This window comes from Streptomyces sp. NPDC048461, from assembly GCF_055587105.1.
The window spans coordinates 39,770-89,409 of record NZ_JBVJGW010000029.1 but is presented as its reverse complement, the minus strand read 5'-3'; the positions used below and the strand labels follow the sequence as shown (position 1 = coordinate 89,409).

At 74.4% G+C, this 49,640-nt stretch carries 48 protein-coding genes and 1 riboswitch; of the genes, 22 read left to right on the top strand and 26 right to left on the bottom strand.

What is annotated here, in order from left to right:
• Nucleotides 1-190: 190 nt before the first annotated feature.
• Nucleotides 191-1,363, bottom strand: a complete 1,173-nt coding sequence (locus ACZ6S8_RS33690; RefSeq protein WP_469461439.1) for an acyl-CoA dehydrogenase family protein — start codon at nucleotides 1,361-1,363, stop codon at nucleotides 191-193.
• Between the two features lie 196 nt (nucleotides 1,364-1,559).
• Between ACZ6S8_RS33690 and ACZ6S8_RS33685 the strand changes: the two genes are divergently transcribed.
• Nucleotides 1,560-3,350, top strand: a complete 1,791-nt coding sequence (locus tag ACZ6S8_RS33685; RefSeq protein WP_469461433.1) for a CoA transferase — start codon at nucleotides 1,560-1,562, stop codon at nucleotides 3,348-3,350.
• A complete protein-coding gene (locus ACZ6S8_RS33680) occupies nucleotides 3,347-5,044 on the top strand; it encodes a class I adenylate-forming enzyme family protein (protein WP_469461431.1) in 1,698 nt (565 codons plus the stop codon). Before ACZ6S8_RS33685 ends, ACZ6S8_RS33680 begins: the two co-directional genes overlap by 4 nt.
• A 73-nt stretch (nucleotides 5,045-5,117) precedes the next feature.
• On the opposite strand, the gene ACZ6S8_RS33675 is transcribed toward ACZ6S8_RS33680, so the two are convergent.
• From ACZ6S8_RS33675 to ACZ6S8_RS33645, 7 genes are all read right to left on the bottom strand, one after another.
• Nucleotides 5,118-5,951 carry a metal ABC transporter solute-binding protein, Zn/Mn family gene (locus ACZ6S8_RS33675; RefSeq protein ID WP_469461429.1) on the bottom strand — a complete coding sequence of 278 codons (834 nt, stop codon included), beginning with the start codon at nucleotides 5,949-5,951 and terminating at the stop codon, nucleotides 5,118-5,120.
• The gene (locus ACZ6S8_RS33670) at nucleotides 5,909-6,775 is read right to left on the bottom strand and encodes a metal ABC transporter permease (RefSeq protein WP_469461427.1); all 867 of its coding nucleotides are present in this window, start codon (nucleotides 6,773-6,775) and stop codon (nucleotides 5,909-5,911) included. Before ACZ6S8_RS33670 ends, ACZ6S8_RS33675 begins: the two co-directional genes overlap by 43 nt.
• Nucleotides 6,772-7,407, bottom strand: coding sequence for an ATP-binding cassette domain-containing protein (locus ACZ6S8_RS33665; protein WP_469461425.1), 636 nt, complete (start codon nucleotides 7,405-7,407; stop codon nucleotides 6,772-6,774). The genes ACZ6S8_RS33670 and ACZ6S8_RS33665 overlap by 4 nt, the downstream gene beginning before the upstream one ends.
• Nucleotides 7,408-7,541: 134 nt before the next feature.
• Entirely contained in the window at nucleotides 7,542-8,066 is a 525-nt protein-coding gene (locus ACZ6S8_RS33660; RefSeq protein WP_469461424.1) for a copper chaperone PCu(A)C, read from the bottom strand.
• Complete coding sequence (locus tag ACZ6S8_RS33655; protein WP_469461437.1) at nucleotides 8,063-10,444, bottom strand: heavy metal translocating P-type ATPase; 2,382 nt, start codon at nucleotides 10,442-10,444, stop codon at nucleotides 8,063-8,065. The genes ACZ6S8_RS33660 and ACZ6S8_RS33655 overlap by 4 nt, the downstream gene beginning before the upstream one ends.
• A gap of 50 nt (nucleotides 10,445-10,494) precedes the next feature.
• Nucleotides 10,495-10,734, bottom strand: a complete 240-nt coding sequence (locus ACZ6S8_RS33650; RefSeq protein WP_469461422.1) for a hypothetical protein — start codon at nucleotides 10,732-10,734, stop codon at nucleotides 10,495-10,497.
• Between the two features lie 189 nt (nucleotides 10,735-10,923).
• The gene (locus ACZ6S8_RS33645; RefSeq protein ID WP_469461420.1) at nucleotides 10,924-11,433 is read right to left on the bottom strand and encodes an SRPBCC family protein; all 510 of its coding nucleotides are present in this window, start codon (nucleotides 11,431-11,433) and stop codon (nucleotides 10,924-10,926) included.
• A gap of 146 nt (nucleotides 11,434-11,579) precedes the next feature.
• On the opposite strand from ACZ6S8_RS33645, the gene ACZ6S8_RS33640 reads away from it, so the two are divergent.
• A complete protein-coding gene (locus tag ACZ6S8_RS33640) occupies nucleotides 11,580-12,569 on the top strand; it encodes a helix-turn-helix domain-containing protein (RefSeq protein WP_469461418.1) in 990 nt (329 codons plus the stop codon).
• A 118-nt stretch (nucleotides 12,570-12,687) separates the two neighbouring features.
• Nucleotides 12,688-13,674 carry an SMP-30/gluconolactonase/LRE family protein gene (locus ACZ6S8_RS33635; RefSeq protein WP_469461417.1) on the top strand — a complete coding sequence of 329 codons (987 nt, stop codon included), beginning with the start codon at nucleotides 12,688-12,690 and terminating at the stop codon, nucleotides 13,672-13,674.
• On the opposite strand, the gene ACZ6S8_RS33630 is transcribed toward ACZ6S8_RS33635, so the two are convergent.
• Both ACZ6S8_RS33630 and ACZ6S8_RS33625 read right to left on the bottom strand, forming a co-directional pair.
• Nucleotides 13,628-15,031, bottom strand: coding sequence for a diaminopimelate decarboxylase family protein (locus ACZ6S8_RS33630; protein WP_469461415.1), 1,404 nt, complete (start codon nucleotides 15,029-15,031; stop codon nucleotides 13,628-13,630). The two genes, ACZ6S8_RS33635 and ACZ6S8_RS33630, sit on opposite strands and share 47 nt — an antisense overlap.
• Nucleotides 15,031-15,423 carry an SAV_915 family protein gene (locus ACZ6S8_RS33625; RefSeq protein WP_469461413.1) on the bottom strand — a complete coding sequence of 131 codons (393 nt, stop codon included), beginning with the start codon at nucleotides 15,421-15,423 and terminating at the stop codon, nucleotides 15,031-15,033. The genes ACZ6S8_RS33630 and ACZ6S8_RS33625 overlap by 1 nt, the downstream gene beginning before the upstream one ends.
• Nucleotides 15,424-16,331: 908 nt before the next feature.
• Between ACZ6S8_RS33625 and ACZ6S8_RS33620 the strand changes: the two genes are divergently transcribed.
• On the top strand, nucleotides 16,332-16,787 hold the full coding sequence (locus ACZ6S8_RS33620; protein ID WP_469461412.1) for an NUDIX domain-containing protein: 456 nt from the start codon (nucleotides 16,332-16,334) through the stop codon (nucleotides 16,785-16,787).
• Nucleotides 16,788-16,973: 186 nt separating this feature from the next.
• Here ACZ6S8_RS33620 and ACZ6S8_RS33615 read toward each other — a convergent pair whose 3' ends face one another.
• Both ACZ6S8_RS33615 and ACZ6S8_RS33610 read right to left on the bottom strand, forming a co-directional pair.
• The gene (locus tag ACZ6S8_RS33615) at nucleotides 16,974-17,453 is read right to left on the bottom strand and encodes a hypothetical protein (RefSeq protein ID WP_469461411.1); all 480 of its coding nucleotides are present in this window, start codon (nucleotides 17,451-17,453) and stop codon (nucleotides 16,974-16,976) included.
• 189 nt (nucleotides 17,454-17,642) lie between these two features.
• Nucleotides 17,643-18,131: a DUF4430 domain-containing protein gene (locus ACZ6S8_RS33610; RefSeq protein WP_469461409.1), complete on the bottom strand. Its 489-nt coding sequence runs from the start codon at nucleotides 18,129-18,131 to the stop codon at nucleotides 17,643-17,645.
• Nucleotides 18,132-18,283: 152 nt separating this feature from the next.
• Nucleotides 18,284-18,404, bottom strand: a riboswitch (cobalamin riboswitch).
• Between the two features lie 395 nt (nucleotides 18,405-18,799).
• Here ACZ6S8_RS33610 and ACZ6S8_RS33605 point away from each other — a divergent pair.
• Entirely contained in the window at nucleotides 18,800-20,149 is a 1,350-nt protein-coding gene (locus tag ACZ6S8_RS33605; RefSeq protein ID WP_469461407.1) for a lysine N(6)-hydroxylase/L-ornithine N(5)-oxygenase family protein, read from the top strand.
• Nucleotides 20,150-20,265: 116 nt separating this feature from the next.
• Here ACZ6S8_RS33605 and ACZ6S8_RS33600 read toward each other — a convergent pair whose 3' ends face one another.
• Entirely contained in the window at nucleotides 20,266-22,113 is a 1,848-nt protein-coding gene (locus ACZ6S8_RS33600) for a siderophore-interacting protein (RefSeq protein WP_469461405.1), read from the bottom strand.
• A 293-nt stretch (nucleotides 22,114-22,406) separates the two neighbouring features.
• Here ACZ6S8_RS33600 and ACZ6S8_RS33595 point away from each other — a divergent pair, with 293 nt between their 5' ends.
• From ACZ6S8_RS33595 to ACZ6S8_RS33555, 9 genes are all read left to right on the top strand, one after another.
• The gene (locus tag ACZ6S8_RS33595; RefSeq protein WP_469461403.1) at nucleotides 22,407-24,146 is read left to right on the top strand and encodes an ABC transporter ATP-binding protein; all 1,740 of its coding nucleotides are present in this window, start codon (nucleotides 22,407-22,409) and stop codon (nucleotides 24,144-24,146) included.
• Nucleotides 24,139-25,854 (top strand): ABC transporter ATP-binding protein, encoded by a 1,716-nt coding sequence (locus tag ACZ6S8_RS33590; protein WP_469461401.1) that lies wholly within the window; start codon nucleotides 24,139-24,141, stop codon nucleotides 25,852-25,854. The genes ACZ6S8_RS33595 and ACZ6S8_RS33590 overlap by 8 nt, the downstream gene beginning before the upstream one ends.
• A gap of 51 nt (nucleotides 25,855-25,905) precedes the next feature.
• Nucleotides 25,906-26,529, top strand: coding sequence for an ATP-binding protein (locus tag ACZ6S8_RS33585; protein ID WP_469461400.1), 624 nt, complete (start codon nucleotides 25,906-25,908; stop codon nucleotides 26,527-26,529).
• A gap of 31 nt (nucleotides 26,530-26,560) precedes the next feature.
• Entirely contained in the window at nucleotides 26,561-26,806 is a 246-nt protein-coding gene (locus ACZ6S8_RS33580; protein WP_469461399.1) for a hypothetical protein, read from the top strand.
• 188 nt (nucleotides 26,807-26,994) lie between these two features.
• On the top strand, nucleotides 26,995-28,218 hold the full coding sequence (locus ACZ6S8_RS33575; protein WP_469461398.1) for an ALF repeat-containing protein: 1,224 nt from the start codon (nucleotides 26,995-26,997) through the stop codon (nucleotides 28,216-28,218).
• A gap of 344 nt (nucleotides 28,219-28,562) precedes the next feature.
• Entirely contained in the window at nucleotides 28,563-29,105 is a 543-nt protein-coding gene (locus ACZ6S8_RS33570) for a hypothetical protein (protein ID WP_469461397.1), read from the top strand.
• 20 nt (nucleotides 29,106-29,125) lie between these two features.
• Entirely contained in the window at nucleotides 29,126-30,343 is a 1,218-nt protein-coding gene (locus ACZ6S8_RS33565; RefSeq protein WP_469461395.1) for a sensor histidine kinase, read from the top strand.
• Nucleotides 30,340-31,008, top strand: a complete 669-nt coding sequence (locus ACZ6S8_RS33560) for a response regulator (RefSeq protein ID WP_469461393.1) — start codon at nucleotides 30,340-30,342, stop codon at nucleotides 31,006-31,008. Before ACZ6S8_RS33565 ends, ACZ6S8_RS33560 begins: the two co-directional genes overlap by 4 nt.
• A 286-nt stretch (nucleotides 31,009-31,294) precedes the next feature.
• Nucleotides 31,295-31,876 (top strand): TMEM165/GDT1 family protein, encoded by a 582-nt coding sequence (locus ACZ6S8_RS33555; RefSeq protein WP_469461392.1) that lies wholly within the window; start codon nucleotides 31,295-31,297, stop codon nucleotides 31,874-31,876.
• Nucleotides 31,877-31,932: 56 nt separating this feature from the next.
• On the opposite strand, the gene ACZ6S8_RS33550 is transcribed toward ACZ6S8_RS33555, so the two are convergent.
• Nucleotides 31,933-32,553 (bottom strand): hypothetical protein, encoded by a 621-nt coding sequence (locus ACZ6S8_RS33550; RefSeq protein WP_469461390.1) that lies wholly within the window; start codon nucleotides 32,551-32,553, stop codon nucleotides 31,933-31,935.
• A gap of 204 nt (nucleotides 32,554-32,757) precedes the next feature.
• Here ACZ6S8_RS33550 and ACZ6S8_RS33545 point away from each other — a divergent pair, with 204 nt between their 5' ends.
• Nucleotides 32,758-33,366, top strand: a complete 609-nt coding sequence (locus tag ACZ6S8_RS33545) for a GOLPH3/VPS74 family protein (RefSeq protein ID WP_469461389.1) — start codon at nucleotides 32,758-32,760, stop codon at nucleotides 33,364-33,366.
• Nucleotides 33,367-33,412: 46 nt separating this feature from the next.
• On the opposite strand, the gene ACZ6S8_RS33540 is transcribed toward ACZ6S8_RS33545, so the two are convergent.
• Nucleotides 33,413-33,721 (bottom strand): SCO0607 family lipoprotein, encoded by a 309-nt coding sequence (locus ACZ6S8_RS33540; RefSeq protein ID WP_469461388.1) that lies wholly within the window; start codon nucleotides 33,719-33,721, stop codon nucleotides 33,413-33,415.
• A 103-nt stretch (nucleotides 33,722-33,824) separates the two neighbouring features.
• Between ACZ6S8_RS33540 and ACZ6S8_RS33535 the strand changes: the two genes are divergently transcribed.
• The 5 genes from ACZ6S8_RS33535 (at nucleotide 33,825) to ACZ6S8_RS33515 (ending at nucleotide 37,398) form a co-directional block, all read left to right on the top strand.
• Entirely contained in the window at nucleotides 33,825-34,316 is a 492-nt protein-coding gene (locus ACZ6S8_RS33535) for a hypothetical protein (protein WP_469461386.1), read from the top strand.
• A 316-nt stretch (nucleotides 34,317-34,632) separates the two neighbouring features.
• Nucleotides 34,633-35,772, top strand: a complete 1,140-nt coding sequence (locus ACZ6S8_RS33530; RefSeq protein ID WP_469461385.1) for an EcsC family protein — start codon at nucleotides 34,633-34,635, stop codon at nucleotides 35,770-35,772.
• Between the two features lie 381 nt (nucleotides 35,773-36,153).
• Nucleotides 36,154-36,483 (top strand): STAS domain-containing protein, encoded by a 330-nt coding sequence (locus ACZ6S8_RS33525; RefSeq protein ID WP_469461384.1) that lies wholly within the window; start codon nucleotides 36,154-36,156, stop codon nucleotides 36,481-36,483.
• 325 nt (nucleotides 36,484-36,808) lie between these two features.
• The gene (locus tag ACZ6S8_RS33520) at nucleotides 36,809-37,063 is read left to right on the top strand and encodes a hypothetical protein (RefSeq protein ID WP_469461382.1); all 255 of its coding nucleotides are present in this window, start codon (nucleotides 36,809-36,811) and stop codon (nucleotides 37,061-37,063) included.
• Nucleotides 37,064-37,206: 143 nt separating this feature from the next.
• Complete coding sequence (locus ACZ6S8_RS33515) at nucleotides 37,207-37,398, top strand: DUF4236 domain-containing protein (RefSeq protein WP_383805880.1); 192 nt, start codon at nucleotides 37,207-37,209, stop codon at nucleotides 37,396-37,398.
• A 108-nt stretch (nucleotides 37,399-37,506) separates the two neighbouring features.
• Here the strand turns inward: ACZ6S8_RS33515 and ACZ6S8_RS33510 are convergent, their stop codons facing one another.
• From ACZ6S8_RS33510 to ACZ6S8_RS33495, 4 genes are read right to left on the bottom strand one after another with little or no spacing between them, the layout of a single operon-like run.
• Nucleotides 37,507-38,556, bottom strand: coding sequence for an ABC transporter substrate-binding protein (locus ACZ6S8_RS33510; RefSeq protein WP_469461381.1), 1,050 nt, complete (start codon nucleotides 38,554-38,556; stop codon nucleotides 37,507-37,509).
• Nucleotides 38,557-38,568: 12 nt separating this feature from the next.
• Nucleotides 38,569-39,456 (bottom strand): ABC transporter ATP-binding protein, encoded by an 888-nt coding sequence (locus tag ACZ6S8_RS33505; RefSeq protein WP_469461380.1) that lies wholly within the window; start codon nucleotides 39,454-39,456, stop codon nucleotides 38,569-38,571.
• On the bottom strand, nucleotides 39,453-40,601 hold the full coding sequence (locus tag ACZ6S8_RS33500; RefSeq protein ID WP_469461378.1) for a FecCD family ABC transporter permease: 1,149 nt from the start codon (nucleotides 40,599-40,601) through the stop codon (nucleotides 39,453-39,455). The genes ACZ6S8_RS33505 and ACZ6S8_RS33500 overlap by 4 nt, the downstream gene beginning before the upstream one ends.
• 5 nt (nucleotides 40,602-40,606) lie before the next feature.
• Nucleotides 40,607-41,656 (bottom strand): FecCD family ABC transporter permease, encoded by a 1,050-nt coding sequence (locus ACZ6S8_RS33495; protein WP_469461377.1) that lies wholly within the window; start codon nucleotides 41,654-41,656, stop codon nucleotides 40,607-40,609.
• 138 nt (nucleotides 41,657-41,794) lie between these two features.
• On the opposite strand from ACZ6S8_RS33495, the gene ACZ6S8_RS33490 reads away from it, so the two are divergent.
• Entirely contained in the window at nucleotides 41,795-42,568 is a 774-nt protein-coding gene (locus tag ACZ6S8_RS33490; RefSeq protein WP_469461375.1) for a helix-turn-helix transcriptional regulator, read from the top strand.
• A 74-nt stretch (nucleotides 42,569-42,642) separates the two neighbouring features.
• On the opposite strand, the gene ACZ6S8_RS33485 is transcribed toward ACZ6S8_RS33490, so the two are convergent.
• The 7 genes from ACZ6S8_RS33485 to ACZ6S8_RS33455 all read right to left on the bottom strand — a co-directional run bounded on the left by ACZ6S8_RS33485 (nucleotide 42,643) and on the right by ACZ6S8_RS33455 (nucleotide 49,411).
• Nucleotides 42,643-43,092 carry a DoxX family protein gene (locus ACZ6S8_RS33485; protein ID WP_469461374.1) on the bottom strand — a complete coding sequence of 150 codons (450 nt, stop codon included), beginning with the start codon at nucleotides 43,090-43,092 and terminating at the stop codon, nucleotides 42,643-42,645.
• 48 nt (nucleotides 43,093-43,140) lie between these two features.
• Nucleotides 43,141-43,812 carry a 4'-phosphopantetheinyl transferase family protein gene (locus ACZ6S8_RS33480; protein WP_469461373.1) on the bottom strand — a complete coding sequence of 224 codons (672 nt, stop codon included), beginning with the start codon at nucleotides 43,810-43,812 and terminating at the stop codon, nucleotides 43,141-43,143.
• A gap of 77 nt (nucleotides 43,813-43,889) precedes the next feature.
• The gene (locus ACZ6S8_RS33475; RefSeq protein ID WP_469461371.1) at nucleotides 43,890-44,522 is read right to left on the bottom strand and encodes an isochorismatase family protein; all 633 of its coding nucleotides are present in this window, start codon (nucleotides 44,520-44,522) and stop codon (nucleotides 43,890-43,892) included.
• Nucleotides 44,523-44,534: 12 nt separating this feature from the next.
• Entirely contained in the window at nucleotides 44,535-46,241 is a 1,707-nt protein-coding gene (locus tag ACZ6S8_RS33470) for a (2,3-dihydroxybenzoyl)adenylate synthase (RefSeq protein WP_469461370.1), read from the bottom strand.
• On the bottom strand, nucleotides 46,238-47,443 hold the full coding sequence (dhbC, locus tag ACZ6S8_RS33465) for an isochorismate synthase DhbC (protein ID WP_469461369.1): 1,206 nt from the start codon (nucleotides 47,441-47,443) through the stop codon (nucleotides 46,238-46,240). Before dhbC ends, ACZ6S8_RS33470 begins: the two co-directional genes overlap by 4 nt.
• Before the next feature lie 157 nt (nucleotides 47,444-47,600).
• Nucleotides 47,601-48,482 (bottom strand): 2,3-dihydro-2,3-dihydroxybenzoate dehydrogenase, encoded by an 882-nt coding sequence (locus tag ACZ6S8_RS33460; RefSeq protein ID WP_469461367.1) that lies wholly within the window; start codon nucleotides 48,480-48,482, stop codon nucleotides 47,601-47,603.
• Between the two features lie 53 nt (nucleotides 48,483-48,535).
• Nucleotides 48,536-49,411 (bottom strand): siderophore-interacting protein, encoded by an 876-nt coding sequence (locus ACZ6S8_RS33455; protein ID WP_469461366.1) that lies wholly within the window; start codon nucleotides 49,409-49,411, stop codon nucleotides 48,536-48,538.
• Nucleotides 49,412-49,640 lie beyond the last annotated feature (229 nt).

The window sequence follows — 49,640 nt, the reverse complement described above, 5'->3', positions numbered from 1 at the left end:
TCGCCGACACACCACGTCGACTCCCTCCTCGGCCTTGCGACGCACGGCACCGGACACCCCGGGCTGATCCGCCCTGATCCGAAAGACACGGCCTAGCGGGGCCCGCTCACGGCCGAGGGGCGACGCACGGTCGCCGCCCCGTTCACGGTCGCCCGCCCGCCCGCCCGCCCGCCCGCCCGCCCGTTCACGGTCACCGCCCTGCGCCCGCTCGCAGCCGCGGGGCCGCCCCGGCGCCGTAGCCGCGCAGGACGCGCCGCGCCACGGAGGTGACGTGCAGTTCGTCCGGGCCGTCGAGGATCCGGGCGGCCCGGCCGCCGCGGAAGAGCGCGGGCAGCGGGGTGTCCGGTCCGAGCCCGGCGGCGCCGTGCACCTGGATCGCGGAGTCGGCGACCTGCTGGAGCATGCGCGCCGCCGCGACCTTCGCGAGCCCCACCTCGGTACGGGCGTCCCGCCCCGACGCGATCAGGGCGACCGCCTCGTGGACGAGGGGACGGGTGGTGCGCAGCGCGAGCAGGGCGTCGAAGACGTGCTGCTGGACCAGCTGGTGGTCGGCGAGCGGACCGCGCGAGCCGCGCCGGGTCGCGGCCCGCCCGCACATGAGGTCGAAGGCGCGCTGGGCCTGGCCCAGCCAGCGCAGGCACCGCAGGGTGCGGCCGAGCTGCAGCCGGCCGCCCGCGATGTCCAGGGCGTCACCGGGCGCGCCGAGGAGGTGGTCGGCGGGCACCTGGACCCGGTCGAGCTCGATCTCGTACTGGCCCGCGGCCCCGAACACGGGGAGTTCCCGGACCACCCGGAAACCGGGGGAGCGGGTGGGGACGACCAGCAGGGAGAGCCCGTGGCGGTCGCCGGGAGCGCCCGCGGTGCGGGCCATGACGGTCACCAGGCCGGCGTCGGCGGCGCCGGAGGTGAACCACTTGCGGCCGGTGACGCGCCAGCCGCCGGCCGGCCGGGGCTCGGCCCGGGTCGCGGTCAGGAACGGGTCGGAGCCGGGGACGTCCGGCTCGGTCATGGCGTAACAGGCGCGCAGCTCCCCCGAGACGAGGGGCTCCAGGTACGCCCGCACCGCCGGACTCCCGTGGCGGGCCAGCATCGTGACGTCCAGCAGCGGGGCGGAGCCCAGCGCGGCGGGGCCGTGGTCGCTGGCGCCCTCCGCCTCGGCCAGCGCGGCGTACGCCCGGAAGTCCAGTCCGCCACCGCCGAGTTCGGCCGGAAGCGGCAGTGCCCACAGTCCCTCCGCCCGGGCCGCGCCGCGCAGAGCGGTCCGTACGGCGGCGGCGGCCGGCCCGCCGGCGTCCAGCACCGCCTCGCGGGGGACCACCCGGTCCGCGACGAACCGGGCGATCCGCTCCCTGACCTCCGGCAGCGGAACTCCGTTCGGCGCCACGTCGGTTGCGGGCGGGGCTGCTGCGTCCGTCACTGATTTCTCCTCGTTCCCGGGAACCCGTGCGAACGGCTGCCCGACTGTCTGTCCGTGGAACTGGTCGGGCGCGGACGCGCCCGGGTTCCCGAGTTCCGCGAGACCCGGGCGACGGCCACCGCCGCGCCAGGAGAGGAGAGGCATGGCGTCACCAGCCACCACGCAGACGGTCCGGCCGCTCGACACACTGCGCTTCGACACCTCGGGGCCGCCGCAGATCGCGGACGTCGTCGCCGACCACCTGCGCCTGCTCGGCGCACGAACGGACCACCCCGGCCCGCCGGACGGCCCGGAGGCCGTCGCCACGCTCACCGGCGGCGACTTCGCACCGGCCCGCGCGACCGCCGCCTGGGGGCGCGCCGGGAGCGGTCTCGTCGACGAGGCCACCGTCCAGGCCGCCACCGGCGTCATGACCGTGCACGGCCGCCGGGACGGCGGCCCGCGCGGCCTGGCCGCCGACTACGCGGCGACGGCCACCGCCGTCCTGACGGTGCAGGGTCTGCTCGCGGGGCTGGTGGGACAGGCCCGGGGCGCTACGGCCGCCCCGGTCGCCACCGGCGCGGACCGGGCGGGCCTGCTCGCCGTGTCCCAGTACCTCGCGGCCGCCGGAGCCGACGAGGGGGAGGCCGCCGAACTCGTCGCGGGCGGACCGCCCTTCACCTCGGCCGACGGCATCCTCTTCGAGCTGGAGACCCTCGACCCGGCTGCCTGGGCCGCCTTCTGGCGGTCCCTGGAGGCACCCCCCGAGGCGCTGCGGGCCGGCTGGCGGCCGTTCCAGTTCCGGTACGCCACCGCCTGCGCCCCCTTCCCCGCCGTCCTGCACAGCGTGACCCGGTCCCACCCGATGGCGCGGATCAGCAGCGCGGCGGCCCTCGCCGGAGCCCAGGTGTGCCCCCTGCGGACGCTCGCGGAGCGCGCCGGGGAGGACGACGGCCGGGCCCCCTGGTCGCTGGAGCCCCTCGGCTCCGGCACCGGATCTCCCCGCGCGGCGGGTACGGGAACCCCGCCCGGCCCCCGCCGGCCGCTGGCCGGCCTGACGGTGCTGGAAGCCGGCCGGCGCATCCAGGCCCCGCTCGCCGCCCACCTCCTGGGACTCCTCGGGGCCGACGTCATCCGCATCGAACCGCCGGGCGGCGACCCGCTCCGGGGCATGCCGCCCGCCTGCTCGGGAACCTCCGCGCGCTGGCTCGCCCTCAACCGCGGCAAGCGGGCCGTGGAGATCGACATCAAGTCCGGGCGCGACCGGAACCGGCTGCGGGACATGGCCGCGCGGGCCGACGTCTTCCTGCACAACTGGGCGCCGGGCAAGGCCGCCGAACTCGGCCTGGACGCCGACGACCTGGCCCGCGCCAACCCCGCGCTGGTCTACGCGTACACCAGCGGCTGGGCCGGCCGCCTCCCCGACGCCCCCATGGGGACGGACTTCATGGTCCAGGCCCGCACCGGTGTCGGCGAGGCCGTCCGCCCGGACGGCGAGCCCCCGGCGCCCTCGCTGATGACCCTCCTCGACGTGCTCGGCGGCCTGCACGGCGCCGAGGCCGTCCTCGCCGGGCTCCTGCTGCGCGAACGCACCGGCCGGGGCGTACGCGTGGACTCCTCCCTCCTCGGGGCCGCCGACACGCTGACCGCACCCGCCCTGCGCCGGGCGGCGCGCGGCGAGAACCCCCGCCGGCCGGCCGGGTTCCGGCATCCGCTCAGGACGGCCGACGGCTGGATCGCCCCCGCCGACGCGAGCGCCGCCGCCGCGGCCGCGTACGACCTGCGCGAGCTGAGCACCGCCGCCGCCCTGACCCAGCTGCGCGACCACGGGCTGACGGCCACCGCCGTCACCACCGACCTCGCGGGCCTGCACCACGATCCGCGGTTCGCCGGCTCGATCAGCCGCGACGCGCACGGCGCCCCCGCAGTCCCCGACCCCTGGAGCTTCGCATGACCGCCGACCGGCTCGAACTGCACGACCTGCTGCCCGCCGAACTCCGCCGCTCCTGGGTGGTCGACGGCACCTGCCCCGACCTCGACCTCTACAGCCTCTTCCGGGCCCGCCAGATCGCCGACCTGCACCGCACCGCCGTCATCGACGCCAAGGGCGCCCTCTGCTACACCGCGCTGGACCGCAAGGTGCGATGTCTCGCCGCGGGCCTCAGAGACCTCGGGATAGGCCCGGGCGACGTGGTCGGCGTACAACTCCCCAACCACCGCGGCGCCGTCATCGCCGACCTGGCACTCGCGGCCCTCGGCGCCGTCGCGCTCCCCTTCCCCGTCGGCCGGGGCACGCTGGAGGCCGAATGCCTGCTGCGCCGGGCCGGGGCCGTCGCCGTCATCGCCGCGACCGAGCACCGCGGTTTCCGGCACGCCGCCGACCTGCTGACCCTCGCGCCGGCCCTGCCGGTCCTGCGCCACGTCATCGCCGCCGGTCCCGGGACCGCCCCCGGGGGAGCGGTCCCGATGGCGGAGCTCATGCGCCGCGACCCCGGCGGATTCGTCCCCGCCCGGCCCGACCCCGACGGCGCGGCCCGGATCCTGGTGTCCTCCGGCTCCGAGGCCGAGCCGAAGATGATCGCGTACTCGCACAACGCGCTGGCCGGGGGGCGCGGCAACTTCCTCGCCTCCCTCATGCCCGACCGGACCCCGCCGCGCTGCCTGTTCCTCGTACCGCTGGCCTCGGCCTTCGGTTCCAACGGAACCGCCGTCACCCTCGCCCGGCACGGCGGCACCCTCGTCCTGCTCGACCACTTCACGCCCGAGGCGGCGGTCGCGGCGGTGCGCGCGCACGAGCCGACGCACGTCCTCGGCGTGCCCACCATGATCCGCATGATCCTCGAACGCCTGGAGGAGACCCGCGAGGACCTGCCCGCACCCACCGCCCTGGTCCTCGGCGGTGCGCCGCTCGACGAGACCACGGCCGCCGCCGCGGCCAAGGCGTTCGGGTGTCCGGTGGTGAACCTCTACGGGTCCGCCGACGGCGTCAACTGCCACACCGGGCTCGGCAACACCGTTCCCCCGACCGACGGTTCGGGCGTCGTCGCCGGCCACCCCGACCCGCGGGTCGCCGAGATCCGCATCGCCGACCCCGACACCCACGAACCGCTGCCCGACGGAGACATCGGCGAGATCATCTCGCGCGGCCCCATGACCCCGCTGTGCTACGTCGGCGCGCCCGACCTGGACGCCCGCTACCGCACGCCCGACGGCTGGGTCCGCACCGGGGACCTCGGCTACCTCGACGCCGACAGCGTCCTGCACGTCGTGGGCCGCCTCAAGGACATCGTCATCCGCGGCGGCGCCAACATCAGCCCCGCCGAAGTGGAACGCGAACTCACCGCCCACCCCCAGGTCCGCGACGTCGTCTGCGTCGGCGTCCCCGACCCGCTGATGGGGGAGCGGCTGGCGGCCTGCGTCGTGGCCCGGGGCTCCCGGCCCCCGACCCTCGCGTCCCTCGGCGCCCACCTGGCGGGGCGCGGCCTGGAACGGCGCAAGCACCCCGAGCGGCTCCTCGTCCTCGGTGAACTCCCGCTGACGGCGGCGGGCAAGCCGGACCGCGCGGCCCTGCGCGAGCGCCTCGCCGCGGCCCCCGGGCGGCCGGCGGCCGGAGCGGTGGCCGTCGCCCCGCTCGCCCAGGCCGGATGACGAAGGGGCCCGGCGGCACGATGCCGCCGGGCCCCTCACCCGTCCGGGACGCCCCCCACCGGGCGCGGAACGCTCAGGGAGCGCCCGCGCCCTTCTTCAGCTCCGCCGCCGCGTTGCGGTAGACGGGCAGCAGGTCGAGGTCGTCACCCGGGTAGTTCACGATCTTCAGTTGTCGGGCGCCCGTGTCGGGCAGCACCGTACCGGTCGACATGTGCGCGTTGTCCAGGACGAGCGCCGGCTTCTTCGCCGACAGCTCGGCGAGCTGCGCCGGGGTCACGGCCTCGGGCCCGAACGTCCCCACGGTGGTGGCGCCCGCGAGCTTCGCCGCCCACGCGGTGAACACCTGCGTCACGACGGTGGGGGCCGTGCCGCCCGGCCAGGCGGCCCGCAGTTCCGTGTTCAGCTTCGCGTACTCGGTGTCGAAGCCGGTCTTCCACCGGGCGGCGGCCTCCTCGGTCCCGAAGAGCGCGCCCAGCTTGGCGACCTCGGCGTTCACCTTCTCGGGATCGTTGTCGAGGTTCACCTCGACGAGCTCGGCCCTGGACCCCGCCGCCTCCTTGATCTTCGCGGCGTACGGCTCGAAGGGCGCGTACAGCACGAAGTCGGCCTTGGCGACGGCCGCGAGGTCCGAGGGCTTCGGGTCGTAGTCGGGGGCGTGGTGCACGGACTGCGGCACGATCACCTTGACGTCCTCGGCGCCGGCGGCCTTGGCGAAGGCGCCCTCCCAGGTCGTCGTGACGACCACCACGGGCTTGTCCTTCTTCGGCGCGCCGCCGCTCGCGGCCGGAGTGTCGGACGCCGTGCCGGGAGCGGCGTCGGAAGCGCCGGCGCCACCGCAGCCGGCGGTCAGGAGGAGGGCCGCACTCAGTGCGAGGAGGGAAGGGATGCGGACGCCGGTGCGCGCCATGAGGTGATTCTCCGTTCGGGGACGAGATGGACGGCGAGGACCAGGGCCCCCGCCGTCAGGACGAGGACCGGCCCGGGGGGCCAGTCCAGCCACAGGGCCAGCAGGAAGCCGGTCAGGTTGACCACCACGCCGATGCCGACGGCCCAGAGGGTGATCGACCCCAGCGAGCTGCCGAGGCGCCGCGCGGCGAGTGCGGGAAGCAGGGTCAGGGCGTCGACGAGCAGCGCCCCGGTGAGTTTGATCGCCCCGGCGACCGCGACGGCCACCAGGACCAGGAGCACGGCGGTCAGCGCCCGGACCGGGACGCCGGAGCACTGGGCGAGCTCGCGGTCGTACAGGAGCAGGCCGATCTCGCGCCGCCTCCACCAGAACAGGCCCGGTACGAGGACGGCCAGCAGCCCCAGGACCACGAGATCGGGGGTGCCCACGGACAGGATCGACCCCCAGAGCAGCGCGAACGCGCCGGAGGCGTTGACGCCCGACACGGCGAGCAGGAGGAGGGCCGCGGCGATCGCCAGGCTCATCAGCAGGCCCATCGCGCCCGAGAGCCCGTCGGGGCTGCGGGCGAGCGGCGCGACACCGGCGCCGGCGAGGGCGCACGCCACCAGCGCGCACAGCATCGGGTCGAGCCCGGTCAGCAGGCCCACCGCGATGCCCAGCAGCGCGACGTGCATCATCGCGAACCGGACCGGCATGATGTCGAGCCCGACGATGACCACCCCGATGACGGGCAGCCCGATCGCGGCCAGCAGCAGGGCGATCCCGGCCCGCTGTACGGGAAGCAGCCGGAGCAGCTCACCGAGGTCGGCGCCGGCCAGCGTCACCGCACCTCCCGAAGCCGGCCCGCGGCCATCTCCAGGACCCGGTCGCAGCGGGCGGCCATCGCACGGTCGTGCGTTACCACCACCAGCGTCACCGGCAGGGAGGTGAGGACGTCGGCAGCCTCCGACTGCCCGTCGAAGTCGAGGGCCGCGGTCGGCTCGTCCGCCAGGAGCACCTCCGCCCCGGCGGCCACGCACCCGATCGCCCGGGCCAGGTACATGCGCTGCAACTGGCCGCCGGAGAGCGTGTGCAGGGGACGCCCGGTCAGAGCCCCCACCCCCAGCCGGTCCGCTGCGTCGGCCGCGTCCGCGGCGGCGCCGCTGCTGGCCAGCAACTCGGCGCCGAGCAGGGGGAACCGGCCGGCGGCCGGCTTCTGCGGGATCCAGGCGCAGGCCCGCCGTCGCCAGGCCCACTCGGCGGGGGAGCGGGTGCTCCGGCCGCCGACCAGGATGGAACCCGTGACCTGCCGGTGCAGCCCGAGGACCGCCCGCAGCAGGGTGGTCTTGCCCGAACCGTTGGTCCCGGTCAGGGCCACGCGCTCACCGGCGGCTATCTCCAGGTCCACGTCCCCGACGGCCTCCACCCGGCCGTGCCGGCAGGCCACCTCCCGCATGTGCACATCCAGCCCGCCCATCACACGCCCCTCGATCCTCCGCAGCAGGGTGGGCCGGGCGGATGCCCGCCCTCCCACGTCCCAGTAGTCGGACGGCGGGCCCGCCGGGTTCCCCGATCGTCCGATCCGTTCGCGACCGGCCGGGCGCCGCCCGCTCAGCTGCCGGGCCGCACCACGAACGCCACGGCGGGAACGGCTCCGCTGGTGCGGAAGTGCAGGACGAAGTGCACGACGTCGCCCACCTGCCGGCGGTCCTTCACCGTCACCGTCACGTCCACGGTGCGCGGCGTCATGTCCAGGCGCCGCCCGGCCGGGATCTCGACCCGGGCCGCCCGCCGCGTCACGTCCGCCCCGCGCACGCGCTCGTGCCGGGCGAGCACCGCGTCCTCGACCGCGGGCGACGTCACGGAGAGCAGCTGGTCGTCGGCGCCGCCCACGTTCGAGATGCTGAAGGCCGCGGCGGCGCGCTCCCCGCCGGCCGGCGGCAGGAAGACCCGCCCCACGCCGACCTCCATCCGGGGCGGGCTGCCCGCGGCCCCCGCCGTGGTCCACGCCGTCAGCCCGACCAGTGCGGTCAGGCACGCGGTCACCGGCGCGAGGACGGACACCGTCGCCTCGCGCAGCCGACGCCGGCCGGGGAGCCAGGCCCCGCGTACCGCCGCGAACGGGGAACCGGTCATCGTCGTACGTCCCTTCGTGCTCCGCGGAACGAGGACGGCCCGCGCCGGCGCGGCAGGGCCCGCCGGCCGCGCAGCCGCAGGCTGTTGCCGACGACCAGCAGCGAACTGGCGGACATCGCGGCGGCCGCGACCATCGGGTTCAGCCAGCCCACCGCCGCCAGCGGCACGGTCACCGCGTTGTAGCCGAACGCCCAGACGAGGTTGGAGCGGATGGTCGCCAGGGTGCGCCGGGCGAGCAGGACCGCGTCGGCCACCGCCTCGATCCCGCCGCGCACCAGCGTGACGTCCGCGGCCTCCATCGCCACGTCCGTTCCGCTGCCCATCGCGATCCCGAGGTCGGCCGCGGCCAGGGCCGCCGCGTCGTTCACCCCGTCCCCGATCACCGCGACCCGGCGCCCCTGCGACCTCAGCCGCGCCACCAGGACGGCCTTGCCCTCCGGGGAGCAGCGGGCGTACACCTCGGCGATGCCGAGTTCCGCGGCGACGGCGCGCGCGGCCGTCTCGTGGTCGCCGGTGGCCAGGACCGGTTCCACGCCGAGCTCCCGCAGCCGCTCCACGGCCCGCCCGCTCCCCGGGCGCAGGGCGTCGCCGATGGCGACGAGGGCCTCGTCGAGGCCGTCGACCCGGACCAGGACCGGGGTGAGCGCGGCCGCCTCCGCCCCGGCCCGCGCCCGGTCCAGCGAGAGGGCCAGATCGAAGCCGGGGGCCCGCAGTTCGACGCGGTGGCCGTCCACGAGACCGGTGACGCCGACCCCGGGAGTGGCCAGGAAGTCGGTCACCCCGGGGAGCGGGTGCCCCGGCAGCGCGCGCCGCGCGTACGCGGCGAGGGCGCGGCCGACCGGATGCTCCGACCCCTGCTCCACCGCCCCGGCCAAGCGCAGCACGGCCTCCCGGCCCAGCCCGCCGCCGACCACCGTGACGTCGACGACCGACATGTGCCCGCTGGTGAGCGTGCCGGTCTTGTCCAGGACGACGGTGTCGACGTGCCGCAGCGCTTCCAGCGCCTGCGGCCCGCTCACCAGGATGCCGAGCTGCGCGCCGCGCCCGGTGGCGGCCATCAGCGCGGTGGGCGTGGCCAGTCCCCGGGCGCACGGACAGGCGACGACGAGGACGGCCACGGCGGCCGTGACGGCGCCCTGCGCGTCCGCCCCGGCGCCGAGCCAGAAGCCGAGCACCGTGACCGCCAGGGCCAGGATCACCGGCACGAAGACCCCCGCCACCCGGTCGGCCAGCCGCTGCGCCCGCGCCTTGCCGGCCTGGGCCTCGGTGACCATCCGGGTGATCCGGGCGAGCCGGGTGTCCGCGCCGACCGCGGTGGCCCGTACGAGGAGCAGCCCGCCGGCGTTGACGGCGGCGCCCACCACCGGCTGGTCCGGGCCGACTTCGACGGGTTCGCTCTCGCCGGTGACCAGCGACAGGTCCAGGGCCGAGCTCCCGGAGACCACCACCCCGTCGGTGGCGACGCGCTCGCCGGGACGTACGACGAACTCCTGCCCCGCCACGAGCGCGTCGATCGGGATGCGACGCTCCCGCCCGTCCTCCCGTACGGTCACCTCCTTCGCGGCCAGGCTCGCCAGCGCGCGCAGGGCCTCGCCGGTGCCGCGCCGGGCGCGGGCCTCCAGGTACCGGCCGGCCAGGACGAAGAGGGGTACGCCGACCGCCGCCTCCAGGTAGACGTGCGCGACGTCCCCGCCCGCCGAGGGGAGGAGGGTGAACGGCATCCGCAGGTCGGGCCCGCCGGCGCCGCCGAGGAACAGGGCGTACAGGGACCAGGCGAACGAGGCCAGGACCCCGAGGGAGACCAGGGTGTCCATGGTGGCGGCCGCGTACCGCAGACCGCGCACGGCCCGCAGGTGGAAGGGCCAGGCGCCCCACACGACGACGGGGGCCGCGAACATCAGGCACAGCCACTGCCAGTGGGCGAACTGCAGGGCGGGCACCATGGACAGGGCGATGACCGGAGCGCCGAGCAGCGCGGTGATCAGCAACCGACGCCGCTCGTGCTGTCCGGGGGCGTCCGGCGGCGGCGACGCGGGTGCGGGTGCTGTGGGTAGGGGTACGGTGACCGGCGCCGGCGTCGGCGTCGGTGCAGGTCTCGTCGTCTGTGCGGGCCCCGTCGTCGGTGCGGGCCCCGTCGTCCCGGGCGGGTACGCCGGGCGCGGGGGCACCACGGGCCGAGGCGGTGTCAAAGGCCGCGGGGGCAGCAGGAGTTCGGCGGCGTAGCCCGCGCGCCCGACGGCCGCCAGCAGGTCCCGCGCCGTGGTGTGCGGCGGGTGGCTCACCCGGGCCCGGCCCGTGGCGAGGTTCACCGAGGCGCTGACCCCGTCGAGCCGGGCGAGCCGCTTCTCCACGTGGTGCGCACAGGCCGCGCAGGTCATCCCGCCGACGAGCAGATCGGTGGTCGCGGTGGCGCTCGTCACCCCGGCCGTCACCGGACGCCGCCGGAGTGCGCACCGCTGCCCGGGCCGCCGGTCATGCCGCCCGCACCACCGTCGCTGCCCTCTCCGGAGGACCGCATGCCCGGTGCGACGGGGCCGGCCGCGGAACCGACCCCGTACGAGACGGCGAACATCACCGCGAGCAGCACCAGGAACCCGGCCAGCGCCGCCGGTGGCGCCCACCGTCCGGGCGCGGGACGGACGGGGGACGGGGGCTGCTGCTCTGCCATGCGTCGCTCCAGGAAGCGGGGGGTCCTCTTCCGGCAGGTAGTCGCCGCCGCGGGCCGCCCGGTTCCCGCGGATCGGGGGAGAGGTCCGTACGCCGGTGCGACACGGCCCGTACGCCGGTACGTCCCGGCCCGTACGCCGGTACGTCCCGGCCCGCGCGGCGGCTCATCCGCCGTTACCGGCGCGGCCGTTCACCCGGCCGGTGTCTCGGCGATCCACTGGGCGAGGGCGAGCAGGGTGGTCTCGGCGCTGTCCGCCATGGTGGCGCGCAGGGCGTCGAGGTCGCGGCGGGTGGCGCCCAGTACGGGGTCGAGACGCAGGAGTTGCCAGGACTGCTCGACGACGGTTCCGCGTCCGCGCGGGCGGCAGGTCCAGCTCCACCGCACGATGCCGTCCGCGGCGCCGCCGACCACGAAGACGAAAGCAGCGCCGGGCTCGGCCCGCTCGACCTGGGAGCGGGTGGTCCACTGCCGGCCGTCCCGGTGGTTGCGGCCGCTGAACCAGGCCCCGGCCCGGGGCCCGGCGCCCCGGTCGAAGGCGACGCCGCTCGCGTGGGGGCTCCAGCGGCCGATGGCGGAGACGTCGCTGACCAGGTCGTAGACCCGGGCGGGCGGGGCGTCGACCCAGGCGCGGCGGGTGAAGGCGTAGTCCGACGCGTCCAGAACCTCGAAGGGGTCGTGTTCGCTGGTGGTGGCGCTCAAGGCGTCCTCCTGGGGGGTCCGGGGCGGTGTGGTGCCGTGTCGGCGACCCCCACGTCACCATCCGCCCGGCGGGGCAGCCAGACCCGCCGGTGCCCACCCACGCCAGGGGCAGGCTGCGCGGCCGGACCCGGCCCATACTCGGATCCATGAACGGAAAAGCGCAGTTGGGGGAGTTCCTGCGGACGAGGCGCTCCCAGCTGGGACCCGAGGACGTCGGCATACCCCGCTACGGGGAGCGGCGTCGTGTGCCGGGCCTGCGGCGCGAGGAACTGGCGCTGCTGGCGGGTGTCGGCGTCTCCTACTACACGCGGCTGGAACAGGGACAGTCCCTCAACGCCTCACCGCAGGTGCTGGACGCGATCGCCCGGGCCCTGCGCCTGGAGGAGCCGGAGCGGCTGCACCTGCACCACCTGGCCCGGTCCCCGGCCGTCGCCGGCGGCCCCGGCGGCACCGGCGGCGGCCCCGACCGGGGCCGCCGGCCCGCACCGGAGCGGGTGACGGAGGCGACCGGCCAACTGCTGGCCGCGCTGGCCCACGTTCCGACGATCGTGACCGGCCGCCGCAGCGACGTCCTGGCCTGGAACCGGCCGGGCCACGCCCTGTTCGCCGGCCACCTGGACCCGGACGCCCCGGACCGGCCGGCGCAACGCCCCAACATGGCCCGGCTCGTGTTCCTCGACGCCCACACCCGCGACCTGTACGCGGACTGGCCGGCCAAGGCCAGGGCCGTCGTGGGGAACCTGCGCCTGGTGGCGGGACGGCACCCGGACGACACCGCGCTCCACGCGCTGGTGGGCGAACTGAGCTCCAAGAGCGCCGACTTCGCCTCGATGTGGGCCGACCACCGCGTCACGGCGTGCGCCGTCGCGACGTACGCGATGCGGCATCCGCTGATCGGCCCGCTGACCGTCACCCAGCAGACCCTGAGCCAGGAACCGGGCCAGAACATCGTGGTCGCCACCGCGGAGGCCGACTCGCCCGCGCGGACCGCCCTGGCCCTGCTCGCCCACCTCGGCCCGCAGACCGCCCCCGAGCCGGCCCCGCAGACCGCTCCCGAGCCGGCCCCGCAGACCGCCTCCGAGCCCGCCTCGCAGGCCGCTCCGGCCCGACCGGAAGCCCGCACCGAGTCCGGCTGACCGGGCACGCCCCCCCGGGCGCCGGGCCGACACCCGTGCGGCCCCGTCCGAAGCAGTCCCCCCAACCCCCCTCGCGGCGGCGTACCGCTGCCGCATGCCCGAAAACAGTGGAGGAACCATGTTCGGAGCAACCGTGTTCACGACCGCGTTGTCCAAGACCGCGGCGACCACCGCCGTACTGACCGCGGCCGCCGTCGCCGTCGCGGCCGGCCCCGGCGTCGCGTCGGCGGTCTCCGCCCCGCTGGACTGCGTGCGCATCGCCACGCACTTCGACCTGGCCCGGAGCCAGACGCCCGAGAACATCGCCGTGGCCCCCGACGGCAGTGCGTACGTCACCCTCGCCGCCGCCCGGCAGGTCGCCCGCACCACCCCCGGGGGAGCCACCCGGATCCTGGCCACCCTGCCCCCACCCGCCGACGGCGGCGTCCACACCCCGGTCCTCGGCTTCGCCCTGACCACCGGCATCGTCCGCGCCCAGGACGGCACCCTGTACTTCCTGTACGCCACAGGCACCGCCGACCTGACCGGACTGTGGCGCCTGCGCCCCGGCGGCGCGCCGCACCGGATCGCCGCGCTCCCCGCGGCCGGCCTGCCCAACGGCCTGGCCCTGGACCCGCGTACGCACACCCTCTACGTCACCGACTCCGTCCTCGGCACCATCGCGAGCGTGCCCACCACCGGCGGCGCCGTCCGCACCTGGTCGGCCGCCCCCGAACTGGCCCGCACCGGATTCCTCGGCGCCAACGGGCTCAAGATCCGGGGCGGGGCGCTGTGGGCCACCAACCTCGACCGGGGCACCGTCCTGCGCATTCCGATCCGGCGCGACGGGCGCGCCGGCCCGGTCCAGACCCGGGCCACCGGCCTGGCGGGGATCGACGACTTCGCCTTCACCGGCCGCGGCGACCAGATCCTGGCCTCGCTCAACGGCCCGAGCGAGGTCGCGCTCGTCCAGCCGGACGGCTCGCACACCACGGTCCTGACCGCGGCCGACGGCCTGCAGAACCCCACTTCCATTGCGCTGCGCGGCGACACGGCCTACGTCCTGAGCGCCGCGTACGTCACGGCGAAGGATCCCAACCTCCTGCTGGCCCACCTCGCCGACTGAAGCACCCGTCGGTCGACCCCACGGCCGCCGCGATCACCCTGGACGACTCGTCGTCCGGCAGCGGTGTCGCCGTACCCCCGTGGACCGCGACGACGGGCGGGCGGCCGGCCGGGGCGCCACCCGAGCCCGTCGGCAGGTGGTAGGCGCCCGCCACCGGGACGGCGAGCAGGTCGCCCGGGCGGACGTCGCCCGGCAGCTCCGCCCCGGCCGCGAGGACACCGCCCTCCCCGCGGTGCCCGCCGACGACCACGGCCGGGCGGGGCGCCGCCGCCGAGGGGCGGCCGATCAGGCGGGGCGCGAACCGGGCCCCGTACGGCGCGGCGCAGGGATGGCCGTCCGTACCGCCGTCCACGGTGACCGAGACCGTGCCGCCGGCGCGGTCGACGCCGAGCACCCGGTACAGCGCGACCCCCGCGGGACCGGCGACGCCCCGCCCCGGGGCGACGGCGAGGCGGGGCACGGCCAGCCCCGCGGCGGCGCAGCTCTCGGCCAGACCGGCCCGCAGCCTGCGGGCGAGGGCGGTGAGGTCGAGGGCGGGCTCCCCGGGCCGGTGGGCGATGCCGTGCCCGCCGCCCAGGCCCAGTTCGGGCAGGGAGACGCCGTGCGCGCCGTGGACGCGGGCCATCAGCCCGACCATGCGGCGCAGGGCGACCAGGTAGGGCTTCACCTCGGTGATCTGCGCGCCGAGGTGGCAGTGCAGGCCGGTGAGTTCGAGCTGCGGCCTGCCCAGGATCCGGGCGATGGCGTGCTGCGCGGAGCCGTCCGCGAGGGACAGCCCCGCCTCCCGGCCGTCCGCGCCGGTACGGATCGTGCCGTGGCCGCCGGCCGAAATGCCGGGCACCACGCGCACCATGACCTTCTGCCGGCCCCCCGGACCGACGGCACCCGCGATCCGGGCGATCCCCGACGGCCCGTCGATGACGATCCGCCCCACGCCGAGCCGCAGTGCCGCTTCCAGGTCGCGGGGCGGCCCGGCGGTCCCGTACAGCACGATGCGTTCGGCGGGGAACCCGGCGGTGACCGCCCGCTCCAGCTCTCCCGCCGAGCACACGCCGAGGCCGAGCCCCTCCTCCCGCACCCAGCGCAGCATCGCGCGGGAGAGGAAGGCCGTGGCGGCGTACAGCACGTCCGTGTCGGGGAAGGCGTCCCGGTAGGTACGGCAGCGCCCGCGCACCTCGGCCTCGTCCAGCACGCGGACCGGCGTCCCGAAGCGGCCGGCCAGCCCGGCCAGCGACACCCCGCCGACCGCCAGGTCCCCGCCGGGGAGCCGGGTCGTGGACGCCGGCCACACGGACAGCTCCCCGCCGCCGGCCCGCGGCCCGGAGGCCGCGGCGGCCGTCACGGCGTGCTGCTCCATCAAGCCGTCCCGGCCACGGGCGCGACCACGACGACGCCCGCGCCCCCGGTGGCGCTCGGGACCGGCGCCTCGACGGGTACCGGCACGGGCACCGGCCCCGGTGCGGCCGCGGGGGCGGTGAACGTCGGGTCGACGGTCAGCAGCGAGGCACCGAGCGGCCCGGCCATCGCCCGGAGCGCGGACCCGGACAGCCGGATCCAGGTCTGCTCCGCACCCAGGGTGGCGGCCAGCCGGTCCGCAGTGGTGAAACCGACGGCGGTACGGGCTCCCAGCGGAGTGCGGAACAGCCGTACCACGACACCCGTTGCTCCCGGCCGGGCCGGCACGTACAGGGGCCTGGCCGGGATCCGTTCCTCGGGCTCGGGGTCGTCGTCGAACAGGAACAAACACATGGGCCCTCCCAGGGTGCCACGAACGGCGGTTGACGCCCCGGAGCGCGGTGAAACGGCCCGGGACGTGACACCCGAAGCTATCCCCGATTCCGAGCGCCCCCGACCACCCGGTAACGGGACCTTGACGGCGGGTGGCCGGGTCCATACGCCGCACTGACGCCCGGCGCCGTACGCGACCGCCCCGGCACGGCCCCGGGCAGGGAGGGATCACGCAACCCGGTACGGCTGCCCAGGCCCGGTACCACGGGTCACTCCCGGCTCGGCCGGCGCGCGGAGCGGGTACGGCGCCCGTCTGGACCAGGAAGCCGGTGAGCACGTCGGCGAGGCGTTCGGGCTGGTCCTCGGGAACGAGCATGGAGGAGTCGGCCATCTCGACCAGCCGACCCCGGGGATACAGCTCGGCCGGACGCCGGCCGTGTTCCCGCGGCATCAGCCGGTCCTCGGTCGCCCACACGACGAGTACCGGGCGGTCGAAGTCCCGCAGCCGCTCGCTCCAGGCCGGCAACGTCGCACGGTCGGGCGCCGAGGTGGCGAACTTGGCCAGATCCCTGCGAATCGCCCTGCTCCGGGTCGCCGGAGCGAACCAGCCGTGCAGGATCCCCAGGGGGTGTCGTCGAATTCGTTCCTGCCGTGCGGTGTCCGGTACGCACGCTCGCCGCGTTGTCGGATCGCCCGTGTACATCCGGTACACGGGCGACCCTCCGCCGTGCGAGCGCACGCACCGGACACCGCACGGCCCGCCCTCCGGGCGTACGAAACGACTTCGACGACACCCCCTAGTCCTCGCAGGCGACCAGGACCAGGCACGGGTGCGGCCGCGCCCGGCCGCCGACCTATGCTGTCGAACCCCGTTCCGATCATGCAGGGGAGGGGCGTGACGACGTAGCCGTGCACCACAGGAGAAGCTCATGACCACATCCACCGGCCACGTGGCGGCGGCGGCCTCCGCCGCAGCGGTCATCCGGGACGAGCAGGGCCGCGTGCTCATCGTCAATCCCGTCCACAAGGAGCGCTGGAACCTCCCCGGCGGGCACATCGAGGAGGGCGAACTGCCCACCGCCGCCCTGCGCCGCGAGCTCCGTGAGGAGCTGGGCCTGGACCTGGAGATCGGCCGGCTCCTGGTCACCGCGTGGGTCACCCGGCCCGAGGGGTCCCAGGTCTTCTACGTCTTCGACGGCCTCCGGCTCGACGCGGAGCGGCAACGGGCCATCCGCCCGCAGGAGTCGGAGATCGGCGAGATCCGCTTCTGCCGGCCCGAGGACATCACCCCGAGCATGATCCCGCCGTTCGCCCTCGCCATCTGGCACCGGGCCCTCGCGGCGTACGAGGAGAAGCAGGTCGCCTACCTCGAACTCGCCCTGTAGCGCAGCGGGAGCGCCGCGACACCACCGGCACGCACAGGCTGCTCCGCTGCCTCGCCGATGCCCGGGCGGGGTGCAGCGGCCGTTGCTGCGGTCCGTTCCGGGAGCCGTGTGGGCGAGGGCACGCATGGCACGTGCCGCCGCCCCGCGCCCTACGGGAGGGGGTGCGGGGCGGCTGTGCCGTGCGGGTCAGTACACCAGCTTGTACGTCACGTCGTGGGGGATCGGCGACGGGGCGTCGTCCGGGAACAGCAGCCGGATGGTCGTGAAGCGCTCCACGCCGGGGCGGTCGGGCCACGGCTCCGGGTTGGCCAGTGTCACGGACACGGGATAGGAGAGGAAACGGCCGGCAGCGCAGTTCGGCCGGCATTCGTTCGCCATGTCGGTGCCGGTGGCCGTCGCGGTGTGGCGCCCCCACGTCTTCCAGTCGAGATCCACGAGGCGGTTGTTGCCGTCGCCGCAGGCCAGCAGGTACGTCTCGGGACGCACCTGGTCCTCGGAGAAGCAGTCCACGACCACGACCGGATCCGGTACGGGTGCGGCCCGGGTCTGCGTCTGCACGGCGGATGCCGGAACCGCCGCCGCCACGAGAGCCGCGGCAGCGCACAACAGGGTGGCCGTCCGCAGCCCGGACCGGGATGCGCGCCGGCCGTCTTGTGAAGCGTCCACGAGACCCTCCTCGCCGTCGTCCCGCCGTAGGCACGGGAACCCTGCCAGCTTCCCCCATCCGGGCGGAGCCCGCACCCGCTGGACCGGTGGCAGCGGGCCACGCCCGGAAAACGGGCCGCCCGGGGCCGGTGCGGGGCCGGTGCGGGGCCGGTGCGGGCCCGCCGTCGGCGGGCCCGCACGGGGTGGCTGTTAGAAGGAGGTCCAGGTGAAGGCGACCTTGTCGCCGGCCTTCAGCTTGAACTGGCAGCCGCCCACCGAGGTCGGGGTGCCGTTGACGGATATGTTCCAGTAGGCGCCGCCGCCGCCGCTGACCTGCTTGATGGTGTCGACGGAGAAGTCGTCGAACGACGCGTACCAGGTGCCGTCCCACGTGAAGTGCCGCTTGCGGGCGGCGTCGTCGAGCGCGGCGGTCGGGGTCGGCACGGCGGTCGGGTTGGCCGCGCCGTTCGTCCCGTCGCACGTGTGGGTACCACCGGTGGCGGTGGTGACGTCGTGGCCCTTCGTCTTGATCTTGCCCTTGAACAGCAGGCCGTTCGGTCCCTGGACGGTGAGGGACACCTTGACGGGGGCATTGGTGTTCGGCGTGGCCTTGGCCTGGGCGACGGCAGGAGCGCTGCCGAGGGCGAGACCGAGGGCCGCCGTGGTGATCAGGGCCTGGCGGATGGTGACACTGCGCATGGGAGCGCCTTCCTGGTGCGAACCGGGGTCCGGGGGCGCGGCACCCCGACCCGCCCGCGCGCGGACGCCCCCGTGAGCCGTCCGCGGAAGCGGACGGGGCGGGGCGGCGCGGCGGTGGTCCGGGGCTCCACGCCGTAGACCATGACGGGGCGAAGCGGTGCACGTGACGCGCGGGTTTTCCGACTCACGGCAGCGAGGCCGCACACGGTTGCAGGTCAGCGCCGGAGTCTCACCGGCTTCCCCCGGACGCGGACGCGTTCGGTACGCGCTCCGGGACGGTGCCCGGAGCAGCTGAATCATAGGGCAGCGCGATGGCGGAAATCCGGTGATCCCCACCACTGGCCGGTCATATCCAACGGCCTTGTGGGACAGCGGAGTTCAGGCGGTCTGCCGTGCGGCGGCGGGCTCGGAACCCTGGAGCGTGCAGGGGTGAAGCGAGGCTTGCCTCATGAGCCGACAGGCTCGACCGGCCGCGGCGGGTCAACGCGCCCGATCCTGAACCGGGTTCGGCGGAGGGCCACAGGTGGCTCGATCTGACGTGCCCATCGACAGGCCCCGGCGATCAGGTTAGCCTTCCCTAAGTTTCGCTCGGGCGTCGCTCCTTCGGCGTGCCCGCACTCGGCTCCCCACGCACGGCAATCCACTGCCCCCGCACGATTGGGAGTGACATGGCACAGGATCTTCCTGACGGCGCGCCAGTGATCCACGACCTCATCGGCATCGGCTTCGGTCCCTCGAACGTGGCCATGGCGATCGCACTCGGCGAACACAACGCAGGCGTCGGACGACAGGAGGCGATCACCGCCCACTTCTTCGAGCAGCAGCCGTGTTTCGGCTGGCACCGCGGCATGCTGATCGACGATGCGACCATGCAGGTGTCGTTCCTGAAGGACTTGGTGACGCTGCGGAACCCGTCGAGCGAGTACAGCTTCCTCTGCTACCTGCAGAGCAAGGGACGGCTGATCGACTTCGTCAACCACAAGAACCTGTTCCCGCTGCGCGTGGAGTTCCACGACTACTTCGAGTGGGCCGCGGCCAAGGTCGACGACATGGTGTCCTACGGACACGAAGTGGTCGCCGTGCGGCCCGTCGTGCGCGACGGCGTCATCGAGTACGTGGACGTCACCGCCCGCTCCGGCGAGGAACCGGTCACCCACCGGGCCCGCAACCTCGTCATCGGCACCGGCCTGCGGCCGCAGATGCCGGAGGGGGTCGACCGTACCGAGCGGATCTGGCACACCTCGGAGCTCCTGACCCGGGTGGAGGCCCTCAAGGGGAGCGATCCGTCCCGGTTCATCGTGGTCGGCGCCGGCCAGAGCGCCGCGGAGAACGTGGCGTTCCTGCACCGGACCTTCCCCGGGGCGGAGGTCTGCGCCGTCTTCTCCCGCTACGGATACAGCCCCGCCGACGACAGCGGCTTCGCGAACCGGATCTTCGACCCCGCAGCGGTGGACGCGTACTTCACCGCCCCCGAGGAGATCAAGCGCAAGCTGATCGACTACCACGCCAACACCAACTACTCGGTCGTGGACATCGACCTGATCGACGAGCTCTACCGCCAGGAGTACCGGGAGAAGGTGCTCGGCACCGAGCGGCTGCGCTTCCTCAGGGTGTCCCGGCTCACCGAGGTCCTGGAGGCCCCCGACAAGGTGCTGGCCACGGTCGAGTCCCTCGTCACGGGGGAGAAGGAGCCGCTGGAGGCCGACGTGCTGGTGTACGCGACCGGATACCGCTCCGCCGACGGGCTCGCGCTGCTCGGCGACGTGGCGCGCCACTGCCTCCGTGACGACGAGGGCCGCGTCCGCGTGGAGCGCGACTACCGCATCACGACGGACCCGGCGCTGCGCTGCGGCATCTACCTCCAGGGCGGCACCGAGCACACCCACGGCATCACCTCCTCGCTGCTGTCCAACACAGCAGTCCGGGTCGGCGAGATCCTCGACTCGATCGCGGGCCGGCGCCGCACCCCGGTCCCGGGCTCCCGCCGGGCCTCCGACGAGATCGGCTCCGCGCGGTAGGCCCCGGGGCGGCGCAGAGGCCCGAAGCCGTCGAGCAGGCGGGAGGAACCCCGGGGGGGGCGCGGTCAACTCCCGCGCCCCCCCGCGGGTGTCGGCCCCGGCGGCCGACGGGCGGCTCAGGCCGACGGGGCGGTCAGCACCCACAGTCGGTGGTCCCAGCCGATGTCACGGCAGTCACGGACCTCCAGCCCGGCCCGTTCGGCCAGACCCGTCACGCCCTGCGCCGAACGCAGCCCGGAGCCGAACGCCGCCGTGAGCCGCAGGTGTTGCAGCACCGCGTCGATGTCGTCCGGGTCGGCGGCCTCCACCTGCTCGACCAGCACGAGCGCACCGCCCGCCGGAAGGGCCGCCGCGGCCTCCGACAGGGTCAGCACCGCGTCCTCGTCCGCCAGCCACTCCAGCAGCCGGCACAGCAGCAGCGTTCCCGCCCCCGAGGGCAGCGGGTGGGACTGCGGTACGAGCTCCACCCGGGGCAGCACCTCCGGGTCGAGGATCTCCCCGCCGAGCACGCCCAGTACCGACGGCAGCGCGGCGATCCGCACCCGCAGCGCCGGGAACTCCTTGACGAGGGCGTTGACCACGGTCCCGGCGCCGCTGCCCGTCGCGCCGAGCACCTCCACCGCCGACCAGTCGAAGGCGCCGACCACGCCCGGTGCCACCCAGCGGGCCTCGTCCTCGATCGTCGTCCGTGCCGAACCGCCCAGCCGGACGTCCGTGCGCAGCGCGTCGGCCAGCGTCTCGCCCGACGCGGTCCGGCAGCCGTTGCCGCCCGAGCGGAGCCGCTCGGCGAGGCCGGCCAGCGACAGGTCGAAGGCGGCCTGCGCGCCGCGCAGGTCGTACTCCTCCGACGAGTGGTCGTCCTCGACGAGTTCCTCGCCCACCGGGGTGAGCCGGTAGCCGTCGTCCGCCAGGTCGAACACCTCGATCTCCACGAGGTACTTCAGCAGCGCACCGAGGGTACGGGCGTCCGTCCCGCTGCGCCGCGCCAGCTCCGCGAGGTCCCGCACGCCCTGGTAGACGAGGTCGACCAAGCCGAGGGTGACGGCCACACGGATGGCCAGACCGGGGGCCAGGTCGGTGAGCTCGTGCAGCCGCTCGTGCGCGTCCTCGCCCTCCAGGGCGTCCGGGTCGGCGGGCGCGGAGAGGCCCGGCGCGATCTCGGCACGCCGCCAGTAGCCGGTGATGTGCGTCTGGTCGCGCGGCACGCCGCGGTCCACCGACAGGTGCCGCCGGATCCCCTTCAGCGTGACGGCCTCACCGGCCGCCCACACGAAGACCGTGCCCGGCAGCCACTCCATGTCCCGTACGGCCTGCTCCAGAAGGTCGCTGCGTCCGGCCGGCGCGCCGTGGCGCACCAGCCAGGTCACCTCGGCGTCCGCCTTCGTCGGCAGGTCCTGGCGGTGGCTGTCCTCGCCGACCTCGACGAACACCCGGGCCCGGGTGCCCGCGGGCATCTCCGCGAGCCACCGGCCGATCGCCGGCAGGGCCGTCTCGTCGCCGATGACCAGCAGCCAGTCCGCGCCCTCGGGGTGGCTGTGCGACATCTTCGGCCCGGCGATCCAGGTCACCTGACCGGGAGCGGCCTCCTGCGCCCAGGACGAGGCGATCCCGCCGTCGTGTCGGACGAAGTCGAAGTCGATCTCCCCGGCCACCGGGTCGAACCGCACCGGCGTGTAGTCCTTGGAGATCGGGCGGCCGTCCGCGGGCCAGTCCAGACTGCTCACGTTCTGCCGGGGCAGGACGGGGTCCCGGCCCTCCTCCGCGAAGAAGAACTTGACGTGGTCGTCGAATCCCTCGGTGCGCAGCTCCGGGAGGGACAGGCCGGCGTTCTCGAAGGCGTGCAGCTGCGGCCCGCCGAGCGTCACCCGCCGCATCCCGGGGGTGACGTCCGAGACGCGCAACACCGTCAGCTCCCTGAGCACGATGGGGAAGGTGACGACCGAGCGGGGACTGCGGGTGGACATCTGACTGCTCCTTCACACCCGACCGGTACATCCGCGGGTACGGCCACGCTACGTCCCCCAGGGCGCGCCGCATCCAACCCGCGGGCCACACCCCTGCCACCCGGCGCGCACACCCGCACCACCGGGTGCGAACTCCCGCGCCACCGGGTGCGCACTCCCGCGCCAGCCGGTGTGTTCCCCGCGCCACCGGGTGCGAACTCCCGCGCCACCGCCGCGCACACCGGACGCACGGTTCCACGATCCGGTGCGCCCGCTTCGACGCGGACGCCGGACCCGGTCCTACGGTGGCCACGGTGTCCACCTCTTCGCCCTCCTCGCCGGCCCCGCCCTCGCACCTGCTCCGCCAGTGCCTGGGCCGCGTACGCCCGCAGTTCCTGCGGTCCGTCTGCTGGGCGGCGCTGCGCCAGTGCGCCTTCCTCGCCCTGCCCTGGCTCCTCGGCCGCGCCGTCGACGCCGGGGTCCGCGACGGCTCGCCGGCCGCCGCCGCCGGCTGGGCGGGCGCCTTCGCCCTCGCCGCCCTCGTCGAGTACGCCGGCATGCGCGGCTGGCAGCTGTGGACCAACCTCGCCGAAGCCCACGCCGGGGCCTGGCTGCGCACCCGGCTCCTGCGGGCCGTCCTCGCCGTCGACACCGACACCCTGCAGCGCCGCACCGAGAGCTTCGGCGACCTCAACACCCGCGCCACCCGCGACGTCGAGGCCGTCCTGGTCTGGGTGCACGGCCTCACCACCTGGGTGGTCATCGGCATCACCGGCCTGGTCCTGGTGCCCGCCCTCGGCGGACTCGACCCGATGCTGCTGCTCGTCGCGGTCCTCACCGTCCCCGTCCTGCTGGTCGTGAACCGCTACTTCCCGCCCGTGTTCGGTCACCGGGCCGAGGAACTCGCCCGGGCGCACGGCCGCCGCGGCGCGACCGTCGAGGAACTGCTCTCCGCCCTCCTGCCGTTGCGCGGGGTCGGCGCCGACCGGCTGATGGTCGACCGCCACCACCGGCGCAGCGCGGAGGTCACCCGACGGACCCTGCGGCTCGCGTCCGTCGGCTCCGCCTGGGAGGCCGCGGCCTTCCTCGTACCGCTGCTCGCCGTGGCGGCGGGCCTGCTGGTGGGCGGACCGGCCGTCGCCGAAGGGCGGATCACCGTCGGCGAGCTGACCACCTTCGTCCTGTGGATGGGCACCGTCTCGCTCGCCGTCAACGTCACCGTCGACCGCCTGGGCGACCGTACGGCGGCGCTCGTCTCGGCGGGCCGCATCGCCGAGATCCTTCACTTCCCCGGCGCCCGCGACCTCCCGGACACGCCGGCCCCCGCACCCGGCCGGCCCGCCGGCGCCGCCCCGGCCACCGACGGACGGCCGCCGGTCAGCGGCCCGCTGGAGGTGCGCGGGCTCACCGTACGCCGACCGGACCGCGCTCCGGTGGGACCCCTGGACCTGGAGGCCCGGCCCGGGGAATGGGTGGTGCTCACCGGCCCGACCGGCTCCGGCAAGAGCACCCTGCTCCGGGCGATCGCCCGGCTCGTCCCCGCCGAGGGCGAGGTCCGCCACGACGGCGTCCCCCTCGCCGGCACCGAGCCCGACGAGCTCTACCGCATCCTGGGCTTCGTCCCCGAGAACCCGCTGCTCCTGCACGGCACGGTCACCGAGAACCTGCTGCTCGCGGGGGACCGCACCGGATCCGAGATCGCCGCGGCCGCCCGGACCGCGGGCCTCGACCTGGCCGCGGCCGCGCTTCCGGACGGCCTGGAGACCCAGGCCGGCGAAGGCGGCCGGGCCCTCTCCGGCGGCCAGCGCCAACGCGTCGCCCTCACCCGGGCCCTGCTCCGGGGCTGTCCCGTCCTGCTGCTCGACGACGTCACCTCGGCGCTCGACTCCGCCACCGAAGCACGGGTGCTGGAGCGGCTCCGCGCGGCCACCGCCGACCGCGTCGTCGTCTTCGCCACCCACTCACCCGCCGTACGGGCCCTGGCCGACCGCGAGATCACGCTCCGGCCGGCCGCCGCCGACGGCACCGTTCCCCTGGAGAAGCAGCATGGCTGACGTTCCGGCGCTCGCCGAACTCCCGGACCAGCGAGCCGTGTTCCGTCGTGCGGCACCGTTCCTTGCCGGTCACCGCGCCGCGCTCGCGGGAGCCGCCGCGCTCAACCTCGCGGGAGCCGGCCTCGCCGTCGCCGTCACCGCGGCCATCGGCCGGGTGGTGGACGCGGCCGGAGCGGGCGACCGGTCCGGGTCGCTGCGCTGGGGCCTGGTCGTGCTGCTGCTCGTCACGGTGAGCGCCCTGACCGTCTGGCTCTCGCGCTACTGGCTGATCCGGGCCGGTGAACGCGTCCTGGCGGGCCTGCGCGACCGGGCCACCGCAGCCGTCGGCGCGGCGCCCCTGCGGTTCCTGGAGACCCACCGCGGCGGGGAACTGCTGCGCCGGCTGACCGGCGAGATCAGCGGCCTCGCCGCCTTCGCCGCCGGCACGCTGCCCGACCTGGTGACGGCGACCGCCGTCCTCGGCTTCACCGTGGTGATGCTCGCGGTGTACTCCTGGCAGCTGACCCTGGCCCTCCTCGCCGTGTTCGTCCCGGTGGCGCTGGTGATCGTACGGCGCTTCCACCGGGCGGCCGGCCCCGCCTACGGGGAGGTCGCGGCGGCGGAGGCGGCGGTGGCCGCGCGCTTCGCCGAGACCCTGCCGGCGCAGGAGCAGTTGCGGATCACCGGGAGCGTGCCGCGCTGGCTGGAGCGGTTCGGCCGGGACGACGACCGGCTGCTGAAGGCCCGTACCGTACAAGTGCGCACGGAACTGCGGCTCAACCAGCTCTCCGTGCTCCAGGCCGGCTGCGTCGCGGGACTGCTGGTGCTCAGCGCGCTGCTGGTCGGACGGGACGCCCTGAGCGTCGGCACCGCCGTGGTGTTCCTGCTGGCGACCCGGGACATCTTCACCCGCTTCGAGGACCTCGCCGGCGCCGTCGGCGACGCCCGCGAAGCGCACGTCCGCCTCGCCCGGCTCCTCGACCTCATCCGCGCCACGGCCCCGACGGGCCCCGCCGCGGCCGGTGCCTCCGCACCCCTTCCCGCCCGGGGCGAACTGACCCTGAGCGGAGTGGAGTTCTCCTACGGCGACGGCGGCCGGCCGGTCGTCTCCGGTCTGTCCCTCACGGTGCCGGCCGGCGACCGGCTGGTCATCGCGGGCGAGACCGGATCCGGCAAGTCCACCCTGGGCCTGCTCCTCGCCGGTATCTACGCTCCGGACCGGGGCACGGTGGCCTTCGCCGGCCATGACCTGGCGACCGCCGACCCGGCCGGACTGCGGTCGCGGATCGCCCTGGTCCCGCAGGAGGTCGTTCTCGTGGACGGCACCCTGGCGGAGAACCTGGCCATGACCGCCGGACGTCCGGACCGGGCCCGCATCGAGGAGGCGGTGGCCGGGCTCGGGCTCGCGGGCTGGGTCGCCACGCTTCCCGAGGGCCTGGACACCCGTGTCGGCACGCGGACGCTGTCGGCCGGAGAGCGCCAGCTCGTGGCCATCGCCCGGGCGGAGCTCGCCGATCCGGCCGTACTCGTCCTGGACGAGGCCACCGCGGGGGTGGACCACGACACGGCGGCGCGGATCGAGGAGGCCCTGGCGGCGACCGCCGAGGAGCGCACCCTCGTCGTCATCGCGCACCGCCCGGACACCATCGCGCGCGGGCGCCGGCTGCTGGCCATGCCGTCCGGCGAGATCACCCCCCTGCTCCCACCCCAGGCGCACCCCCGGGCGTGAATGGCCCGGCGGACGGCCGGCGGCCGTCAGTGGTGCGTGGATACTTGCCCGATGGACGTATCGCGGGCCTGGGCCAACACGACGCACGACTGGTCCGCCGGCGTTGATCTCGATCATCTGGCACTCATCCGGGAGAGCCCCTCGGAGTTCGCTCCGGACGGACCGTGGCACCTCGTCCTCGAAGTGCTCGCCTATGCCGCCGACGAAGCGTCACACAGGGGTGGCGGACGCTGTGTCGTCGTCCTCCATTCCGACGGCTCGCTGTCCGTTCGTGATGACGGACGGGGCACTGACACCCGTGTGGACGAGCACGGCCGGATCGTGAAGAAGCCGGTCATGGCCACGAAGGATCTCCGGTTCTTCGACTTCCCCGGGGCGGAGGTGCTTCCCGACGGGCGTCCTCGGCGCGGCATGTCCGTGGTCGCGGGGCTCAGCGAGTGGCTCGCCCACACCAACCGCCGTCTCGACGGGGCCTGGACGCAGCGCTACGCACACGGCGTCCCCGTCACCGATCTCGAACCCGTCGAGGGCGACGGAACGACCGGCACGCTGGTCCGTTTCCGGCCGGACGACCGTGTGGGTTCGGTGGCCGCGCCGACGCCCGGCATCCTTACGCGCGTGGCCACGACCTGGCCGCACCTGGAGGTTCGGATCGACGACCGACGCGATGACTGACGGACACCCGGTCGGACAGAGGAGTGGGAACGTGAAGCAGACCTTGTTCGAAGAGGTGTTCCGCAGGAGACCGCACCCGGCGCTGCGTCTGCTGGGCAACCTGGCGCTCTGTGCGGTCCAGTGCGTCTTCGTCGTCGCCGTCGTCGCCCACTTCCACAGCCCGTGGCGGTGGCTTGCCGTCCCGCTGGGGCTCTGGGCGATGCTGGCCGATGCCCGGGGCGTGGTCCTGGCGGTGCGCGACCTTCGGGGGCGGGACGGCGCCCCGGCGCCTGAGTGAGACCACCGGCGCCGACCGGCCACCTCGGCCATGCCGCATCCCAGGCACCCCGACCGGCGATCGCGCGCAGGCCGAGCGGGGCCCGGTCGGCGGGCCGCGCCCGGTCCCGATTCCGATGGTCCGTACAACCATTGGCGCCGCCGGCGAGTCTCGTGGCCGTAAGAACATTTTTCCAGGGGGTTTTGTCTGTGAAGTTGTCCCGAATCGCCGCGGCGGTCACCACTGCTGCGCTGGCTCCGGTGGTCCTCATCGCGTCGCCGGCCTTCGCCGCCGGACAGGAGTCCGCCGCGACCACCCACCCGACCGCTCCGACCGCACCCGACCAGGCGGCGCCGGACGAGGCCGCGAAGGGCCAGGCCGCCAAGGAGCAGGCCGCCGCCAAGGAGCAGGCCGCCCAAGACCCGGTGGAGCAGGACCGAAAGACCATCCTCGCGATCATCGCCGACCCGATGGCCAGCGAGTACATGAAGGAAGCCGGACGCAAGGCCATCGCCGACGGCCCCGCGGCCATGCGCAAGTTCATCGAGACCGACCAGCACAAGATCCGCCTCGACGACTACCGGGTGCTGATCACCCGGCTGCTGAACGACGCCGGTCCCGGTCTGAAGGAAGGCGTCAACAAGCTCTTCGACAACGAGCGGACGACGCTGGAGCAGCTGCGCCACTTCTACGAGGTCACCCAGCACGAGCTGCGCGACGACGACAACAAGGTCGACATCTCCCGGCTGATCTCCACCGGCGGCCCCGGAGTGAGGGAAGCGGGCAAGAAGGCGCTCAAGGGCACTCCCGCCGACCGGATCGCCTTCCTGAAGACGGGACGGTACCTCGCGCAGGCCTCGGACGACCGGGTCGAGCTCGCACGGATCGACGAGGGCTGGGACGGCGTCATCCTGAGTGAGGCGATCGGCAAGCTCCTCAACGGGTCCTCGACCCCGGCCGAGCTGCGCCGCTTCCTCGAGGTGACCCAGTACGAGCTGCGTGACCAGGACAACCGCGTCGCGATCGCCCGGATCATCGACGGCGGGGGAGCGGAACTGGTCAAGGCCGGCCGCGCCGCGCTGGCGGGAACCGCCGCCGACCGCACCGAGTTCCTGAAGACGGGCCAGCACGAGGCGCGCGCCAAGGACAAGCAGACCCAGCAGGAGAACGACAAGAGCAAGGACCAGCAGAACCAGAACAACTCCGGCACGGGCAACGGAACGACGGGCACGGGCACGACGGGCACGGGCGCGGGTACCGGCTCCGGCTCCGGCAACACCACCGGCACCCCCCAGGGCGGCAGCGGTTCCGCCCTCGCCGTCACCGGTGCGGGCGACTCGGCCCTGATCGCGGGCGGTGCGGGTACCGCGCTCGTGGCCGGCGCCGGTCTCCTGCTCGCCGCGCGGATGCGCCGCGCCGCCTCCGGACGCTGACCCGGGGCGGCCCGGAACGGGCGGCCGGTCCTGCCGGCCGCCGTTCCGGGCCGTCGCCGGCCGGCGGTGTCGTCGTCGTGGACGTGCAGCATGAACTCGGCGACCTGTCCGCCGCCGGGAAGCGTCAGGGTGAGCGCACTGTGGATCTGGGTGTGGCAGGCATCGGCTCGGTCCCCGTCCTCCTCGTCGACAGCCCGCCCTTGCGCACTGAAGAGAGGGGACGGAACTCTTCTCGGGGCAGGTGGCCAGTCCGATCCGGGTGCGGGGGCGGCGCCGGGAGTTCCACCCGGGTCTCCACCCCTGGGTGCAGGTGTTCCGGGCCGCCTCACAGCAGGCTTGAGCCCATGACCACCACCACCTGGATCATCGACATCGCGCTCATCCTGATCGTCTTCCGGCAGCTGCGCGAAGGCCCCCTGGGCCCGAAGTCCTACCTCCTGCCCCTGGGCATCGTGACCTTCGTCGGCTTCAGCTACCTCGACGGCATCCCCACCGGCGGCAACGACCTCGTCCTGATCGGCGCCCTCATGGGCGTCGGCGCGGTGCTGGGCGTCGCCGGCGGGATCTTCACCTGGATGCGGCACTCCGACGGGCACGTCCTCATCAAGGCCGGTGCGATATCGGCGGCCCTGTGGGTGCTCGGCATGGGCGCGCGGCTCGGCTTCGAGCTGTGGGTCGACCACGGCGGCGCCGCCTCCGTCGCGCGGTTCAGCACGGACCACCGCATCACGAGCGGCGACGCGTGGGTGGCGGCGCTGGTGCTGATGGCGCTGACCGAGGTCGTGACCCGGCTGGCCACGATCTTCGTACGCAGCCGGATGCTTCCCCCCGCCCAGCCGGTCGGGACCGGGCCGCGGCCCGCCGTCGGCGCGCGTCTCGCGGGCTGACCGTGGGTTATCGTCGCGCCATGCCAGAACGAGGTCCGGACCCGGCAGCCGACGCCGTGGGCGACGCGGCGCATGCGGCAGCCGCGGCGGACACGGCCGCCGCGCCCGAGCCGGAAGACCGCGGCGGCCCCGCCCAGTGGGCGCTGGTGCTCACCCTCGTCGTCGTGGGACTCGTGACGATCCGCCCCATGGGCTTCAGCGGCCGGGGCCTGGCCGTCACCGTCCTGTTCGTGATCAACTGCGCGGTCCTGGCCCTCCGGGTCGTGCCCGCCCACCGCGTGCCCGCGCGCCTCGCTCCCCTCTGGCCCGCCTTCGGCGTCCTCGCGGCGGCCGCACTGATCGCCGCCGCGGAGTCGGGCACGTCGTACCTCTTCGCCTTCTTCCTCGTCGCCCTCATCGGAAGCCGCCTGGACACCGGTCCGGCCCTGGCCCACGCCGCGCTCAGCAGCCTGCTCTGCGGAGGCGTCCTCTACCTGCAGGCCGACCCCGGGGACCGGGCGGTGCCCGCGATCCTCGGCCTGGCCACCGGCGCCGCGGTCCTGGGCGGAATGGCCGGACGCAGCCGCGCCCAGGCCACGCGAGCCGCGATCCGGGCGGCCGAATCCGCGGAGCGGGCGGCGCGGGCCGACGCCCGGACGGCCGCCCTGGCGGAGCGCACCCGCATCGCCCGGGATATCCACGACGTACTCGCCCACTCGCTCGCCGGCATCAACATGCAACTGGAACTGGTCGACGCGCTCATCGACACCGGTGACCTGGAGCGGATCCGGCAGGCCAACGGCACCGCCCACAACCTCGTCAGGGAAAGCCTGAAACAGGCGCAATGGACCGTGCACGCCCTGCGCGAGGACGCCCTGCCCCTGGTGGAGAGCCTGACCGCCATGCTGGAGTCCTCCGGGTACCCCGACGCCCTCACCGTCCAGGGAGAGGCCGGCGCGCTGCCCGCGCGGGTCTCGCAATGCCTGCTCAGGGTCGCGCAGGAGGCCCTGACCAACGCCGCCCGGCACGCTCCGGGCGGGGCGGTTGCCGTACGGCTGGCCTTCGCCGAGGACAAGGTGACCCTGAGCGTGCGCAACGGGCCCGCCACCCTGCCGGTGACGGCCGGCGCCGGCAGCGGCCTGGGACTCCTCGGCATGCGCGAACGCACCGCCCTGCTGGACGGCACCGTCACCACGGGCCCCCGTACGGCCGGGCCGGACATCGGGGGCTGGCAGGTGGAAGCGGTGGTACCCCGATGAGCGAGCCCACCGCAGAGCTGCGACCCGTCCGGGTCGTCGTCGCCGACGACCAGGCCGCGGTGCGCGAACCCCTCGCGGCCGTCCTGGCCCTCCTGCCGGACATCGAGGTCGTAGCGGCCGTCGCGGACGGGCACGAGGCACTGGCGGCCGTGGCCGCCGGATCCGTGGACGTCGTACTGATGGACCTGCGGATGCCGGGCATGGACGGGACCGAGGCGACCCGGCGACTGAGTGCGGCACACCCCGACGTGGCCGTGGTCGTCCTGACCACGTTCGCCGACGACGAGTCGATCATGGCCGCGCTGAGCGCCGGAGCGCGCGGCTACCTGACCAAGAACGCGGGGCGCCAGGACATCGCCCGGGCGATCCGCGCCGCCGCCGCGGGACAGTCGGTGCTCGACCTCGCCGTTCAGGCCCGCCTCCTGTCCGCCGCCCGCGCGCCACGGCCCGAGCCCGCGCCCGTAGACCTGCCGGGCAACCTCACGCTGCGCGAACGCGAGGTGCTCGGCCTCATCGGCCAGGGCCTCCCGAACCGCGCCATCGCCGAACGGCTCTTCATCAGCGAGGCCACGGTCAAGACCCACATCAACAACCTCTTCGCCAAGGCCGGCCTCCGGGACCGGGCCGAAGCGGTGCGCCTCGCCATGGGGGCCGGCCTGGCCTGACTCCCCGCAGTGGCCCCTGCCGGCCGGGGCCCGTGGGGTGGTGGGGTTAGAATGGTCGGCAGCGAAGGGGAGTAGTCCTGTAATACCGCTGGTCGACACGCTGGATGTCCTTGGCATCCCGGCCACCGGGCCCCGCATTCTGGGGTGGACGAGACCTTCGGCTACGGCATGACCAGGCCCGCATCGCCATGCGGGCTGATTCGTCGTGCCGGGCCGAGTGGTTCTTCCCGTCGCCCGCCCGGGTGCAGAAGGAGCTGGCGGCCCGGCCCCAGCAGAGAGACCCGGAATGACCTTCGACCCCGTGGCGATCCTGACCGCCTTTGGTCTGATCTTCCTCGCCGAGCTCCCCGACAAGACCATGTTCGCCTCGCTGGCCATGGGCACGCGGATGCGCCCCCTGTACGTGTGGTTCGGCACGTCGACCGCGTTCATCGTGCACGTCGTCATCGCGGTGAGCGCGGGCAGCCTGCTCGGCCTGCTGCCGAACATGGCCGTCAAGCTGGTGTCCGCCGCCCTGTTCGCCTTCGGTGCGTTCGTCCTGCTCCGCAGCGGGGACGACGACGGGGAAGACGCGGACAGCAAGACCGTGACGGGCTTCTGGCCCGTCTACACGACCGCGTTCATGGCCGTCTTCATCAGCGAGTGGGGTGACCTGACGCAGATCACCACCGCCAACCTCGCCGCCGCCAACGGATGGCTGCCCACCGCGATCGGCTCGGCCGCGGCCCTCATGTCCGTCTCCGCGCTCGCTCTGGTCGCGGGGCAGTTCATCGCCAAGAAGGTGCCGCTGAAGACCGTCCAGCGCGTCGGCGCCGTCTGCATGGCGGGCCTCGCCGTCTGGACCCTCGTCGAGGCCTTCACCGGCTGACCGGCCGTGCCCGCCGCCGTGACCGGGGCGGGCCGGGCGCTGCGGCGGGCGTCCCCTCAGAAGGGGTACTCCGCGCAGGTCCCGCCCCCGAAGCAGTGGGTGGCGTGGTGGCGCATCCGGGATCCGTACACCGGATCCCGGACCAGGGCCGTGTACGTGGGGAACTCCAGCGACAGGACGCCCGCGGTGTCGGCCAGGTAGACGTCGAACCCCGGATACATCAGACCCACGAACGGCAGGTCGTCGAAATCGAGCGCGAGGACGGGGTACTCGCCCTCCCCGTCCGGTTCGGTGACGGCCAGCACCCGGCTGGAGTCCGATCCGCCGGGCAGCAGGAAGCACTCGGGGAACCGCTCGGCGAACGGCGCGAAGTCCGGGGCCCAGGGCGGGGCGATCTCCTCGGCCACCAGCCGGTCGAGGGGCCGGGGCGAGAGACTGCCGTCCGGGGCGAACCAGCCGTGCCGCTCCAGCAGGCTGGTGTCGTACGCCAGCCACGTGCGCAGGCTCGGCGACAGCGGACGGCCGGACGGGAACGCGGCCCGCGCCCGTGCCGTCGCGTCCATCGGCCGGGGGACACCGCCGGTCACCCAGGGCACGTGCCGGTACTCCAGCGCGGACGCTCCGGGGGTGCGCCGCACCCGTTCCACGACCTGTTCCGTCAGCACCGCTCCCTGCATGCGCAGGACCGTAACACCCGCCGGGAGGGAGCCGGCGGGCGACCGTTCGCACGGGTCGCACCGGGCCGGGAACTGGAGCCCGGTGCCCGTTCGCCCCGGTCCGTCGGCGGCGTGTGGTTAGCTGGCGTTCAGGAGCGGCCTGTGACCCGCGCCACCCCGGCCCCGGGACGCCGGTCCGGCCGACGACGGACGAGGGAGTCGCACATGACCACGGCGAAAGACCTGTTCAGCCTTGCCATGGAACCCCGCCCGGAGGGTGCCGTGGGTCAGGGCGACCTGTCCCTGTCCCTCGCGGGCGCCGAACTGATCGATCTCCTGGCCGCGCGGGCCGTCGCCCTGGACGGAGATCTCGTCGTACCGGACGCGCGGCCGGCGCCGGAGGACCGGTTGCTCGCCGCGGCGGACTCGGCGCTGGTCCGGCAGGTGCCGTACGAGCGCGTCGAGGACTGGCTGTGGCGGCGGGGCCGCGAGCTGTCCGCGGCCTACCAGGCCGCGTTCGAGGAGGACGGCCTGCTGACGCGGGCCCGGCGGGGGCGCCTGCCGTTCGGGACCGAGCGCATGGAGCTCGTCGACACCCCCGGCCGCAGCCGGGCGCGGAGCCGCTGGGAGGGGGAGGAGCCGGTGCTCGTGGCCCTCGCGGAGGCCGTCGGCATCGGCCGCGACACCTCCGACGACGAGGCGGCCTGGGACGGCGGCGAGGCGGTGACGACGGTGCTGGCCGCCGTCAACGACGCGGTGATGGAACTGGAAGCGGTGCGCCAGCGGCGGACCATCGAGAACGCGGCCTTCGCCAACGTCTGGCGGATCCCCTGAACCGCGGGCTCCCCGGCGCGTCGAGCGCGGGGAGCCCGGCAGGGGGCTACCGGGGGGCCGGGGCGTCGACGGTGTTGCCCTCGGCGTCGAGGGTGTGGGTGCGCCAGTACACGTCCCAGGTGTCGTCGACGTGCTTCGGTACCTTGCCGTCGGGGTACCGCGTGTAGCCCTCGGGCGGCGGCTTCCCGTTCGTGACGCAGGCGGAACCGGTGTCCCCGACCGTCATGACGGGGTACTCCCCGCCACGGCAGACGGCGTCCTTCATCGAGCACCCGGCCAAGGCCGCGGCGAGCGCCGCGACGGCGAAGAGGGCGCCGATGCCGCCGTGGTGACGGCGCGTACGGAATGTGGTCATGTCAGCCTCCTGTCGTCCGAGGGCGTGTGCCCCGGTGCGGGATCCGGATGCGCGTGCCGGGGGCCGCGCAGTCACGGTACTGTCACGGGCCCTCCCGGCCGCGGTGGTTCCTGGCAGCATCGGCACGACCGATTCCCTGGGGGGTTCCATGCGCTTCCGCGCCCGCTTATTCACACGCGCCGCCACCGCTGCCGCCGGCGCGCTGCTGCTCGCCGGGTGCGGCTCGACCCCGGCCGAGGAACTGGAGGACTGGTGGTCGTCCGGGGGCGAGAGCAGCGTGAAGGCACTCTCCGATGCGTCGAGCGGGGTCAGCAGCGCGTACCCGGGCCCGACGGACAGTCAGAAGGCAGCCTGCGAAAAGCTGTTGGCCGCGGTGGCGAAGGCGAAGAAGCTGGACGCCATCCCGAGCGACAACGCCCGGGACTTCTGGACGGAAGCGCTGAGCAAGTTCGAGCACGGGGGCAGTGAATGCGTCGCGGGGATCGCCAAGAACCACCAGCCCCAGACGGGAGAGGGCATCCGCGAGGTGCTGAGCGGCATCAGCCGGCTGGCCTCCGCCGTGTCCATGATCAGGAACGACCTCGACGCCAAGTGACCCGTGCGGGCCGGGGGCAGGGGGCCAGGGCCGGGCTCCCGGCCGGCCCCGGCCAAGGCCACGGTCGCGGCCGGCGCCACAGCCACACCAACGAAGCCGAGATGAGACTCCGCGAACTCGGCTTCCGGATCTTCGTCACCCGGCTGTACGACTCCGCCGGGCAGCCCGTGACCCTCACGAACGCCCAGACCACGGGCGCCAAGCCCTGACCCCGCGGCCCGAGCGGGCGGTACGCGGCGCAGCAACTCCGTTGTGCACAGGGGGCGATGGGATCGTTCGGCCGCGGTGCGGAGGTCTTGGCCATTACCATCACGGCGTGGCTACTCCCTCGGATTACGAGCTCTCGGCATGGCGTGACACCCAACGGTTCAAGGGTCGCCCGCTGTCGCGCGCGATCAGGAACGCCGGCGACCACGTGGCCGGCGGCGCCGCGGAACTCGGCAGGCGTGCCACGAAGTACCTGGAGAACCACCCGCGGGCGCAGTCGGCGGTCGCACGCGGGCAGGGACTGGCGGCCAAGGGCGCGCACAAGGTCGGCGCCGGGGCTCGCGGAGCCGCCGACGCCCTCCCCGACTGGAGCGGTACTGCCTTCCAGTCCGTACGCAAGACGGTGGGACGGGTCTCACGGGCCGGACTCTCCTCCAAGCGGGTGGTGGCGCTCCACGTGAAGCGCGGGCACGAGGTGGCATCGCTGTCCGACCTGCGCCGCCTCGACCTCGAGCAGATCGACGCCGTCCGCGGGCGAGCGGCGAGCTGGTACTACCCGGCCGGCGCGGCGCTCTCGGGAGCGGGCGCCGGGCTCGTCATCTCCGGAGGGCAGCTCGTCACCGCCGCCTCCGCGGGCGCGGCGGCGGCGCCCTCGGGAGGTGCGATCGTCGGCGCCTTCGCCGTCGACGCGGCGGTCGTGCTCGGGCTGGCCTCCCGGTCCGTCGGCCAGGTGTCGCTGCTCTACGGCTACGACCCCGAGGAGCCCGCCGAGAAGCTCTTCGTGATGTCCGTCGTCAACGCGGGGACGGCCGTGTCGGCCGGCGCCAAGAACGCCGCCATGGCCGACATCTCGCGGCTGACCCAAGCACTCGTGCGGGGCAAGTCGTGGGACGTCCTGAACGGGTCGGTGGTCGCCACCGTCTCCGCGCGGTTCGCGAAGGCGTTCGGCTTCCGCCTGACCAAGAAGGGACTGGGCAAGGCGGTGCCCGCCTTCGGGATCCTCGTGGGAGGCACCCTCAACTGGAGCACGCTGGAGGAGATCGTCGACGCTGCCGACATGGCGTACCGGCGGCGGTTCCTCCTGGAGAAGTACCCGCACCTCGGCGACGAGGAGGCCCCCGGACCGTCCTCCGATGCCGACCCGGACGACCCTGACGGCCCGGGCGACCCGGATGTTCCGGAGGACGCCGACGAGGCGATCAGCCTGCTCGGCGAGCTCGCCGAGGCGGGCGGCCCCGACCTCCGCTGACCACCCCGGTGCGGGACCGTCGGCCCCCGTGGGGTCGAGCCGACCGGGCGCCGATGGGGGGCCGGGGTGTGCGGCCCCCGTCGCGGCCCTGTTGGCCAAGGCCGCACACCCTCGTCTGCGGAACCTACCCGGGCCCGGCGCGGCGGTGACGGCCGGGTACACACCTTCCGGTGATCTCCGGGAGAAGTCTCCCGGCCCGGCGCCGGCCTGCACCACCATGATCGGCCCGTGATGTCCGCCCTCCGCCCGCCGGCCGGGTACGCACCGCCGGAACGCGGGACCCCCGCGGGATCACGGTCCGGTACCTCTGGGGCTCCCGTTGTACGAAGCGCGCCGCGGAAGGGGGAGAATGGGCAGGTCAATGGTGGGAGGGAGTAGGCGATGGAGCAGCAAGTACGGGTCGAGCCGGACGTCGACGGGGTCCGGGTCATCGTGTGTGCGGGGGAGTTCGACCAGGACACCCTGGAGCCCTTCCGGGCGCTGGGTGCGGCCGCGGCCGCCGATCCCGGCGTCCGCCGCATCGTCCTCGACCTCCGCGAGGTCTCCTTCGCGGACTCCTCCATGCTCAACCAGATGCTGATGCTGCTGCGCACCGGTCGTCTGGTCCTGGCGGGACCCGTGCCGCACCAGCTCGACCGGCTGCTGCTCCTCACGCAGGCCCGGGACCTGTTCACGATCGCGGACGGAGTCGAGGCGGCCCGCGCCCTGTAGGCCGTGCGCCGGGCCGGGGTGCGGGCCCGGGCCGAGCCTCCCGCCACGCGGACCGGAACGCTCTACTCCTACCCGGGGACGGGCGCCGCGGCCTTCGGCTCCCGGGTCGTGCTCGGCGCCAACTGGTAGGCGCGCAGCGGCCCTTGTCCGATCGCTCCACCTGCGGGAACGGGCACGGAACCGGTGACGTCCCAGAGGCCGGGCGGCGGCCGCGGCCCGGACCCGGCCCGGCACCCCACCGGGCTCACACCCACCCGGACGCGTAGGAGAGGATGGCCTCCTGAGCGGTCCGACGGGGAGAGGGGCGGGTGGGCAGGTGGGCACGGTGGACGACCGGGTGTACTGCGGCGACGAAGGACACTGGGTCCGGCCGACCCCGGGCCGGGTGTACGTGAGGCTGACGGGCGGTCCTCTCGACGGCCAGCTCCTCGACGTCACCAACCTGCCCGACCAGGAGCGGGTGGAGGGCGTGCTCCTCGCCACCGACCGCGGCCTCTTCGGCCCCGGCGGGCGGGCGCTGTACAGCCCCTCCCCGACCGAACCCGACGAGCGGTTCGTCTGGGACGGCGACACCCCCTGACCGTCCTCCGGGCGGAAGGCGGGCGCAGGGAGCGGAAGACGGGTGCATGGAACGGCCGGCGCGGGACACACGTATGCCAACTGGCCCGCACACAGGAACAGTCGGGCCCGCCCGACCCACGCGCACCGAGGGAGCGAGACGTCATGCCGCTGACATTCCGCAAGAGCTTCAGGATCCTGCCCGGCGTCCGGCTGAACATCAACCGCAAGTCGTGGTCGATCACCACCGGCGGCGGCAAGCACGGCCCGCGCCACACGCACAGCAGCACCGGCCGCCGCACCACCTCGATGGACCTGCCGGGCCCCTTCGGCTGGCGCAAGACCACCCGCGGCTGACCCGCGCGGTGCGCGCCGCGTCCTCGGACGCCCCGCCGTTCGGCCCATGCGGACGGGCCCGCCTCCCCAGGGAGGCGGGCCCGTCCGCATGGGCGCGGTGCGCGGTGCCTACTGGCCGGCGACGGCCTTGGCGAGGAGCGGGGTGAGCTGCTCGACGACCCACGAGGCGCTCAGCGGGTCCGGGTAGGCGATGGCGGACGACAGCGAGTTGTCCGAGGGGATCACCGTGAAGTGCTTGCCCTTCACCGCGTTCAGCGACTGGAACAGCTTGTTCGACTCCAGGTCCTTCGCGCTGATCACACCGCGGTCACCGAAGGGGTAGGTGACGAGCAGGACGTCGGCGTCGAGCTGGTCGAGGTTCTCCAGGCTGACGCCGTTCTTGTCCGGCGCGTAGTTCTTCGCCTTGTCCGTCTTGGCGAAGCCGAGCTTCTCGAAGACGCCCGGGTCCTGGTCGGCGTAGGACATGAAGCTGACCTGCTCCGGGTGGACCACCGCGTAGGTGTACGTCTTGCCCTTGAACTCGGGGTGCGCGGCCGCGGCGTCGGTCGTGGCCTTCTCGTTCGCGGCGATGACCTCGTCCGCCTTGGCGCTCAGGCCGAGGGCCTTCGCGGCGGTCTTCAGCCGGTCCTGCCAGGTGAGGGTGTCGGCGTGGGCCTTGTCGCTGAAGGTGACGACCGGCGCGATCGGCTGGAGCTTCGCGTAGTCGGCGTCCATCTCCCAGGTGTTCATGCCGAGGATCACGTCGGGGGCCTCGGCGGCGATGGCCTCGTAGGCGGTGCCGTCGGTGTCGTCGTACGTCTTCAGCTTGGCCCCGCCGAGCTTGTCGAGGGCACGCTGCTTGTACTCGGGGACCGGGCTGCCGTCCTCGACGTCCGGGGTGATCACCGGGACGATGCCGAGGGCCAGCGCGATGGCGGTGTCGCCGTCGGAGACGGTCGCGACCTTCACGGGCTTCTTCTTGACCTCGGTCTTGCCCCACGCGTTGGTGAGCGAGACGGGGAAGCCGGCGGACGCCTCGGCGCCGGCGGCGGCCGCCTTGTCCTTCGTCGCGGCGGCGTCGTCGCTGCACGAGGTGAGCAGGCCGAGGCAGGCGGCGGCCGCGACGGCGGCGGCGAGGGCACGGGCCGGGCGGCGGCGCTGTCTGATCAGGACGGACATGGTGGTTCTCTCCTATGCGGGGGTACGACGGCCCAGGGGGAAGATCTGGGGCCGCTGGGAGCGGGGATGGGGGACGACGAGGCAGTCCAGGCCGAAGACGTCGGCCACGGTCCGCTCGGTGAGCACCTCTTCGGGGGTGCCCTGGCACACGATCCGCCCGTCGCGCATCGCGACGATCGTCGAGGCGTACAGGGCTGCCTGGTTGAGGTCGTGGGACACCAGCACGATCGTCTTGCCGGCCTGCTCGTTGAGGTCGGCGAGGAGGTCCATGACCTCGATCTGGTGCGCGATGTCCAAGTAGGTGGTGGGCTCGTCCAGGAGCAGGGTCGGGGTGTCCTGGGCGAGCGCGAGGGCGATCCACACGCGCTGGCGCTGGCCACCGGAGAGCTGGTCGACCGGGCGGTCGATCAGCTCGGCCGTGCCGGTCGCCGTGAGGGCGTCCGCGATGACCTCGTCGTCGGTGGCGGTGCGCCGCTGTCCGAACTGGCGGTGCGGGTGGCGGCCGCGCCAGACGAGATCTCCGACGGTGATGGACTCGGGGGCGATCGGCGACTGCGGCAGGATGCCCAGCCGGCGGGCCACCTCGCGGGTGGGCAGGGCGTGGATGTCCTGGCCCTCCAGGAGGACCGAGCCGGCCGCGACGGGCAGCAGCCGGGCCACCGACTTCAACAGGGTCGACTTGCCGCAGGCGTTGGGGCCGACGAGCGCCGTGATCCGGCCGGGCTCGATCCCCAGGGACAGGCCCTCGATGATCGGCTTGCGGTCGTAGCCGGCGGTGATGCCGCGGGCTTCCAGCCGGAACGGGGCGTCCGGCGCGGTGTCCGTTGCGGCGACCGGTGCGGTGTCCGTTGCCGTGTCCGTTGCCGTGTCCGGGGTGGAGAGTACGGGACGTGCGCTCATGCGGTGGCTCCTTGCCTGCGCCGGAGGATCAGCCAGACGAAGTAGGGGGCGCCCAGCAGCGCCGTGAGGACGCCCGTCGGCACCGGGCTGATCAGGGGGCCGTGCTGCGCGAGGACATCGGCGCCGAGGACGATGACCGCGCCGATCGGCACGGCGAGGGCGACGGACCGGTCGGCTCCGACCAGCCGGACCGCGATCGGCCCGCTGATCAGCGACACGAAGCCGATCGGGCCGGTGACGCTGGTGGCCAGGGCCGCGGCCCCGGCGCCGAGCAGCAGGGTCGCGGTGCGGGCGGCGCCCACCCGGGTGCCGAGCCCCTGGGCGAGCTGGTCGCCGAGGGCCATGCTGCCCAGCGAGCGGTCCAGGAGCACCGTACAGATCCCGCACACGGCGAGGGCGCCCGCGAGGAGGGACACCCCTTCCCAGGTGGCGTCGTTGACGCTGCCGATCAGCCAGCGCATCACCTGGGTGATGCTGTGCTGGCCGGCGACCGTGAACAGGTAGTTGACGTAGGCGGTGCACACGGCGCTCATGCCGATGCCCACGAGCACCAGCCGGTACGTGTCCACCTGCCCGCGGCGCCGGCTCATGGCGAGCACCACGGCGACGAGGGCGAACGCCCCGCCGACGGCGGCCATCGGAACCCCGAAGGGCACCGCGGGGGCGAACAGCAGCATGGTCGTGGCGCCGGCTCCCGCGCCGGCGGAGATGCCGACGATGTCGGGGGTCGCCAACGGGTTGCGGATGAGCCGCTGGTACAGCGCTCCGGAGAGGCCGAAGAGGGCTCCGGCGAGCAGCGCCGCCAGGGCGCGCGGCATCCGGATCCGGAAGATCACGTAGTCGGCGAGGCCGGTGCGCAGGCCGAACGCCGCGGGCAGGATGTCACCCGCCGGTATGCGCTTGACCCCGCCGAGGAGCACGGAGGCGACGAGCAGGGCGAGCAGGATCAGGAGGAGCACGCCGGTGACGGTGACCGCGCGGCGGCCCTTGGCCCGGTGGGCGCGGCGCAGCCGGGCCGCCGTGGCGGTCCGGAGCGCGGTCGCGGCCTCGCCGGACACGCGCCGGGCGGTGGGGAGGGCTACGGCGCGGCCCCGTTCGGGGCCGTCCTTCTCCTTGCGGGTCTGCTCTTCACGGGTCTGCGACATGTCACTCACATCCGGACCAGGTCGCGTCGGCGTGCGAGCCACACGAAGAAGGGGGTGCCCACGAGGGCGGTCATCACGGACACCTGGATCTCCCCGTGGTCGATCACCATCCGTCCGGCGGTGTCGGCGCCGACGAGCAGGACGGCTCCGCAGGCCATGGACAGGGGGAGCGACCAGCGGTGGTCGGCGCCCACGAGCATCCGGGCACAGTGCGCGGCGACCAGCCCGACGAACGCCACCGGCCCCACGGCCGCCGTGGCGGCGGCGCACAGCAGTACCGCCACGGCCGCGCTCGCCAGCCGGGCCCGCTCCACGTGGATGCCGAGCCCGCGGGCGGTCTCGTCACCGAGGCTCAGTACGTTCAGGGTGCGGCCGAACGGCAGCGCCAGCAGGAGGCCGACGACCGCGAACGGGGCGATCTGGCCCAGGAACTGGCCGCGGCCGGTGAGCTGGCCGACGGACCAGAAGCGCAGGCTGGCGTACGCCGCCTCGTCGCGGACCACGAGCAGGGTGATGATCGAGGACATCACCGCGGCCATGGCGACACCGGCGAGGACGAGACCGATGGTGGAGCTGCCCGCGTTGGTGCGGGTGCCGATCAGATAGACGAGGGTCGCGGCCACCGCCGAACCGGTCAGGGCCATCCAGAAGTAGCCCTGTACACCTGATATGTCGAGGAAGAGGATGCCGAGTACGACGAACATCGCCGCGCCCTGCTCCACCCCCAGGATGCCCGGGTCGGAGAGCGGATTCATCGTCAGCGCCTGCATCATCAGCCCGGAGGCGCCGAGCGCGGCGCCGACCGCGAGGCCGAGGAAGGTGCGGGGGATCCGCTCCGTCCACAGCACGTCGCTGTTGTAGCCCTCCCCGCCGGGGTGCAGGACGATCCGGACTATCTCCAGCGGGGAGATGTCCCGGGCGCCGAGGCCGATGCTGGCTATGGTCACGGCTGCCACGATCAGGCCGGCCAGCACCAGGACCGTCGCCACGCGCGAGGACCGGGTCCTGGCGGGCACTGGCGCGGGTGGTGCGGTCGGCGAAGCGGATTGCTTCATGGGTCTTCGGGTGCTCCTCATCCGTCCAAGCTGAAAGTTAGGCTAGCCTAACCAAAGCGGGTTCCGGTCCAATGCCGGAGTCGAACCGCTCACAATCAGGGGCCAATACGTCGGCTCCGGCGGTATCGGGAGGGTGTTGTGGCCGAGACGGGCCTGCGGAGCGTGCGTGACGAGGAGACCGGGACGGGCCAGGAGGTCTGGTCCGACGACGAGTTCATCGCCGAAGGGGGACATCCCCTGCACGTGCACGACTTCCACCAGTTCCTCCACGTGCCCGTGGGCGGGATCGTGGTCACCGCCCTGGGCCGGGACTACGAGCTGTCCGCCTCGGTCGCCCTGTGGATCCCGGCGGGCATCCCGCACAGCGCGCGGTTCGGCGCCGACTCGGTCATCGCGGCCGAGGCGTTCGACGCGGAGCTCTTCGCACTGCCGTACGAGGACGTCACCACGATCAACATCACCGACGCCCAGCGCCGGTTGGTCCTCGGCCGGATGCGCAGCACCCGCTGCACGGACGACGACCCCCGGGTCTTCGCCGCGCTCTCCGCCGGGCACCGCAACTGCCTGCCGCTGCCCCAGCCCACCAGCCACACCGCCGGCGCGGTGGCGCGGGAGCTCGCGCGCACGCCCAGCGACCCGCGTACGGCGACGGAGTGGGCGGAGAACCTCTACACGAGTTCGACCAGCCTGCGCCGCGCCTTCCGTGCCGAGACCGGCATGGCCTTCTCCGAGTGGCGCACCCGGCTCCGGCTCAACCACTCGCTGTGCCTGCTGGAGCAGGGTCACCTGGTCAGCGTGGTGGCCGCCCGGGTGGGGTTCGTCAGCACCAACGGCTACATCCTCGCCTTCCGCCGTCACTTCGGTCAGACCCCGGGCGCGTACGTGAAGAGCTCCCTGGCGCGCTCCGCCTGAGGTCCGGGGGTACGCGGACGCCCCGTGCCCGGGGATCCGGGCACGGGGCGGGGCAGGGCGGTGGGGCGTAGGGGTCAGACGGTGGCGGTCTGCGGCTGCTGCTCGGACGCCGTGACGCGGCTGCCGCGGGCCGGCAGCAGGCCGTCCAGGGCGAAGGCGCCCGGGCCGGTGAAGACCAGCAGCAGGAACGCCCAGCAGTACATCGCCGAGGACTCGCCGCCGTTCTGGATGGGCCACAGGGCGTCCGCCTGGTGGGCGGTGAAGTACGCGTACGCCATGGAGCCCGAGGCGACGAAGGCCGCGCTGCGGGTACCGGCGCCGAGCAGGACCAGGGTGCCGCCCACGAGCTGGATGACCGCCGCGTACCAGCCCGGCCAGGCACCGACGGGGACCGTGCCGCCGCCGTGCGCGCCGCCCAGGACGCCGAAGAGCGAGGCGGCGCCGTGGCAGGCGAAGAGGAGTCCGGTGACGATGCGGAAGAGGGCCAGGGCGTAGGGCCGGGCGGTGTTCAGACGTTCCGTCATGGGGAGTTCCTTCGGGTCGGGGACGTAGGGGGTGGCGGGGGAGGACCGTCAGCCGGTCCAGAGCGCCAGGGCCGCGACCAGGCCCGGCGGTACGGGCAGGTCGTACACCTGGTGTTCGGGGTGGAGCGCCGGTTCCGCGGCCGTGCCCACGTACGGCAGCCGTGCGCCGTGGGTCAGGCCCTGCCCGGTGGACTTCAGCACGGATTCCTTGCGCGTCCAGCAGCGGGCGAAGGCGGCGGGGCGGACCTGGCGCGGCAGGGCCAGCAGTTCGGCCCGCTCGTCCTCGTGCAGCGCGGCGGCGGTGTCGTGCACCAGCGCGTCCGGGGGCACGTTCTCCACGTCGACGCCCACCGGCACGGGGGCCACCGCGATCAGGACCAGGTCGCCCGCGCCGGAGAGGGAGAAGTGGACGGGCCGGCCCGGCAGGTACGGCCGCCCGTGCGGGCCCCCGCAGGCGGCGCAGGGCTCCCGGCCGATGACGAGCCGGTCCGGCGGCGTCCCGAGGACCGTGCCGAGCACGTCCCGCAGGCAGACGTGGGCGACCAGGAAGCGGTCGAGGTCCGCGAACCGCCGGAATCCGGCCGCCCGCAGGGACTCGGCCCGGTCCAGCTCGCCCCGGCGGGCCGTGGCCGCCGCCGCGTTCCCGGCCACCGACACGGACCACACCCGGGTCTGCCCGGGCAGGGTCACCGCCAGCGGGACGGGGTGCACCGGCGGCACGTGCGGAACGAGTGGCTCCGGCCCCGTCCGCGCCCCGTGCGACCCCGTCCGCGAACGGCCCCGGGACGGGGCCCGTCTCACAGTGCCGCGCATACCCGGTCGGCCGTGGTCACCACGGCGCAGCGCCCCGCGGCGTACTCCAGGGCCATCCGGTGCTCACGGGCGGAGAAGTCGGCGACCGCGTCCGCGACCAGGAAGGCCTGGATGTCCTGCATCCACGCGTCGCAGGCGGTCATCAGGACGCCGATGTGCGCGTACACGCCGGTGATCACCAGCTGGTCCCGGCCCGCCGCGCGCATCCGCTCCGCGAGGTCGGTCCGGACGAACGCGCTGTACTTCCACTTGGTCAGGACCGTGTCGTCCGGCCCCGGCGCCACCGCGGGGGCGATCGCGGCGGCCTCGGCGTCGTCCGGCAGGCCGGGACCCCAGAAGTCCTGCTGGAGACCGCGCTCGGCCGCGCTCTGGCCGCCCGGCTGCGCGGTGTAGAAGACCGGCACGCCGGCCCGCCCCGCCTCCTTCTTCAGCCGGGCCACCTGCTGGAGCATCCCGGTGACGGGCTGGGCGCCGTCCTCGAAGGCCGACAGGAAGTAGTTCTGCAGGTCGTGCACGAGCAGCACCGCCCGGTCCGGGTCCACGGTCCAGTCGACCCGGTTGGCGGGCAGCTCGTCGGCGGTGGGCAGCGGATAGGGGGCGATCGCGGGCAGGGCCATGGATTCTTCCGTTCAGTGCTGATGGGGCGGGGCGGGGACGGGTACGGGTGCGGAGCCGGCGGGCCGGGGGAGCGGCAGCGGGTCGGCCGCGGTGCGCAGGTCCCGCTTGGAGACCTTGCCCACGCCCGTCTTCGGGAATGCGGCGACGAACTCGACCCGGTCGGGAACCTTGTAGGCGGCCAGGCCGCGCTCGCGCACGAACTTCTTCACCGCCGCGGGCCGCAGCGGCTCGGCGCCCTCGCGCAGGATCACGTACGCGCAGGTGCGCTCGCCGAGGTAGGCGTCGGGCTCGCCGACCACGTTCGCGTCGTGGACGGACGGGTGCGCCAGAATGTGGTTCTCCACCTCCTCCGCCGCGATCTTCTCGCCGCCCCGGTTGATCTGGTCCTTGGCCCGGCCCTCGACCACCAGGTGCCCGGTGGGCGTCACCCGGACGACGTCCCCGGTGCGGTAGAAGCCGTCCGCGGTGAAGGAGCGGGCGTTGTGCTCGGGTGCGTTCCAGTACCCGCGGATGGTGTACGGACCGCGGGTCAGCAGGTGGCCCGGCTCGCCGGCGGGGACCTCGCGGTCCTCGTCGTCCACGACCCGGATCTCGTCGTCGGGGGAGATCGGCCGGCCCTGGGTGGTGACGATCGTCTCCTCGGGGTCGTCGTGACGGGTGTAGTTCACCAGCCCCTCCGCCATCCCGAACACCTGCTGGAGCGTGCACCCCAGGCCGGGCCGCACCCGGCGGGCCGCCTCCTCGCTGAACTTGGCGCCGCCGACGAGCAGCACGTCCAGGCTGCTCAGGTCGCGGTCGGTGTGCGCCGCCGCCTCCGTCCACAGCAGGGCCAGCGGCGGGACCAGGCCGGTGATCGTCACGCCCTCGGACTCGATCAGCGGGAAGGCCGTGTCGGGGACCGGCTGCGGGCACAGCACGACCCGGCCGCCCGCGTACAGGACGCCCAGCGAACCGGGGGACGACAGCGGGAAGTTGTGGGCGGCCGGCAGGGCCACCAGGTAGACCGAGTCCGCGTCCACGCCGCAGATCTCGTTCGAGCCCCACAGCGAGTAGATGTAGTCGTCGTGGGTGCGGGGGATCAGCTTCGGGACGCCGGTGCTGCCGCCGGAGAGCTGGAGGAAGGCCAGGTCCTCGGGGGCGGGCCCGTCGGGCAGGCCGCCCGCCGGCACGTCGACCGGGACCTCGGACAGGGCGGTGAAGTCACCGGGGTCGCCGTCCGCGACGAACACCTCGCGCAGGCCCGGCACTTCGGCGCGCACCTCCGCGGCCAGCCCGCGGTGGTCGAAGCCGCCGTGCACCGCCGGGACCACGTAGGCGACCGCGCCGGTGAAGGAGCAGAAGTACGCGATCTCGGTCCGGCGGTGCGCGGGCAGCGCGAAGACCGGCAGCGCGCCGATCCGGAACAGGGCGAAGACCACCTCGAAGAACTCGGCCGTGTTCGGCAGCTGGACGACGACCCTGTCGCCGGCGCCGATGCCGCGCGCCGTGAATCCGGCGGCCATCCGGTCGGCCCGCACGTCCAGTTCGGCGTACGTCCAGGTGCGGCGCCCGCCGTCCGGGCCGCCGGCCGGGTCGACGAGGGCGATCCGGCCGGGGTGGGCCGAGGCCCGCTCGCGGAGCACGGAGCCGAAGGTCTCGCCGCGCCACCAGCCGGCCTCGCGGTAGCGCTCGGCGAACGCGGCCGGCCAGGGGTGCCAGGCGGGTGCGGGGAGGCTCACAGCCGGGCTCCGACGGCCTGCAGGAAGGTACGGAACTTCGCGGCCGTCTCCGCGGTCTCCGCCTCGGGCTCGGACGCGGAGACGATGCCCGCCCCGGCGTACAGGCGCAGCCGGTTCTCCTCGGCCTCGGCGCAGCGGATCGTGACGACCCACTCGCCGTCGCCGGTGGCGTCCTCCCAGCCGATCATGCCGGTGAAGAAGCCGCGGTCGAAGGGCTCGGTCTCGCGGATGACCCGCCGCGCCACGTCGGTCGGGCTGCCGCAGACCGCGGGAGTCGGGTGCAGGCTGGAGGCGATCTCCAGGGCCGACACGTCGGGCGTCGTGAGCACGCCGGTGACGGTGGTGGACAGGTGCCACATCGTGGCCGTGCGCAGCAGGGTCGGGCGCTCCGGCACCTCCAGCGAGGAGCAGTACGGCGCCATAGCCTGGTGCACCGCGTCGACGACGACGGCGTGCTCGTGCAGGTCCTTGGCGGACTGGAGCAGGGCGGCCGCCCGGCGCACGTCCTCGGCGAGGTCCGCGCTGCGCGGGGTCGAGCCGGCCAGCGGGTTGGATATCAGCCGGTCGCCGCGGCGGGAGAGCAGCAGTTCGGGGCTTGCGCCGAGCAGGTTGCGCCCGGGGGCGGTGGGGAGCGCGAAGGTGTAGCCGGACGGGTCCCGGCGGGCGAGGCGCTGGAGCATGGCGGGTATGTCCAGCGGTCTGTCGGAGGCGAGTTCCAGGGAGCGCGCCAGGACGACCTTGTTGAACTCGCCCTTCCACATGCGGTCCACGGCCGCGGCCACGCCCTTGCCGTAGACGTCGGGCTCGGGGACCGGGGTGATGGACCACTCGGCGGGCGCGGGACCGGCCGAGGGAAGGGCGATCAGCGGGTCCGAGGCGAGCGGAGGACCGCTGCGCAGCGACTCCGGGACCACCAGGGCGGCCGGGGCGTCCGGGTCGAAGGGGATTGCGCCGATCACCATCGGCCACGGGTGCCCGTCCCGGCGGGCCTCGCCGAGGACCGCGGCGACGCGCGCCGCCAGGGGCTCGCCGGAGTGCGGGACCTCCTGCCGCACCCCGTGGGCGAGCAGGGTCCGGGAGGGGGTCGCGAGGAAGCGTGCTCCGGTCCCGTACGCGTCGAGCAGAGCGGTGGCGGCGCCGACGGAGGGGTGCGTCGGAGCGGCCGGTGCGGGGGACGTGGCGACTTGGTGGACCGTCGGCACGGTGACTCCTCTTCAGGGGTGGGGGCAGGTGGGGCAGACGGGGGCGGCCGGGCGGTGGCCGGCTGCGGTGGGCGTGCGGTTGGCGCAGTGATGCGGGTGGTGCGGGTGGAGCGGGTGGTGCGGGTGCCGTGAGGGGAGGACGGGGGCCGCGGCGCGGTCAGCGCAGCGTGGCCCCGCCGTCCACGTAGAGGTCCTGCATGGTGATGTGGCGGGCCTGCTCCGAGGCGAGGAAGACCACGGCGTCCGCGATGTCGGCCGGGTCGGCGATCCGGCCCAGCGGGATCCCGGTGCGGTACGACGCGAGGTCGCCGTCCAGGACCCGGCCGGGAGCGTCCGGGTCGTTCCACAGGCCCCACTGCATCGGGGTGTCGGTGGAGCCGGGAGCCACGACGTTGCAGCGCACGCCGCTGCGGGCGTACTCCAGGCCCAGACACTTGGTGAACATGACGGCGGCCGCCTTGGAGGCGGCGTACGCGGCCATGCCGGTGCGCGGGATCCCGGCGGCGTTGGAGGCGACGGTGACCACGCTGCCGGAGCCGCGCGCCGCCATGCCGGGAACGACCGCGCGGGAGGTCAGGAAGACGCCCTGGACGTTGACGGCGAACGTCGCCGCCCAGTCGTCGTCGGTCAGTTCGGCGACCGGGGCCGCGCGCAGGATCCCGGCCACGTTCACCAGGATGTCGACCGGGCCGAGCTCCCGCTCGACCAGTGCCACGGTCCCGTCGACGGCCGACCGGTCGGTCACGTCGAGCGCATAGGCGCGGACGGTGCCGGTGCCGGTGCCGGCAACGGCACCGGTGTCGCGGGCGGCGCCGCGGCCCGTGTCCGCGTGCGCCGGCCCGGTGGTCTCCGGGTCCAGTTCCGCGGCCAGTTCGGCCACGGCCGGTGCCGAGACGTCGGTCGCGGCCACCGTGGCCCCCAGGCGGAACAGGGCGCGCACGACTGCCTCGCCGATGCCCTGGCCCGCGCCGGTGACGAGCGCGACCTTCCCGGTGAAGCCGCTGGTCCCGGTGTCACCGGAAACCTTGTGGTCGGACATGCCGCCCCCTCCCTTGAATCTTAGGTAAGCCTAACCTAATGGAATGCCGAACGTCACTCCGCGGCAGGCAGGTTCCCCGCGGAACCCTCCGCGCCCTCGTCCTCGTCCTGCGGCGCGTGGTGGTCGAGGTTGACGACGCCGCGCTTCCAGAACCCGTCCACGTCCGTGTAGTCGCGGTCCAGCCGCAGTTCGCGGTGCAGGTAGCGGCGGACCGGCTTGAGCTCCCCGGCCTCCCCCGCGACCCAGATGAAGGGCAGGCCCGGCAGGAACTCCACGCCCCGTACGGCCTTCTCCAGGAAGTCGCCCTCGCCGTGCGCGAGTCCGTCGCGGTGCAGCCAGACGATCTCGGCGTCGGCCCGCGTCCGCAACTCCTCCTCCTCGCCCGCGTCGTCGACCAGGAGGAAGACCTTGGCGGGAACCCCCGCCGGCAGGTCCTCCAGCATCCGGGCGATGGCCGGCAGGGCCGTCTCGTCGCCCGCGAACAGGTACCAGTCGAACTCCCACGGCACGGTGATCGAGCCCCGCGGTCCCGCCACCCCGAGCCGCATCCCCGGCTCGGCCCGCTCCGCCCACCGCGAGGCGACGCCGCGGCCGTGCAGGACGAAGTCCAGGTCCAGTTCACCGGCCGAGGCGTCGTACCGGCGGGTGGTGTAGTCCCGGGACACCGGGAACGGCGGTTCCGTGGGGAACTCCAGGCCGTCGCCGTCGTCCGCCACCCTCGGCAGGACGAGCACCTCCGTACCCGGCTCGGGGAAGAACACCTTGACGTGGTCGGCGGGGGAGCGGTCGACGAAGCCCGCGAGCTCCGGTCCGCCCAGGGTGACGCGGACCATCCGGGGCGTCACCCGGCGCACCCGCAGCACCTCCAGGGTCCGGACGGTGATGTCGTGGTAGACGACGTCGACGGTGGGCCGGGAGCTGTTGGCCATGGAGGTGGTCTCTCTTCCGTGAGGGAGTTCGGGGAGGTGCGGCGGGAGGTGCGGGGGACGGGACCGGGGCGGGCCGGGCCACGACGGGACCGGGGCGGGCCGGGCCAGACGGGACCGGGGGGGGGGGGGGGGGGGGGGGGGGGGGCCCCCCCCCCCCCCCCGGGGGGGCGGGGGGCGCCGGCGCGCGGGCCCGCGCCCCCGCCGCCCCCCGCCGCCGCGCGCGCGGGGC

Coding starts and splice junctions, on each gene's coding strand:
- ACZ6S8_RS33515 (WP_383805880.1), top strand. CDS start 37,207: ATGCCGCTGACATTCCGCAAGAGCTTCAGGATCCTGCCCGGCGTCCGG.
- ACZ6S8_RS33600 (WP_469461405.1), bottom strand. CDS start 22,113: ATGTCCACCCGCAGTCCCCGCTCGGTCGTCACCTTCCCCATCGTGCTC.
- ACZ6S8_RS33640 (WP_469461418.1), top strand. CDS start 11,580: ATGAACGGAAAAGCGCAGTTGGGGGAGTTCCTGCGGACGAGGCGCTCC.
- ACZ6S8_RS33570 (WP_469461397.1), top strand. CDS start 28,563: ATGACCACCACCACCTGGATCATCGACATCGCGCTCATCCTGATCGTC.
- ACZ6S8_RS33635 (WP_469461417.1), top strand. CDS start 12,688: ATGTTCGGAGCAACCGTGTTCACGACCGCGTTGTCCAAGACCGCGGCG.
- ACZ6S8_RS33625 (WP_469461413.1), bottom strand. CDS start 15,423: ATGTGTTTGTTCCTGTTCGACGACGACCCCGAGCCCGAGGAACGGATC.
- ACZ6S8_RS33680 (WP_469461431.1), top strand. CDS start 3,347: ATGACCGCCGACCGGCTCGAACTGCACGACCTGCTGCCCGCCGAACTC.
- ACZ6S8_RS33475 (WP_469461371.1), bottom strand. CDS start 44,522: ATGGCCCTGCCCGCGATCGCCCCCTATCCGCTGCCCACCGCCGACGAG.
- ACZ6S8_RS33620 (WP_469461412.1), top strand. CDS start 16,332: ATGACCACATCCACCGGCCACGTGGCGGCGGCGGCCTCCGCCGCAGCG.
- ACZ6S8_RS33550 (WP_469461390.1), bottom strand. CDS start 32,553: ATGCAGGGAGCGGTGCTGACGGAACAGGTCGTGGAACGGGTGCGGCGC.
- ACZ6S8_RS33555 (WP_469461392.1), top strand. CDS start 31,295: ATGACCTTCGACCCCGTGGCGATCCTGACCGCCTTTGGTCTGATCTTC.
- ACZ6S8_RS33650 (WP_469461422.1), bottom strand. CDS start 10,734: ATGGCAGAGCAGCAGCCCCCGTCCCCCGTCCGTCCCGCGCCCGGACGG.
- ACZ6S8_RS33590 (WP_469461401.1), top strand. CDS start 24,139: ATGGCTGACGTTCCGGCGCTCGCCGAACTCCCGGACCAGCGAGCCGTG.
- ACZ6S8_RS33665 (WP_469461425.1), bottom strand. CDS start 7,407: ATGGGCGGGCTGGATGTGCACATGCGGGAGGTGGCCTGCCGGCACGGC.
- ACZ6S8_RS33605 (WP_469461407.1), top strand. CDS start 18,800: ATGGCACAGGATCTTCCTGACGGCGCGCCAGTGATCCACGACCTCATC.
- ACZ6S8_RS33585 (WP_469461400.1), top strand. CDS start 25,906: ATGGACGTATCGCGGGCCTGGGCCAACACGACGCACGACTGGTCCGCC.
- ACZ6S8_RS33610 (WP_469461409.1), bottom strand. CDS start 18,131: ATGCGCAGTGTCACCATCCGCCAGGCCCTGATCACCACGGCGGCCCTC.
- ACZ6S8_RS33455 (WP_469461366.1), bottom strand. CDS start 49,411: ATGGCCAACAGCTCCCGGCCCACCGTCGACGTCGTCTACCACGACATC.
- ACZ6S8_RS33495 (WP_469461377.1), bottom strand. CDS start 41,656: ATGAAGCAATCCGCTTCGCCGACCGCACCACCCGCGCCAGTGCCCGCC.
- ACZ6S8_RS33485 (WP_469461374.1), bottom strand. CDS start 43,092: ATGACGGAACGTCTGAACACCGCCCGGCCCTACGCCCTGGCCCTCTTC.
- ACZ6S8_RS33560 (WP_469461393.1), top strand. CDS start 30,340: ATGAGCGAGCCCACCGCAGAGCTGCGACCCGTCCGGGTCGTCGTCGCC.
- ACZ6S8_RS33540 (WP_469461388.1), bottom strand. CDS start 33,721: ATGACCACATTCCGTACGCGCCGTCACCACGGCGGCATCGGCGCCCTC.
- ACZ6S8_RS33510 (WP_469461381.1), bottom strand. CDS start 38,556: ATGTCCGTCCTGATCAGACAGCGCCGCCGCCCGGCCCGTGCCCTCGCC.
- ACZ6S8_RS33675 (WP_469461429.1), bottom strand. CDS start 5,951: ATGGCGCGCACCGGCGTCCGCATCCCTTCCCTCCTCGCACTGAGTGCG.
- ACZ6S8_RS33505 (WP_469461380.1), bottom strand. CDS start 39,456: ATGAGCGCACGTCCCGTACTCTCCACCCCGGACACGGCAACGGACACG.
- ACZ6S8_RS33545 (WP_469461389.1), top strand. CDS start 32,758: ATGACCACGGCGAAAGACCTGTTCAGCCTTGCCATGGAACCCCGCCCG.
- ACZ6S8_RS33500 (WP_469461378.1), bottom strand. CDS start 40,601: ATGTCGCAGACCCGTGAAGAGCAGACCCGCAAGGAGAAGGACGGCCCC.
- ACZ6S8_RS33630 (WP_469461415.1), bottom strand. CDS start 15,031: ATGGAGCAGCACGCCGTGACGGCCGCCGCGGCCTCCGGGCCGCGGGCC.
- ACZ6S8_RS33565 (WP_469461395.1), top strand. CDS start 29,126: ATGCCAGAACGAGGTCCGGACCCGGCAGCCGACGCCGTGGGCGACGCG.
- ACZ6S8_RS33525 (WP_469461384.1), top strand. CDS start 36,154: ATGGAGCAGCAAGTACGGGTCGAGCCGGACGTCGACGGGGTCCGGGTC.
- ACZ6S8_RS33655 (WP_469461437.1), bottom strand. CDS start 10,444: ATGACCTGCGCGGCCTGTGCGCACCACGTGGAGAAGCGGCTCGCCCGG.
- ACZ6S8_RS33460 (WP_469461367.1), bottom strand. CDS start 48,482: ATGTCCGACCACAAGGTTTCCGGTGACACCGGGACCAGCGGCTTCACC.
- ACZ6S8_RS33685 (WP_469461433.1), top strand. CDS start 1,560: ATGGCGTCACCAGCCACCACGCAGACGGTCCGGCCGCTCGACACACTG.
- ACZ6S8_RS33660 (WP_469461424.1), bottom strand. CDS start 8,066: ATGACCGGTTCCCCGTTCGCGGCGGTACGCGGGGCCTGGCTCCCCGGC.